52 protein-coding genes (2 of these 52 cut by a window edge) are annotated in these 57671 nt (G+C 58.9%); 12 read left to right on the forward strand and 40 right to left on the reverse strand.

The genetic code is table 11. The features are described from left to right. From T9A_RS09490 to T9A_RS09525, 8 genes are all read right to left on the reverse strand, one after another. Positions 1-149 carry the 5' portion of a tetratricopeptide repeat-containing sulfotransferase family protein gene (locus T9A_RS09490; RefSeq protein ID WP_035247610.1) on the reverse strand. Its footprint begins 2089 nt before the window's first position, so the window shows 149 of its 2238 coding nt (coding positions 1-149); the start codon lies at positions 147-149; its stop codon lies off the left edge, out of view. A 59-nt stretch (positions 150-208) separates the two neighbouring features. Then, positions 209-1255 carry a hypothetical protein gene (locus T9A_RS09495; protein WP_035247612.1) on the reverse strand — a complete coding sequence of 349 codons (1047 nt, stop codon included), beginning with the start codon at positions 1253-1255 and terminating at the stop codon, positions 209-211. 58 nt (positions 1256-1313) lie between these two features. Next, complete coding sequence (locus T9A_RS09500; RefSeq protein ID WP_156964878.1) at positions 1314-1784, reverse strand: hypothetical protein; 471 nt, start codon at positions 1782-1784, stop codon at positions 1314-1316. Between the two features lie 289 nt (positions 1785-2073). Then, positions 2074-3060: a hypothetical protein gene (locus T9A_RS09505; RefSeq protein WP_035247616.1), complete on the reverse strand. Its 987-nt coding sequence runs from the start codon at positions 3058-3060 to the stop codon at positions 2074-2076. A 607-nt stretch (positions 3061-3667) separates the two neighbouring features. Next, positions 3668-4516 (reverse strand): alpha/beta fold hydrolase, encoded by an 849-nt coding sequence (locus T9A_RS16610; protein ID WP_084573461.1) that lies wholly within the window; start codon positions 4514-4516, stop codon positions 3668-3670. Positions 4517-4630: 114 nt separating this feature from the next. After that, positions 4631-5422 carry a helix-turn-helix domain-containing protein gene (locus T9A_RS09515; protein WP_035247618.1) on the reverse strand — a complete coding sequence of 264 codons (792 nt, stop codon included), beginning with the start codon at positions 5420-5422 and terminating at the stop codon, positions 4631-4633. 36 nt (positions 5423-5458) lie between these two features. Continuing rightward, positions 5459-7375 carry a 3'-5' exonuclease gene (locus T9A_RS09520; RefSeq protein ID WP_035247621.1) on the reverse strand — a complete coding sequence of 639 codons (1917 nt, stop codon included), beginning with the start codon at positions 7373-7375 and terminating at the stop codon, positions 5459-5461. A gap of 5 nt (positions 7376-7380) precedes the next feature. Further along, positions 7381-7962 carry a hypothetical protein gene (locus T9A_RS09525; protein ID WP_156964880.1) on the reverse strand — a complete coding sequence of 194 codons (582 nt, stop codon included), beginning with the start codon at positions 7960-7962 and terminating at the stop codon, positions 7381-7383. 505 nt (positions 7963-8467) lie between these two features. On the opposite strand from T9A_RS09525, the gene T9A_RS09530 reads away from it, so the two are divergent. From T9A_RS09530 to T9A_RS16615, 3 genes are read left to right on the forward strand one after another with little or no spacing between them, the layout of a single operon-like run. Further along, entirely contained in the window at positions 8468-10492 is a 2025-nt protein-coding gene (locus T9A_RS09530) for a DUF3604 domain-containing protein (RefSeq protein WP_052042746.1), read from the forward strand. Continuing rightward, complete coding sequence (locus T9A_RS09535; protein ID WP_035247625.1) at positions 10489-11394, forward strand: hypothetical protein; 906 nt, start codon at positions 10489-10491, stop codon at positions 11392-11394. Before T9A_RS09530 ends, T9A_RS09535 begins: the two co-directional genes overlap by 4 nt. Then, positions 11391-12350 (forward strand): HupE/UreJ family protein, encoded by a 960-nt coding sequence (locus T9A_RS16615; protein WP_052042749.1) that lies wholly within the window; start codon positions 11391-11393, stop codon positions 12348-12350. Before T9A_RS09535 ends, T9A_RS16615 begins: the two co-directional genes overlap by 4 nt. A gap of 250 nt (positions 12351-12600) precedes the next feature. Here the strand turns inward: T9A_RS16615 and T9A_RS09545 are convergent, their stop codons facing one another. The 5 genes from T9A_RS09545 to dbpA form a co-directional block, all read right to left on the reverse strand. Beyond that, positions 12601-12903 carry a chaperone modulator CbpM gene (locus T9A_RS09545; RefSeq protein ID WP_035247628.1) on the reverse strand — a complete coding sequence of 101 codons (303 nt, stop codon included), beginning with the start codon at positions 12901-12903 and terminating at the stop codon, positions 12601-12603. A 2-nt stretch (positions 12904-12905) separates the two neighbouring features. Continuing rightward, entirely contained in the window at positions 12906-13844 is a 939-nt protein-coding gene (gene cbpA, locus T9A_RS09550) for a curved DNA-binding protein (protein WP_035247630.1), read from the reverse strand. 201 nt (positions 13845-14045) lie between these two features. After that, complete coding sequence (locus T9A_RS09555) at positions 14046-15887, reverse strand: long-chain-acyl-CoA synthetase (RefSeq protein ID WP_035247631.1); 1842 nt, start codon at positions 15885-15887, stop codon at positions 14046-14048. A 578-nt stretch (positions 15888-16465) separates the two neighbouring features. After that, on the reverse strand, positions 16466-19075 hold the full coding sequence (locus T9A_RS17280; protein ID WP_052042751.1) for a thrombospondin type 3 repeat-containing protein: 2610 nt from the start codon (positions 19073-19075) through the stop codon (positions 16466-16468). 591 nt (positions 19076-19666) lie between these two features. Further along, entirely contained in the window at positions 19667-21046 is a 1380-nt protein-coding gene (dbpA, locus tag T9A_RS09565) for an ATP-dependent RNA helicase DbpA (RefSeq protein ID WP_035247633.1), read from the reverse strand. Between the two features lie 568 nt (positions 21047-21614). Here dbpA and T9A_RS09570 point away from each other — a divergent pair. Both T9A_RS09570 and T9A_RS09575 read left to right on the forward strand, forming a co-directional pair. Beyond that, positions 21615-22733 (forward strand): ferredoxin reductase, encoded by a 1119-nt coding sequence (locus T9A_RS09570; protein ID WP_035247635.1) that lies wholly within the window; start codon positions 21615-21617, stop codon positions 22731-22733. Between the two features lie 10 nt (positions 22734-22743). Beyond that, positions 22744-23943 carry a fatty acid desaturase family protein gene (locus tag T9A_RS09575; RefSeq protein WP_035247646.1) on the forward strand — a complete coding sequence of 400 codons (1200 nt, stop codon included), beginning with the start codon at positions 22744-22746 and terminating at the stop codon, positions 23941-23943. A 241-nt stretch (positions 23944-24184) separates the two neighbouring features. Here the strand turns inward: T9A_RS09575 and T9A_RS09580 are convergent, their stop codons facing one another. The 3 genes from T9A_RS09580 to T9A_RS09590 form a co-directional block, all read right to left on the reverse strand. Further along, positions 24185-25249 carry an NAD-dependent epimerase/dehydratase family protein gene (locus T9A_RS09580; protein ID WP_035247648.1) on the reverse strand — a complete coding sequence of 355 codons (1065 nt, stop codon included), beginning with the start codon at positions 25247-25249 and terminating at the stop codon, positions 24185-24187. A 146-nt stretch (positions 25250-25395) separates the two neighbouring features. Then, a complete protein-coding gene (locus tag T9A_RS09585) occupies positions 25396-25818 on the reverse strand; it encodes a hypothetical protein (RefSeq protein ID WP_035247650.1) in 423 nt (140 codons plus the stop codon). Between the two features lie 97 nt (positions 25819-25915). Next, positions 25916-26152: an SRPBCC domain-containing protein gene (locus tag T9A_RS09590; protein WP_269530042.1), complete on the reverse strand. Its 237-nt coding sequence runs from the start codon at positions 26150-26152 to the stop codon at positions 25916-25918. A 219-nt stretch (positions 26153-26371) separates the two neighbouring features. Between T9A_RS09590 and T9A_RS09595 the strand changes: the two genes are divergently transcribed. Continuing rightward, a complete protein-coding gene (locus T9A_RS09595) occupies positions 26372-27070 on the forward strand; it encodes a pirin family protein (protein ID WP_035247651.1) in 699 nt (232 codons plus the stop codon). 198 nt (positions 27071-27268) lie between these two features. Here the strand turns inward: T9A_RS09595 and T9A_RS09600 are convergent, their stop codons facing one another. From T9A_RS09600 to T9A_RS09630, 7 genes are all read right to left on the reverse strand, one after another. After that, entirely contained in the window at positions 27269-28120 is an 852-nt protein-coding gene (locus tag T9A_RS09600) for an ion transporter (protein WP_035247654.1), read from the reverse strand. Between the two features lie 154 nt (positions 28121-28274). Beyond that, a complete protein-coding gene (locus T9A_RS09605; RefSeq protein ID WP_035247657.1) occupies positions 28275-29468 on the reverse strand; it encodes an ABC transporter substrate-binding protein in 1194 nt (397 codons plus the stop codon). Positions 29469-29492: 24 nt separating this feature from the next. After that, positions 29493-31307 carry an AMP-dependent synthetase/ligase gene (locus tag T9A_RS09610; protein ID WP_035247660.1) on the reverse strand — a complete coding sequence of 605 codons (1815 nt, stop codon included), beginning with the start codon at positions 31305-31307 and terminating at the stop codon, positions 29493-29495. After that, entirely contained in the window at positions 31307-32110 is an 804-nt protein-coding gene (locus T9A_RS09615; RefSeq protein ID WP_084573462.1) for an ABC transporter ATP-binding protein, read from the reverse strand. The genes T9A_RS09610 and T9A_RS09615 overlap by 1 nt, the downstream gene beginning before the upstream one ends. Further along, positions 32107-32877 carry an ABC transporter ATP-binding protein gene (locus T9A_RS09620; RefSeq protein ID WP_035247664.1) on the reverse strand — a complete coding sequence of 257 codons (771 nt, stop codon included), beginning with the start codon at positions 32875-32877 and terminating at the stop codon, positions 32107-32109. The genes T9A_RS09615 and T9A_RS09620 overlap by 4 nt, the downstream gene beginning before the upstream one ends. Then, positions 32874-33971, reverse strand: coding sequence for a branched-chain amino acid ABC transporter permease (locus T9A_RS09625; protein ID WP_035247667.1), 1098 nt, complete (start codon positions 33969-33971; stop codon positions 32874-32876). Before T9A_RS09625 ends, T9A_RS09620 begins: the two co-directional genes overlap by 4 nt. A gap of 3 nt (positions 33972-33974) precedes the next feature. After that, on the reverse strand, positions 33975-34853 hold the full coding sequence (locus tag T9A_RS09630) for a branched-chain amino acid ABC transporter permease (RefSeq protein ID WP_035247669.1): 879 nt from the start codon (positions 34851-34853) through the stop codon (positions 33975-33977). A gap of 192 nt (positions 34854-35045) precedes the next feature. Between T9A_RS09630 and T9A_RS09635 the strand changes: the two genes are divergently transcribed. Further along, positions 35046-35642: a GNAT family N-acetyltransferase gene (locus T9A_RS09635; protein WP_035247671.1), complete on the forward strand. Its 597-nt coding sequence runs from the start codon at positions 35046-35048 to the stop codon at positions 35640-35642. 97 nt (positions 35643-35739) lie between these two features. Here T9A_RS09635 and T9A_RS09640 read toward each other — a convergent pair whose 3' ends face one another. The 12 genes from T9A_RS09640 to T9A_RS09695 all read right to left on the reverse strand — a co-directional run bounded on the left by T9A_RS09640 (position 35740) and on the right by T9A_RS09695 (position 46589). Beyond that, positions 35740-37329 (reverse strand): ABC-F family ATPase, encoded by a 1590-nt coding sequence (locus T9A_RS09640; RefSeq protein ID WP_035247674.1) that lies wholly within the window; start codon positions 37327-37329, stop codon positions 35740-35742. Between the two features lie 370 nt (positions 37330-37699). Beyond that, positions 37700-38233, reverse strand: a complete 534-nt coding sequence (locus T9A_RS09645; RefSeq protein WP_035247677.1) for a DUF3299 domain-containing protein — start codon at positions 38231-38233, stop codon at positions 37700-37702. 1 nt (position 38234) lies between these two features. Then, positions 38235-39473 (reverse strand): ABC transporter permease, encoded by a 1239-nt coding sequence (locus tag T9A_RS09650; protein WP_035247680.1) that lies wholly within the window; start codon positions 39471-39473, stop codon positions 38235-38237. Continuing rightward, positions 39463-40164 carry an ABC transporter ATP-binding protein gene (locus T9A_RS09655; protein WP_035247682.1) on the reverse strand — a complete coding sequence of 234 codons (702 nt, stop codon included), beginning with the start codon at positions 40162-40164 and terminating at the stop codon, positions 39463-39465. The genes T9A_RS09650 and T9A_RS09655 overlap by 11 nt, the downstream gene beginning before the upstream one ends. A 2-nt stretch (positions 40165-40166) precedes the next feature. Beyond that, positions 40167-40715 carry a ZrgA family zinc uptake protein gene (locus T9A_RS09660; RefSeq protein WP_198030654.1) on the reverse strand — a complete coding sequence of 183 codons (549 nt, stop codon included), beginning with the start codon at positions 40713-40715 and terminating at the stop codon, positions 40167-40169. After that, positions 40693-41097, reverse strand: coding sequence for a MerC domain-containing protein (locus T9A_RS09665; RefSeq protein WP_052042754.1), 405 nt, complete (start codon positions 41095-41097; stop codon positions 40693-40695). Before T9A_RS09665 ends, T9A_RS09660 begins: the two co-directional genes overlap by 23 nt. Positions 41098-41220: 123 nt before the next feature. Continuing rightward, on the reverse strand, positions 41221-41679 hold the full coding sequence (locus T9A_RS09670) for a transcriptional repressor (protein ID WP_035247687.1): 459 nt from the start codon (positions 41677-41679) through the stop codon (positions 41221-41223). Between the two features lie 7 nt (positions 41680-41686). After that, positions 41687-42316 carry a DUF1826 domain-containing protein gene (locus tag T9A_RS09675; protein WP_232222063.1) on the reverse strand — a complete coding sequence of 210 codons (630 nt, stop codon included), beginning with the start codon at positions 42314-42316 and terminating at the stop codon, positions 41687-41689. After that, positions 42313-43536 (reverse strand): zinc metallochaperone GTPase ZigA, encoded by a 1224-nt coding sequence (gene zigA / locus T9A_RS09680; RefSeq protein WP_035247694.1) that lies wholly within the window; start codon positions 43534-43536, stop codon positions 42313-42315. The genes T9A_RS09675 and zigA overlap by 4 nt, the downstream gene beginning before the upstream one ends. 13 nt (positions 43537-43549) lie before the next feature. After that, positions 43550-43963: a TraR/DksA family transcriptional regulator gene (locus T9A_RS09685; RefSeq protein ID WP_035247696.1), complete on the reverse strand. Its 414-nt coding sequence runs from the start codon at positions 43961-43963 to the stop codon at positions 43550-43552. A gap of 265 nt (positions 43964-44228) precedes the next feature. Further along, positions 44229-45113 carry a TraB/GumN family protein gene (locus tag T9A_RS16625; RefSeq protein WP_052042758.1) on the reverse strand — a complete coding sequence of 295 codons (885 nt, stop codon included), beginning with the start codon at positions 45111-45113 and terminating at the stop codon, positions 44229-44231. Between the two features lie 147 nt (positions 45114-45260). Next, entirely contained in the window at positions 45261-46589 is a 1329-nt protein-coding gene (locus T9A_RS09695) for an SLC13 family permease (protein ID WP_035247697.1), read from the reverse strand. Positions 46590-46714: 125 nt separating this feature from the next. On the opposite strand from T9A_RS09695, the gene T9A_RS09700 reads away from it, so the two are divergent. Then, on the forward strand, positions 46715-48091 hold the full coding sequence (locus T9A_RS09700; RefSeq protein WP_052042761.1) for an alanine/glycine:cation symporter family protein: 1377 nt from the start codon (positions 46715-46717) through the stop codon (positions 48089-48091). On the opposite strand, the gene T9A_RS09705 is transcribed toward T9A_RS09700, so the two are convergent. Next, entirely contained in the window at positions 48066-48674 is a 609-nt protein-coding gene (locus tag T9A_RS09705; protein ID WP_232222065.1) for an HAD family hydrolase, read from the reverse strand. The genes T9A_RS09700 and T9A_RS09705 overlap by 26 nt on opposite strands. A gap of 101 nt (positions 48675-48775) precedes the next feature. Between T9A_RS09705 and T9A_RS09710 the strand changes: the two genes are divergently transcribed. Further along, the gene (locus T9A_RS09710; protein ID WP_035247699.1) at positions 48776-49291 is read left to right on the forward strand and encodes an outer membrane beta-barrel protein; all 516 of its coding nucleotides are present in this window, start codon (positions 48776-48778) and stop codon (positions 49289-49291) included. A 67-nt stretch (positions 49292-49358) separates the two neighbouring features. Here the strand turns inward: T9A_RS09710 and T9A_RS09715 are convergent, their stop codons facing one another. Together T9A_RS09715 and T9A_RS16630 are read right to left on the reverse strand one after the other, a co-directional pair. Next, positions 49359-50384, reverse strand: coding sequence for a lipase secretion chaperone (locus T9A_RS09715; RefSeq protein WP_035247702.1), 1026 nt, complete (start codon positions 50382-50384; stop codon positions 49359-49361). 62 nt (positions 50385-50446) lie between these two features. Further along, complete coding sequence (locus T9A_RS16630; protein WP_052042763.1) at positions 50447-51121, reverse strand: TetR/AcrR family transcriptional regulator; 675 nt, start codon at positions 51119-51121, stop codon at positions 50447-50449. 275 nt (positions 51122-51396) lie between these two features. On the opposite strand from T9A_RS16630, the gene T9A_RS09725 reads away from it, so the two are divergent. Both T9A_RS09725 and T9A_RS09730 read left to right on the forward strand, forming a co-directional pair. Then, positions 51397-52365, forward strand: a complete 969-nt coding sequence (locus tag T9A_RS09725; RefSeq protein WP_052042766.1) for an esterase/lipase family protein — start codon at positions 51397-51399, stop codon at positions 52363-52365. A 479-nt stretch (positions 52366-52844) separates the two neighbouring features. Next, a complete protein-coding gene (locus tag T9A_RS09730; RefSeq protein ID WP_035247704.1) occupies positions 52845-54401 on the forward strand; it encodes an MFS transporter in 1557 nt (518 codons plus the stop codon). Here the strand turns inward: T9A_RS09730 and T9A_RS09735 are convergent. Next, complete coding sequence (locus T9A_RS09735; protein ID WP_035247707.1) at positions 54382-54783, reverse strand: hypothetical protein; 402 nt, start codon at positions 54781-54783, stop codon at positions 54382-54384. The two genes, T9A_RS09730 and T9A_RS09735, sit on opposite strands and share 20 nt — an antisense overlap. A gap of 397 nt (positions 54784-55180) precedes the next feature. On the opposite strand from T9A_RS09735, the gene T9A_RS09740 reads away from it, so the two are divergent. Continuing rightward, positions 55181-56029 (forward strand): metal-dependent hydrolase, encoded by an 849-nt coding sequence (locus T9A_RS09740; RefSeq protein WP_035247709.1) that lies wholly within the window; start codon positions 55181-55183, stop codon positions 56027-56029. 320 nt (positions 56030-56349) lie between these two features. Here the strand turns inward: T9A_RS09740 and T9A_RS09745 are convergent, their stop codons facing one another. Then, positions 56350-57671: the final stretch of an alpha-2-macroglobulin family protein gene (locus T9A_RS09745; RefSeq protein ID WP_035247954.1), read on the reverse strand. The gene runs 4270 nt beyond the window's last position; the window shows 1322 of its 5592 coding nt (coding positions 4271-5592); the start codon falls outside the window, past its right edge; the stop codon is at positions 56350-56352.

The following is a 57671-nucleotide window of genomic DNA, read 5'->3' on the forward strand; positions in this document are numbered from 1 at the left end:
GAATGCAAACCGGAAAAGTAGTGGGCCTCTGGTTTGTCAGGAAAGCGAAGCATGAACTGTTCAGCCAGTTCACCCGCCTGCAGCAGATCGCCCGCTGACAACGCGTTGATGAGTTTCGATTTAGACTGAGAAAAAGAAGGGTTAGACAAGTGCAATCCTGAAAAAGGAAGCCACCCGAGAGTGGCCTCCTGGTCATGATGGAACGGGATCAGACACGACGTCTGCGAGATACACCCAGGGCCGCGATCAATGCCATAAGAGCGGCGCCAGCACTGCCACCGCTACTGCTACTGCTGCCTGTGCGGGCAGCTACTTCTGCTGCTTTGGGCAACGCATAGTTGACAACACGGCTACGCTCAGTATTGCTCAAACCTACTAGCAGACCGGCGGAGCTCAATGCGCTACCAGATTCATAATTTGACTCAATGGCGCTGGCGTCAGTAATACTCTTCGACATTTGATGAAAAACAACAACACTACGGCTCTCACCGGCAGGGATCGTAACGGTGTAATCAATATCGTAGTCGGAGGTATCAAGATCCACCACTGTCGTATCTACCGTTGATCCTTCCCCAGAGATACCCGTTGTAATAACTGGATCACCGTTAGCGCCATCCACAAGGTCATCGGAAATGGTAACCCAGGTGTCTGTGCTATCAACGGTCTGGTCATCATTACTGGTATTAATAATACCGCCCTGACCATCGGAGCCCCAGTTTCCATAAATCTGGAAAGTCACCGACTGCTCAATAGCCCCTTTATTCGTTACGGTAAAGAGGCCCCGTGTAACGGGATCATCTTTCAGGAAGGCCCACTTGATGCTCGCATCAAGATCTGTATCAATATCCACATTGGTACCAGCATCGATCTGGTAATCGGTAATAACTGCATCAGCACCTACCGGATCAAACCAATTACCATTAACCCCAAGCCCCAGCACACCGTCATAGGCATCACTGTAGGAGTAGCAGTTCCAGAACGTAGTTACCGAAGTGGTACATGAAGCCGTCTTGCCGATAGCCCCTTCCGAAATACTGGAGTAAATATCGGTAATAACTGAAGAATTACTGCCAGAAAAATAGAAACCATGCGCCCAATCCTTGTTTGCGTCATGGAAAGTCAGATACCCCTCATCGGTGCCGGTCCAGGATGTCTTCACCCCGGCACGGGCAGATGATGCCATCATCCCCACAAGCCCTGCACCTGCCACCATGGAGGCACCAGCCATCCCTTTTAGTCTTTTGAAACTACTCATTTTATCCCCTCACAATGTTTGTAGTTGGTTCCATTCACTTGCTGATACCCCGAAGGGGCTATATACGACCAGAACGTTTCGCTGCTCGCTCAAGCCGTTTTTTCTCGCGCTTTGACTGCGCTTTATCTTTGTTGAATTGCCGCCTGGCCTTGCGCTCCCAATGCACGCCCGCCTCTTGAATTGAAGCCTCATCTCGCTCAGTCCCGCTGGATGGAAAAAAAATCACCGTCGCTATTGCGTTAGACCCCAAAGCTGACTTCTTCCAGCCTGTTATCATGCTCAACGATTGCTCCCGGGCAATTTTTTCCAGGGCGGATTCAAGAGTGCGATTTGAAATAGAAAAGGAGACGGGCTTGTCTACTGCGGGGGAAACATCGACAGCAATACCCGAAGCCGCAGCGACCTGTGCCATAACCTGGGAGAGGGGCTGATCAATGGCTGTAACGTAAATGCTGCCTTCATGCATATAGACATCGCTGTCTCCAGCCCTAGATAACTCAGAACAAAGCAAAACAGCGAAAATTGACAAGAGAGGCACCCCTGACCTCAATGTTGCCTTTACCCCAACCCCCTTCACACTGCGTCCTCCTGACACAGGGCGACCTTCCAATCCAGCATTCCCCAATGAATGCCGGTCAAGTCACCAGCCTACCCGCCCATATTTTACATTCTTTTACCATAATCTATCATTTTTGCAACATATGTCACAAAAATAGCTTTTCCCTCCATCTAAATAGCAGAAGCTTCTCACTAAAGCAGCGCACCCAATCAGCTCAAGCTAGCAAGCTAGGACACCCATTGATAACCACACCAACACCTCACCCCAGTGCACAGGCAGCGTTTTGCCCAGCAATCCAGCGCCGGCCTGTGGCTTCAGCAAAGGCTCTGACCCTCGCCAGTGGGCCAATCGCCAAGGGAGTGCGTTGTTTTCGGGGCGTCATGTGTTTCAGCCATGCCCGCTCATCGATCCCAAGTCGATCAAGGATGCCGGCGGCAGCACCATTAATAGCCCCACGCTTGTCCGCACGCAGGGCTCTGCCAGTGGCATCCACCAGCTCCAGATAATCCATCAACCGGATGCGGGAGACCGTGGTGTCGTCGTCACTTTCTATGTGCTCGGCGTCCACCAGAGGGAGAAGTATCGGAGCTGTCTCAGCTGATGGCTGATTCAGTACGGCACCGCTGCGTTGTTGGAAGGAGGTGTAATCTGACGTTTCCGGGGTGGCTGCCATACCTGTCCGCACCGGATTAAGATCCACGTAGGCCATACAGCTGAGTAGGGCTTTCTCATCCAGTAGGGCCTGGCTCTTGTAACGCCCTTCCCAGAAGCGGCCCTTGCAGCCGTCTTCCTCGTTGGCCCGGCGGGCCAGATGCTCATTCAGGCAACGCATAAACCAACCCAGGTCATACAGCCGGGAGCGCCATTCCTCGACAATCTCCAGCGCCTTCAGGGTTTCTGCCTCGCCGGTCTCGTCACGCAACCAGCGCTGCACCTGTGGCGGCCCGGAAAACAGCTGCATCCACTGCGCCGCCACTTCCCGTTCCGACCAGCTTTCTGCCTGGCCCCGATCCACCCTCAGCACCACATGGGAGTGATTGGACATCACCGCATAGGCACACAGATCAATCGCAAACACCTCAACCAGCGTCGCAAGACGCTCCACCACCCACTGCCTGCGGTGCTCATAATCCTGGCCAGAATAATGATCACGCCCACACAGGAAAGCCCTGCGTACACAACGGCAAATACAGTGGTAGTACGGGGTTTCATCAAGAGAAACCTGCTGATAACGCGCTCGGGTCATGGTCGCCTCCTTGCTGATCCATGACTCAAACCATACTGACCTTACGGACAGCTCACTATCAGACAGCAACCATCAGATGCGTAGGAGATCTGCCAATTGATGGGTGTCCTGTTGTTGTCTTGATTGATGGGTGTCCTGTTGTTGTCCTTGTTGTTGTCCTGCCTGTTGTTGTCCTGCTGTTGCCGAATAACGAGGAGTTGAGCCAAACGGTCAGACGCTGGCGCCAACCATTAGCGGGGACGGAAGAAGACGAGGCCTGCATGAAACATCACCCAACGAGATAAAAGCCGCGAGTATACCTGATCTGTTTGTGGGGGGTTGATAGCATACGGTGGCGAAGGCAGGTAGTTGGCGGGGGCCCCAGCGTTTCAGGCATTGGAGTGGCGCACGGGACAAGACCTGATCCAGAGTCCCGTGAGCCCGGATTCACGCGTCAAATCTTGAATCAAGATTTGGGAAATGGGAGACCTGACCCTCGTGTTCCCTCTGCACAAGCACTAATTCAAACAGCAAAAAGCTCGTTGTAACAGCACCCACTTGATCTCTCTGCGCAGGCGCTGCCACCGTTCCAGCTTGTTTGAAAGCCTTTTAAGCCTGAGCTGACGTTTTATTCGCTGACGAAATTGGTCATTAGCTCAGCGCAACGCTGCGGTGCTTCCATCATCAACAAATGGCCTCCGTGCTCAATATGGTGTTGCGCGGGCTGATAACGCTGAATGAACTTGCGGCCCTTTGCCACAGAAAGCACCTGATTATGCTTACCCCAAATCACCATAGCCGGGGGCATACCGTTACTGGTTTTATCTAATTTCTCAAAACCAAAACCAAGAAACACCTGCTCCCCTAATGCCATAAGCGTGTCAGCATTGCTGGGCTGACGGAATCTGTCGGCTAGCTGAGTACGCAAACGCTCAGACACCATGCCTGCCGCTTTTATCTGAAATCCCACAACAACGCTTCTGCCCCATTCACGCTGCGTAACCAGCCGAGAAAACCCTTGCATAACACGTCGCCCAAACGCCGTTGTTAGCACCCGCGCTGCCGTGCGGCTACCCAGTGCCAGCGTGCTGCTGGTGAGCACATTAAACAGCACCAGTTTCTCTACGCTCCGCGCACCAGGCTTTCTTTCTGCATCCTTACGCGCAAAGTGAATGGCCGCCGCAGCGCCAACACAATTGCCCACAAGGACCACCTTGTCCAGGGTTAGCTGATCAATAACGTCAGCAATCACATCGGCGTAAATATCGAGTGCTCGACCTTCTTGCATCGCCGCCGATTCGCCATACCCCAGCCAATCAATAGCGGTAATCCGGTAACGGCTTTCCAGCTCCTTGGTCACAGGCTCCCAAATACTATGGTCTGTGCCGCCATTGTGCAGCATGAGCAAATGCGGCCCATTGGGATTTCCCAATTGGGTGTAAGCAACGCGGCCATGTCGTGTTGTAAGACGATGCATCACTGATCTTCCCCGTTATTTCAATCATGCAACTGTAGCGAAAGGGGGTAAAAGTAGGCTTGTATGGATTGTGTGTGTTTCTTTAATACTTGTCTGAAAGAGCGAGCCCAAACGCTAGGTGAAGCTCATGGCTACCGTGCCTTCCATAAGAAGGCTCGGCGAAAAGCCTGTGATGGCCGTTACCGCTTTACTAAAGTGCGCTAAATCGTAAAAGCCTGCAGCATGTGCCGCATCTGTGAGGGTAGCTCCGAGGGCGAGTTCAGGAATGCTCTTCCACAAACACACGCTGCGAATATATTCCAAGGGGCTGCAAAGAAGATATTGCTTGAACAAGGCATTCAAGCGCGACACCGACACATGCACAGAATCAGCAAGGGCCGCCACCGACAATTCATCGAACCCGTGGGCCTCCACCAGCGCCATTGCCTGCGCTACTCTCGGATCATAATTAACCGCTTCAGGCTTTGGGTTCAGCACTGTAATAATATCGTCGAACAAAACCTGCGCTTCTGCCACATCAGCCAACTGCCCAAAACGCGGCTGGCAAAGCGCCTGAATGGCAGAGAGCTCGTCAGCATTAAGCAAGCGCCCCACGGGGTTGCCTATCGCCTGTAATAAAGCAGGGTAAGCCTCGCTGGTAATGAAGGCATCAACGGTGGTTGTCGCCCCTGGCGCATGCATAAAAGAACGAGGCGCGGCAGGCCCAACAATGGCACCCATTAGCTTCACCTCGTTGTCTGCCCGACCGCGAACGCTAAATGCTTCGTCGTTAGCTACCAGCACAGTAGCAGACAAGCGACGATACGGTGACGCACGGCGATCCAGTTCAAACGATGGCACTTGACGCAAAAAGCAGCGTGGCCAGATATACACGCCAGCACGATCCGTATCGGATTTTGCAGACATAACGCCTCCATCAAGAAAAGCATTGGGGGTTAGGGATCAGGTCTCCCATTTCCCATCAAACCTCCCCACAAACCAATTCCCTCCGCTCCCCGTCAACAACAACTGCTCCCTCGCCCTTGTCATCCCCACATACAACAATCGCACCTCGCTCTCCAGATTCTCATCGTCATCCCTCAACCCTCCCAACCCCGCCAGTACCACGGTATCGAATTCCAGCCCCTTGCTGCTCTGCCGAGTGAGTAGCGCGATGCGCTCGGCATTGGCGTCGTAGGCTTTCTTGCTGGCGTTGTCTTTCAGCCAGGCATGGGGAATGTTTTCCCGCTTGAGAGCCCGTTGCAGGGTGTCGGCTTGCCAGGTGTAGCCGTAGATCACCGCGATGGTGTTGAGCGGCTGGCCGTTCTGGTGCCATTTGCGAATACAGCGGGCGATGTAGTGGGCTTCGTCGTTGAAGGTGTCGAACTTGCGGAATGCCGGGGGCGGGCCGCTGGCGCCTGCCATTTCCGGGGCGATGAGGGGGATGTGGTCGTCGTCGGCGTCTTGGGCTTGCAGGAAGTCCTTGGCGAAATCGTAGGCGTAGCTGAGGATTTCGCGGGTGTTGCGGTAATTCAGTTTCAGAATGGTGGTACGGCCACGGGCCTGGATGCCCGCGCTGGACAGGGGGAACTTGAGGCTGCGTTTTTTGTAGATGGACTGGGCATCGTCGTAGAGCAGCAACAACGAGTTGGTGTCCGGGTCGATCATCTGCACGACCAGCGCCAGCCAGTCCTGCTCGAAGTCGTGGCCTTCATCGATCATGACCGCGCTGTATTGAGCGCGGGGGATCTGGCCCTTGTCCACGGCCTGAATGACGGTCTCCACCTGCCGCTCCCAGGGTTTTAATTCGGGCGGGGCGGGGATCAGATCCACGTTATAGGTTTGCAGTTGCCGGCCACACCATTCATGGAAGTGGTGTACCTGCACTTTCTCTTCGATGCCCTTTTCGGCAATAAAGCTGCGCAGCCGTGCAGCCAGGGTGATGTTGAAGCACAGCACCAGTATCGGTTTGGTGACGGCCTGGGCCAGGTGCAGGCAGCGGTAGCCGAGGATCAGGGTCTTGCCGGAGCCGGCCACGCCGTGGATGACCCGGTGGCCCTCACCCATGCTGCGAGCCAGTTGTTCCTGCTGCAGGTCCATCACGCGGACGATGTCCGGGATGTTGTTGTAGTCTGCCCTGCCCTCGGCCACGGCTTTGCTGCCGTTGGCGCTGCCCTGCCCTCGTGTACCGGCATCTTCATCCGCTTCGTCATCCTCGGCATCAAACAGCCCTTGCTGGGGCGCGTTGATGCGGATTTCCGGGAACAGGTTCCAGCGGATACGATCGATCAGCGGGAGGGTGAGCTTGTCGCCGAAGGCGTAATCGAACATGGCCCAGAGTTGTTCCTGGAACACTTCCGGGTCAGCAGTGGCGGTCATTTCATCGCGACAGATCACACGGTGCGGCGGCAGTACCAGCTCCTGCTGCTCTTCGTTGATGGCGTCGTTCCACTGCTTGCGGGTGATATTGGGAAACACCACGCCGTAGCCCCACGGGAAGCAGAGTTTGCCTTTGAACTGTTCGCGGGTCTGTTGCAGGTGTTCATCGCGCTGCAAGCGGTTGATGGCGGTAAGCGCGCACTGGCGGGCCTGTTGCAGCGGGTTGCTGACGGTCTTCAGGCCACCCGGGGTGAGGATCTCGGCATCACGGGGATTGAGGCTTTTCAGGGTATCCAGCTTCCAGTCTTTCACCTCCAGAAACAGCAGGCCACGACCGGGATGCAGAACGATGTAATCGGGATAGCGCCGTTTGCGCCCGACGGGGGTGTCGTACCAGACGGTGTAGTCATCCTCCAGCAGGGCTTCCAGCCGCTGCCCCAGGCGGCGTTCGCCCGACGTCATGCGGCGGATAGTCGTGAGGCTGGGGATGATCGTGGCCATGATGCCTACTTCTCCCAGCTCATGGTGACCCCATAGGCCTTGCCGTCAACGTCCAGGGAGGAATATTGAAGCATGATTACCCCGCCACTTTCTGGCTGCCACTGAACCACTGGCAGTTTTTTCTCTATGTCTCCTTTCCCGTCTAGCCAGAATACGAGCTTCTCCACCCAGCCGGGATCAAAGGCATCAAATGATGGCTTACCAAACTTTCTCTCTAATGTTGCTTTTTGGTTTTTAAAGAAACGCTTTTGCCCCACCTCGTTCTTGAACCAAGCACCGTAATAAACCAGAGAAATACGATCCCCGCCGCATTGATACCAGGTTATTTCAGAGAGATCCGGGGTGTTGTGTTCAAACGCCAGAAGTTCTTGCTCCAGCATGGTTTCCAGAGGCAGACCGGCCTCTGCACCCCGGTCAACCTCCATCTGATAGGTTTCCAGGCAGGAATCGCCGGGTGAAACGCCCAGGAACACGGAGGAGTGGGCTAACGAGGGGCACAGGAATACGGACAGTACGAAGAGGGTTCGGCACTGCTGGGGAATAGCTCGGCAGATTTTCTGGTTAGGCGTTCCCCAGAATAAAGGCATCCCATCCCTCGTTGTTTTATTGCCCGCGATCCTGGCGGGCTTATTATTGGTATTCGTTATTTGTGATCCAGTTCGAATTTACACAATCCGTACGCTGAAATAAATGAATAGGCTTCATTTTCTTGTTTAGGGGTTCGCCATGCGAGCATGGCTCCAACAAGAGAATCAGACAGCATCGTGTAACGGCTGTCCGCTGCAAGCCTTCACCACCCTGCCCGCCGGTTTCTTTATTGGGACGGCAGTGCACAAATAGACACAAAGCCCCAACTCAATGAATCTGACCCGCCCCGGGATTTCTTCTACCTTGATTCAATCCGCCACCTTAACCAGGGCAGCCATGCCGAAAACCGCTGGCTGCGACTGCTGACAATGTGAATAAGGCGGTTCCGGAATCGGGCGAGCTCTGGCCTGCCGCTTCCGGTTTACTGAGATTGCCGGCCACACCGGCGGCTCTTTTGGCTTACTGCCCGGCCCGCCCGGGCGACGATGCGCTTCGGAACTTGCCATGAAATATGCCCTGCCCACATTGATGAGCTGTCTGCTCCTTGCTGCCTGTGGCGGCAGCGATAGCGGCACCCCGACCACGACTAACGCCCCGGCCACAACGCCGACACCCAGTGAGCCACCGCCAACGCCCGACCCGGATCCGGAGCTGCTCGCCTGCGACCAGACGCCGCCTAACCCGCTGCGTAATGCGTATTTTGGTGAGCTGCATCTGCATACGGTGTACTCGCTGGATGCCGTTGCCGCGCAGCTGACCCCGGAAGGCGCCTACCGCTTTGCCATGGGAGAGCCGGTGGCCGCCCCACCCTATGACGCCGCCGGGAATTCGCTGATTCCGCCTTATCAGATTGATCGCCCGCTGGATTTTGCGGCGGTGACCGATCACGGCGAATGGCTGGGCGAACGGGAATTGTGTGAGGACCCCAGCCTGGACCCGCTGGCCTACAGCTCCCCCGAGTGCACGGTGTACCGCCAGGACCGGGAGCTCGGTTTCCTGCTGTTTGGCGGTGGCTGGGCTGGTTTTAGCCAGTTGGTGCCATTCCCCAATATCAGCTTTGACGAACCCTTCCTGCTCACCGACAACGAAGTCCACCGCCCATTATTTTGCGGGGTGACGGGGGAGAAGTGCCGGGGCGCCGCGCGTGGGCCCTGGCTGGATGTGCAGCTGCAGGCTGAGCGCTTTAACCAGCCGGGCTGCTTCACTGCCTTTAACGGCTACGAGTACACCATGTCGCCGCTGAGCGACAACATGCACCGTAATGTGATCTTTTCCGGGGACCAGGTGCCGCAGGACCCTGTCAGTGTCTATGAAGCGCCGGACCCTTCGGCTCTGTGGGAACAACTGGACGAGGCCTGCACCGGTGAGTGCGAGTACCTGACCATTCCCCACAACTCCAACCTGAGTAACGGGCGCATGTTTGCCGGACCGGAAGAAGACGGCTACGACATTGCCGAAAAACGCCGAGCCGAACCGCTGATCGAGATCTTCCAGGTGAAGGGGGATTCCGAATGTGCGCGGGTGGAAAATGGCAGCCCGGATGATCCCCTGTGTGATTTTGAAAAACTGCCAGCCACTAATTTCTTCGAGTTCTTCCTGGGCATCAATCCGATTCCCCCGGCCCCCGCATTTCAGAACTATGTGCGCCATGGTCTGAAGGAAGGGCTATTGATCGAGGAAGCCAAGGGTGCCAACCCGTTCCAGTACGGTTTCATTGCCAGCACCGACAGCCACTTCGGCCTGCCCGGTGCGGTGGATGAAGACAACTTTGTCGGCCACCGGGATGTGCCTCCGGTGGACGGGGTGAAAGACGATTACTTCAATAACCCCGGTGGCCTTGCCGTTGTCTGGGCTGAAGAGAATACCCGCGCGTCCCTGTTTGATGCCATGCAGCGCAAGGAAACCTATGGCACCAGTGGCCCGCGCATGCAGCTGCGGGTATTTGGTGGCAGCACCGAGCAAATGCCGGACAACATGTGTGAGCGTGGCGGCCAGGCGTTTGTGGAAACCGGCTACGCGGCCGGCGTGCCCATGGGCGGCGAACTGCACGCCGGCCAGGGCACCCCACGCTTCGCCGTGTGGGCCACCGCGGATACCTTCCCCCGTGAGAACGAGCGCAGCGTCAATGTGCCCCTGCAGCGTGTGCAAATCGTCAAAGGCTGGGTGGAAAAAGATGCCAATGGCCAGTCCCTGGCCCGCGAGCAGGTGTTTGATATTGCCACCGGAAACAGCGACTGGTCCCTGGACGATGACACCTGCCAGGTGTCCGGTAGCGGCCCGCAACAACTGTGTGCGGTGTGGGACGACCCGCAATTCCAGGCCGATCAGAATGCCTTCTACTACGCCCGTGTGGTGGAAGCCCCCACCTGCCGCTGGCTGACCCGCCAGTGCATGAATGCACCGGCGGATCTGGATTGCAGCAACAATCCACAAGAAGAGTGGGCGGCCTGCTGCGAAATCGAGAACGGCAATGCCCCCTCCCGCATTCAGGAACGGGCCTGGGCCTCACCGATCTGGTACAAGCAGTGAACACGATCGGCTGGCTTCGTCACCCCTTACTCCACTGCCTGCTCTTGGGCAGTGGCGCCTTCCTGGCGCAGTCGTTGTTCACAGATCCCAGCGCCGATCACCCCGCCGCCACAGAAATCCATTTGGGTGCCTCAGAGGTGGAGGCGTTAAAGGCGCAGTGGCGACAACAGCTGGGGCGTGAACTGACCCCCGATGAACTGCAGGCGTCGCTGCAGGCCCGGGTGGATGAAGAGATTCTGATTAACGAGGCCCGGTTGCGTGGCTGGGATCGCACGGACCCCATCGTTCGCCGCCGCCTGCGCGAGAACCTGGCCTTTACCGAACAGCCCGCCAGCCACCCGTCCGATGCGCTGGCTACCGCCTATGAATTGGGGATGCCCCTGCAGGACCCGGTGGTGCGCAAGCGCCTTCTGCTTCGTATGCAGGCCGAACTGCGCAGCCAGGCGGACCTGGAAGCGGAGAGTGCCGAACTGGCCCGCTATGCTGACTCGGCCACGACCCTGGCACGGCGTTGGCATGTGTCCCATGTACTGCGCACCGGCCCGGACGCCAGGGCAGAGCTGCTTTCACTGCCGTCGTTTTCTCCTCAGGACGCGACCCGCTATTCCGAGCCTTTTCTCGCCGGCAATGTATTGGCGGATATCAGCGACAGGACTCTCGCCAAGACCTTTGGCCCCGGATTTGCCGCACAACTGGAAGCCCTGCCTACCCGCCAGTGGGCCGGCCCGGTGGAGAGTGTTTTCGGGCAGCATCTTGTCTGGATTGAGGGAACAACCCGTCAGCCGGTACCGATTAACCCGGCCAAGGTGTATCTGGCCTGGAAAGCCGACCAGGAAAACCAGGCACTGCGAGAGGGTATGTCGCAGCTGCGTCAGCAATACACAGTGAGTTGGGAAGAATGAGCCATCTGTTACGCCACTGTGTGGCCGCTTTGATCCTCGTCACCCTCGCCAATACGGCCCACGGCCATGGGCTGGTACCGATGCTGTTGAAGCTGGAACAGATCGACGACCTGCATCTGCGTGTCAGCCTCAAGTCCGGCGTTACCGTCGCGCAGACGCCGACACCGGTCTTCCCCGAAACATGCACGCCGTCCGCGCCGCAACGCACCATGGCAAAGGAGGCGCACTGGACGATCTGGCAGCTTCGCTGCGACGAACCACCCTACAGCATCAGCCTGCCTGGTCTGGGCGAGTACCAGGCCGTGGCTCAATACCATTCGCCTGGCGAGCCTACTCACAGCAGCTTGCTGGATGCCCACTCCCCCGTCTTCCAGTTCAAGGCATCCGGGGACTGGCTGGGCACACTGATCCGTACCGCTCACTCCGGCATCATTCATTTGCTCGCCGGCTGGGATCACCTTCTTTTCGTTATCGGCCTGACCCTGTGGCTGCGCCGGGGCAAACCTCTGGTGCTTGCGATTACCAGCTTCACTCTGGGCCACAGCCTGACCCTGGCCTTGGCTGCCAGCGGTATCATCCGCTTTCCCGTTACCCTGGCCGAGATCGCCATTGCCGCCAGTTTGCTGGCCATGGCGTTCCAGCTGAACCGGGGCACCCTCAAGCAGCCCAGCAGGGCCACCGTGCTCCTTCTGCCGCTGGGGTTTGGTTTGTTGCATGGCCTCGGGTTTGCCAATGTGCTCAATACCCAGGGGCTCAGCGGTAACGATTTGATCATTACCCTGCTGGGTTTCAATCTCGGTCTGGAGCTGGGGCAATTGCTGTGTGTGGCGGCGGTGCTGCTGGTGATATTTGGCATGAAGCACCATATCCAGCGCCTGCAGAGCATTGCTGTTTACAGCATCGGCAGCATGGCGGTTTTCTGGATGTGGGAACGGGCGCTGTTACTGGCGGTTTGAGACTGGGCAGCCGTCGACATTTCATCTCTTGTGGTTGCTTAACAGAACGTTCGGCGGCTGGACGCTGAGGACCGATGGCATTCGATCCCGCAGAGTTGTTTTTATCGGTATTTTTCTCTTCGTGATCCCGTTCGATATTGCACGGCTGTAGTCAGAAAAAAGTCAGGGGTTCGCCATGCGAGCATGGCTCCAACAAAGAGGGAAAAGGAAAGGGGCGCCCGTGGTAGCTGATGGGCGCCATCGGGAATCATCACGTCTCGAACCGTTTTAGCCGCCGTAGTAGCTCGTGGTTTTCCCGGCGTAGCGCCTCCACTTCATCCAGCAACTCCATGGCCAGTGCCACGCCTGCCCAGTTGATTTCCAGGTCACGCCGCAGGCGGGTGGCGCGGGCAATGTCAGCGACGACGGCATCGTCGAATTGCCATTCGCTGGCCTGCCTGTCGTGGGGCTCGATAATGCCAAGGCTGACGATGTCGATCAGGTCCTGCTCTGATATCTGCACCAATTGGTAAATGTCGCTACTGCATACGGTGATTCTTAGTTGAGAGGCCATGATTACCGTCTCCATTGTGCGCGCGGATCGAAGCTCGCCTTGTCGGCGAGTTGTTGCCACAACTGTTCAATGTCTTCGCCGGTGGCATCTGGCATGACTACTTTCAGCACGGCAATCAGGTCACCCTTGCCGGTCTTGCCGGGCAACCCTTTGCCGGGAATGCGCAGCTTCTTGCCGTTCTGGCTGTGTGCCGGGATAGTCATTTGAACCGCGCCGGTGAGAGTGGGCACTTCAATTTTCGCCCCCAGCGCCACTTCCCAGGGCGCCACCGGCACGGTGACGATCAGGTTGTGGCCTTCCACATCGAACAAGGGATGCGGCACCAGGCGGATGCGCAGGTATACGTCGCCAGCGGGGGCATTGCCGATACCGGCAATCCCCTGCCCTTTCAGCCGGATACGCTCACCACCGGTCACACCGGCCGGAATTTTCACGTTCAGGGTTTTGCTCTTCTCGCCGAGCACCTGACCGTACTGGTCGTATTCCGGCAACCGGTAGGAAACCGACTTGGATTCGCTGCTGACCGTGTCTTCCAGAAAGATGGGCAGCTCGATTTCCACATCCTGGCCGCGCCGCGACGGGGCATGGCCACCGCGGGCCTGGCGGGCGCCGGTGAACAGGGATTCGAAGAAGTCGGAAAAGCCCGCATCGGCAGGATCAAACCCGCCGCCTGACGGCTGCCAGCCGGGGGGCGGCTGGAACGAGCCATGGTCGCCTTGCTGGTTGCGCAGGGCGCGGAGCTGGTCGTAGTCGGCGCGCTTGTCCGGGTCTTTCAGCACCTGCCAGGCTTCGGCCACGTCCTTGAACCTGGCTTCGGCGTCGTCTTCCTTGCTGATATCCGGGTGATATTTGCGGGCCAGACGGCGGTAGGCCGTCTTGATGGCGGCCGCGTCGGCGTCTGGCTCCACTCCGAGCAGGGCGTAGTAGTCCTTAAAGTCCATTTCACCTCTCCGGGGTCAGATGCCCCATTCCTACCATACTGCTATTTCAGTGACATTCCTGCGGAATATGCGCCATTCCTGATTACCGTCAAATTCCGCCGCCCGGCGTCCTTTCTCCTACTCTCTGCTTAAAGCCATTGTTGAATCGTGGCCGCCCAGCGCGCCCCTGTAACGAGCAGGTGCAACTCGCTCGCGCCCGGGTCAAAGGCGTATTTCTCCTTGCTGTATCTGCCGGGCCAGCTCCGCCGTCAGAGGCTGGTAACCGCGCTGGCTATCCAGCAGTACGTACACCGGTTCGGCCACCTGATCAGGCGCGAAGCCTTGTTGTTTCAGCTCTACCTTGCGGTATTTGAAAGTGCCGGTGGTTTCCTGGTGGTCGCGGATGCGCAGGAACAGGGGCACTGCATAGGCCGGCAACAAACGGTTCAGATGTTGTGCCAGGCCTGGGCCGTTGAGGGTGACACCCGGGCTGAGCGTGACCGCCGCCATTCCCGCGCGGCCATCGCAGCCGGGAATGCTGACCCCGTACACCACGCCGTGATCAATATCCGGGTGCTGCGCTATGGCTCCTTCCACTTCGCCGGCGGCCACGTTTTCCCCTTTCCAGCGGAAGGTATCGCCGACCCGGTCGACGAATTGAATGTGGTGCATGCCCTGGTCACGCACCAGATCGCCGGAGTTGAACCAGCAGTCGCCTTTCTTGAAGACATCACGCAGCAGCTTTTTCTCGCCGGCAGCGGGGTCGGTGTAGCCATCGAAGGGGCGGCGCGGGGTCACTTCGCTGATCAGCAGGCCGATCCCACCCCTGGGAATGCGCTGCATAAAGCCGTTGTGGTTACGGCGCGGGGTTTCGGTGTCGTTGTCGAACTCGACGATGGCGAAAGGCAGCGGCGTAAAGCCGGCGGTCTGCGACACGCCAAAAAGATTGATAAAGCCGATATTGGATTCACTGGCACCGTAAAACTCGTAGATACGATGAATGCCAAACCGCTGCTCGAACTGGTCCCAGATTTCCGGGCGCAGGCCATTGCCGGTGATTAACCGAATACGGTGCTGACGATCCGTGGGACAGGGCTTCACATTGAGCAGGTAACGGAGCAGCTCACCGATATAACAGAACACGGTGGCGTCGTAGTGGCGCACCCTCTCCCAGAACTGGGACGCACTGAACTTGCGATCCAGTGCTAGGCTCGCGCCCATGGATAACACCGAACCCCAGGCCACGGTAAGGGCATTGTTGTGGTACAGGGGCAGGCAGCAATAGAACACGTCTTTGCGGCGTATGCCCAGGGTCATGCCGCCCACTCCGGCCATGGCGGCCAGCCAGCGATAGTGGGTCATCACCGAGGCCTTGGGCAGCCCGGTGGTGCCGGAGGTAAAGATGGAAAAGCACGGCTGCTCGGCACGCACTCGACCGGTGCCGGGCGGGTTGGCTTGCGATTGCCGGGCGGCGTATTCGTCCAGATCCAGCCAGCCCGGGGGCGCAGGCTCACCCTGGTCGCCGCCGTGCCACAGGTAACAGATCGACGGGGCTGGCTGCGCGGTGTTCGGGGCGCTTGCCACTGGGGTAAAACAGGTGGTGGCCAGGGCCGCTGCACATTCCGCACTGACCACCAGCAGCCGCGGCGTCACCAACTGGATACTGTGTTCCAGCACCTCGCCACTCTGGTTGTGGTTGAGCATGCCGGCGATGGCACCCAGTTTGACCGTGGCCGCCACACAGGCCAGCGCTTCGGGCCGGTTTTCCATCATGATGGCGACGGTGTCACCGGGGCCCACGCCCTGCTCCGCCCAGCAGGCGGCCAGGCGGTTTGCCCAGGCGTTGAATTGCGCGTAGGTCCACTGCTGATCCTCGAACCGCAAGGCGATGTTATGCGGAGTACGACGGGCCCAGTATTCGATGACCTTGCCAATGGACTGCTTGCTGGCAGGCCGCAACCCGGCCAGGCGCAACAGGTTGCCGCGCTGAATATCCAGCAGCGGCGGCACCATGTAGCGCACCCCTTTGGCCAGGTCCCGCCAGCCAACTTTTTTCACCGGCATATTTGCCTCCGTTGCTCTGCCCAATCCTACCCCGCCAGGCCGGCTGCTGATGGAGCAACCTGACGTCCTGCGTCTGCCGGATGGCATTGGTTATTGCGTCGTCTGGCTCAAGCTGGCGAGCAAGACGGTGTCGTGGCTAGCTGCCTTGCGATCCGAGCATGGGCCAGCCGTTGTTAGTGGTTGGTGCGCGTTGCGATCCCGTTCGAATTTACATAATCGTGGGATGTAAAGGAATGAACAGGCTTCCTGGATCTGTTTCTAGGGATCGCGGGGATGGCGGTGGGATTCGCGGCTCGAGGGCCGTTCCTACGGAAATAGGGAGGCAAGGGTTAGCCTTTCGAGAGGGACTGCTACAGTGACCTGCCGAATTAGGGTTTTTCACTCGGCGATTCTTGTCCACCCTATTGCCGGAAAGTCGTGACAACAACCGGGCCCAGGGATGTCGATATGAAAAGCGCCATTAAAGAACCAAAAAATCCGGCTCCCATTATATGAGAGCCGGATTGTTCAGGCTGCTGATACTGCCGCATTACTTAATGTAAAGTCTGACGGCAATATATCCGTTGTTCCTGCTTTGCTTAGAACCCGAATGGATCACAGAACGGATCAATCACTGGATCACAGAAGTCGTCGCCGGGAATCAGCGGATCAGATGGGTCCGGATCGCTATTGTCACCTACACCATCACCGTCCGCATCCTCCCACTCAGCGGGGTTATCAGGGAAGGCATCAACGCTATCCTCGAAGCCGTCACCGTCGGAGTCGGCACCACCACCATTGGGAGTTGGATCACTATTATCGCCAACACCGTCGCCGTCACTGTCTAACGTTTCTGTGGGGTCATTCGGGAACGCGTCGACGACATTATTGACGCCATCACCATCACGATCCAGGTCACTGTTATCGCCGATCCCGTCACCGTCAATATCGCTGAACTCGTTGGGATCATCCGGGAAAGCGTCCTGATCATTCCAGACGGTATCTCCATCACGGTCCTCATCACTGTTATCGCCAACGCCGTCACCATCCAGATCACCGGATTCGCTGCTGTCATCCGCGAACGCATCATCGTCGTTGATAACGCCATCGCCATCGCGGTCGGTATCCGCATTGTCACCAACACCATCACCATCAAGGTCCGAGGTTTCAGTGGGGTCATTCGGGAACGCATCGTTGTCGTTGTCGACGCCATCGCCGTCACGGTCGCTATCCGCGTTGTCACCAGTGCCGTCGCCATCGATGTCACCACTTTCACTGGCATCGTCAGGAAATGCATCTTCGCCGTCGTCAACGCCGTCACCATCCGAATCCACCCCGGTCTTGACGGTGTAACTGCAGTCAGTGGCCACATCCAGGTCGCGAGCTGGGCTAGCGAGCGCAGATACATCGACAGCGGCCTTGAGCTGTTCCGCTGCGGCAGTATTCAGGTAAAAGCGCGGGGCACTTGGGGCATTGGTTCCGAAAACGCCCACGCCATATGCGTTCTCAGCAACCGTCCCGAGCGAGCCCTTCGGTTGGTATTTCTTGAGCCATGAATCCCGGCTCACGGCTATACCCAGGTTCTCACGGGTCTGATCAATGTAAAGCGCCTCTTCCGCCGGGATATCCAGGTTATTGATTACCACCACCCGTGCCGCGCCAAGAAATAAATTGATGGCTTCAATCCTATAGCTGACCGTTCCCAGGCTGGTGCTTGTCGATGCCTTGAAGAACTCTGCCGAGCCATCCGCAAGGGTGACGTATACATCCGGACCCACGTATACAGAAAACGCGCCTACAGAACCTGTAAACGTGCTGATGATCGTCGCAATATCATGCTCTTCGTAAAAATCAGGCGGTGTGTCACCAAAGGTCGGAATCACCGTCGCGGGAATCACGCCGTAGAATGCATAGGCCGGGTTATTGACCTGGTATCTGGTTGGCTCGGAAACAATGTGTCCTATGGCACCCGCCTCAAAGACCGAGCACTGGTTCAAGACATGCCGCCATTTGCGGTTTGCGGAAGCTGAAAACGTATCCATCAGCTGGCCTATACTGCGACCCTGCAAGCTGAGCTTTTGCGCGGCCAGAGCAAACTCCGCATGTACCTCATCAATGACAAAGCCATATTCGATCAGCTGGACCGCCCCGCCGCCCTCCTGGAGGCGTGCGTAGTCCTGGCTACTGTACGCATCCCAGTCGCTGATCGGGACTCCCTTTCTCAGTCTGTGCTGTCCGTGGGTCGTCGAACATCCCCCAAAACCGCAACGCAGACTTCCTACATCAAGCCGGTCTGCAGTAATAGCCGTGTCATTGAGATTAAACGTAGCGGCAGAGGCCTTGAATGCATCGATGACGGTGGTCTTTTCAGACGGCACTTCGCTGGCATTGATCAGGGCGTTACTGCCCTCACCTCCGACGATGCTATTTTTCTCTGCCAACTTGCCGGTATCCACCCCGTCAAAGTCACCGCCATTTTTACCTATGGCCTCATCCAGCTGGTTAACCACCTGATTGCTTTTCGCCGACAGGGTATTACCCGCCGCCTTCTTGCCGTTGCTGTCGCCAGCCTTTTCCTGGGCATCGGCAAGCATTGAAGCCAGCACTCGTGCCGTCAGCTGTTTGCGCTGTGCAAGCACCCGGGTGGTGTCATCCGTGCTGTCCGCGTCCTTGACATAGTCTTTGGTGATACAGTCTTTCTTCTCTGCCTCGGTAGTGGCCAGCGGACACAACTGCTCGGCAAAGCTGGAGTCATTGACGACCTCCAGTACGGTCTTGTCTGGCGCAGCTTCTTTTTCAACCGCCAGCAACGTGCTGATCGGCGTCACCGGAATTTTTTCTTCACTATCCTTCAGACCTGCGGGGGCCCGGAGGGTGTAGCCTTTGGAGATGGGGGTGCCAGGATTGTCGAGATCCACGGTGACCCCAGCAATGGCCTCAACGATGACTTCATACTCCTCGAACAGCGAGGCACTCGCGTATAGGGAGAACTGACCGTTTTCATCGGTGGTGGCGGTAGTCTGCTCATCGGTACAGGACAAATCCTTATTGGTATCAAGGCAGACTTTGGCCCCCACCAGGTAGCCGTCAGCGGCATAGCCGCCTTGTTCGGCCAGGTTATCCGGCTCCGTACCTGGCTCGCGGTTATCATCTCCGCCACATCCAGCCAACAGCAGCAACAGCCCTGACAGCATCCATTTATTGTTCATTTTGGTCTCCAGACCCCATTACACAGACGGGCTTTTACACCTGTCTGCAACCCCGCGAAGACATTCGCGCCCAAATAAGAATATAAGATTAGCGAACAATACCCTTAAAGTGTGACACAGTTCAATATTCGCATGAGAAAGGAGGATGAGGGGCACCACCTGGGTCAAGAACAGCTCCGCGAATGATGCGGGCAAGTCTGAATCCCGCGCAGGCGTGATAACCAGGCGTGGTTAACGCAGTTTCCCGGATACGGCAAAGTCACGCTATCTCTTGAGCGAGGCGTCCCTTCAAAGTGATTCTAATAAGCTGGGGCATTGCCAACGCATCCCGCTGGGAGACTGCGAACAGCCTAGCTACAGAAGCAAATACAGATTTATTTGCAGCAAGCCGGCGCCTGGCGAGCCATGCCCCCCCCCGAATGGGCCTTGCCGAAAAACCCATCTGGGTGGGTAAAGCGCCCTGGCGGACAACGGATTCCAGTGACCACTAGCGTCACCGGGGCTCGATGAACTCTACGTTTCGCAACTTGCTTTCCGATGCCTGGGAGGGTGGATTCGCCCATGGAGTGGGGCTCCTACAGGGCGAACGGATTAAAGCTTCTTCACCCTCCGGCTCTTGCCCTTGATCTTGCCGCTCATCAATCTCTGCAGCGCCAAGTCGGCACTATCCCGTTCAATGGCCACATAGGCCTGGTAATCGGTCACTGTGATCTTGCCGACCTGATTGCCGGGGATGCCGGCATCGCCGGTGAGGGCCCCCAGGATATCCCCGGGGCGCAGTTTGTCCTTGCGGCCGGCACCGATGCACAGGGTCACCGTGGGCGGCAGCATGGGGTCGCCCTGGCGGGGTTTGAGGCTGGAGACCGGGTGCCAGTTGAGCTTTTCGCCCTGTAGCTCTTCGATGGCCATGGCCCGGCGACTTTCGCGAGGGGCCACCAGGTTGATGGCCAAACCCTTCTCCCCGGCCCGGCCGGTACGGCCGACCCGGTGGATGTGGGTCTGCGGGTCATGGGACAGTTCTGCGTTGATCACCATATCCAGGCTGTCGATATCCAGCCCCCGTGCGGCTACGTCCGTGGCCACCAGTACCGACAGGCTACGGTTGGCGAACAGGGTGAGCACTTCGTCCCGTTCGCGCTGTTCCAGGTCGCTGTTCAGGGCTCGGGCGGACAACCGCTGGCGGCAGAGCTGGCTGACCACGTCCTGGCACTGCTGCTTGGTGACGCAGAACACCACGCAGCTGGTGGGCCGGAAGCAGGCGATAGCCTCGGCCACGGCTTCGTAGCGTTGCAAGGGGTCCACTTCGTAGAAGCGCTGCTCGATGCGGGTGTTGTCGTGCATCGCCTCCACTTCCACGTGTTCCGGGTTGCGCATGAAGGTTTCGGCCAGCTGCTTGATGCCCGCCGGGTAGGTGGCGGAGAACAGCAGCGTCTGGCGACGTTCCGGGGTCTGGCGAATCACTTCGGCAATATCATCGAAGAAACCCATGTCGAGCATGCGGTCCGCTTCATCCAGCACCAGGGTGTTGAGGCCGTCGAGACTGAGGGTGCCCTTGCTCAGGTGCTTGAGTATTCGCCCTGGGGTGCCCACCACCACCTGGGCGCCATGCTCCAGGGAACCGATCTGCGGGCCAATGGGTTGGCCGCCACACAGGGTCAGCACCTTGATGTTACCGGCGCCACGAGCCAGACGCCGGATCTCTGCGGCCACCTGATCGGCCAGCTCCCGGGTGGGGCACAGCACCAGTGCCTGGCAGCCGTAATAGCGCAGGTTTAGCGGGTGCAGCAGGCCGATCCCGAAGGCGGCGGTCTTGCCGCTGCCGGTGCTGGCCTGGGCGATCACATCCCGGCCCTGCAACAGGGGCGGCAGGCTGGCCGCCTGCACCGGTGTCATGGCGGTGTAGCCCAGTGTGTCCAGGTTGGCGAGCATGTCGCCGCTGAGAGGCAGGGAAGAAAACAGGGTATCAGTCACGTAAAGGGCCCGGGTGTCAGGAAATCAGGCGTGCAGTGTACCAACAGTTGAGCCGGGGGCGATGGATTTTGCAGGGGGACTGCCTGGAACCCATTTCTTTGGTTTTAAAATCCATACTTAGCTGGAATAGCGCTCGGTGCTTAAGTAGCTTCGTAGCATCACCCTCTCCCTGTCCCTCTCCCCTCAAGGGAGAGGGGACCCTCCAGGAAGGTTACGGGGCGCCCAAGCCTTACGCCTTGCAAGAAACACCTATCTACCACAGGGCATGAAAACACTCTGGACAAGCACAGCATAATCACTTTAGTCTTGTAAACACTTGTACACATACAGATGTGCACTTGCTGCGCTATCTCCGATTGTATGTCTGCATGGGTATTGCGTAGGGATTCGGTAAAAGGGGTTGGTCACAGCGACCCGCACAAGCGGATACTGAAATCCGAACCTGACATGAGACAGCTACAACAACAGTGACTAAACGGATTATGGCGAGCCGCCCCGGCTGCCCGCCGCCAGCCTGGCACGCCAGGCAAGCTTCACCTCAAATAATGACAACGATCGAGGAACCGTTATGCGTCAACCCGCCCAGCCTGAGCCAGGTGCATCACCCTCCATCTGGTCTCGCCTGAGTACTATCACCGATTATTTCGCCTGGCCCTTGCGCACCTCTCATTACCTGGAGCTGGTGAACCCGCTGTGGACCACTCACAAGATGCAGGCCCGCGTCGTCAAAGTCTGGGATGAAACCAAGGATGCGCGCACCCTTACCCTACGCCCCGGCTTGAACTGGCGCGGCCACCGTGCAGGCCAGCATGTGCGAGTGGGGATTCCCGCCAACGGCAAGCATTACACCCGCACCTACACCATCTCCTCCCCACCGGAGCGGGAAGACGACTGCTTTACCATCACCGTGAAGGCCATCGACAAGGGCACCATTTCCCACCACATCGTGCGCAATATCAAGGTGGGCGATTACCTGCCCATCGGGCTGCCGCAGGGGGACTTTTACCTGCCGGATGCGCAGCCGATTCAGCCGCTGTTTATTACTGCAGGCAGCGGCATCACCCCGGCGTTCAGCATGATCAACAGCCTGATTGCCCAGGGTCGTTTGCCGGATACTTGCCATATTCACTACGCACCCCACGAGTTTGATGTGGTGCTGGGCAAGGAATTGAAGGCAATGGATCGCTACAACGATCGCTATCACCTGAACCTGATTTATAGCCGCGAGGGCGACGACCCGAGCGGAAACCGCTTTTCTAAGGCCCAGCTGGATGCGCTCTGCCCGGACTGGAAAGACCGGGATGTGTACGCATGCGGCCCCCCTTCCCTGCTGGAAGCCATTGAGCAATGCATGGAAGAAGCGGGCTGTAGCCGCCAGCTTCATGTGGAGCGATTCCGCGCTCCCTTTACCGAGATTCCCGACGATGCAGTAGGTGGTCGGGTGCGCTTTGCACAGAGCGATGTGGAAGCCGACGGTGACAGTGACACACCACTGCTGAAAGTGGCCGAGGAGGCAGGCATGAACCCGCCCCACGGCTGCCGCATGGGCATCTGCCATACCTGCAACACCACCCTGGTATCCGGGTGTGTGCGAGACCTGCGTACCGGTGAGGTACTGAACGAGGCAGGCAGCATTGTACAAACCTGCATCTGCGCCGCCGCCGGCGACTGCGAACTGGATTTGTGAGGGAAGAATCATGAAAACCCATCAATACCCGGTCGACCTGACCGATGAACAGATCGAAGAATTCGGCCGCGAGCTGGAAGCCATTCGCAACGAGGTATTTGATTCCCGGGGCGACCGGGATCGCGCCTATATCCTCAAGGTGATCAAGACCCAGCGCACCATGGCGGTGAGCTCCCGTTTTGTCATTTACCTTTCACTGTTTTTCATTCCTGCCTGGGGGCACGCGCTGGCGACCTGGCCAGTGGCACTCACCATCATGGGCCTGGGTGTATTCGCGCTCGGCATCGCCAAGATCCTGGAAAACATGGAGATTGCCCATAACGTGCTGCACGCCCAGTGGGACTGGATGAAGGACCCGGAGATTCAGTCCAACACCTGGGAATGGGACACCATGAGCCCGTCCGACCGCTGGATGCATTCGCACAACGTGGTGCACCACACCTGGACCAATGTGCTGGAGAAGGATCTGGATGTGGGCTACGGCATCATGCGGGTGACACCCATGCAGAAGTGGAAGCCGGCGTTTCTGTTGCAGCCGATTTATTTCATTCTGCTGATGCTGTTGTTCGAAGAAGGCGTGGCCGTCCATGAACAAGCCATCGATGATCACCTGAAAGGCAAGAATAAGCTGAAGGACTTTACGCCCCTGTTAAAACGTATCGGTTACAAGGTATGGCGGCAGGTGGCCAAGGATTACATCGCCTGGCCGCTGGCGGCGGCGCTGGTGGCAATTCCGATTTCCTTCTTTGTGCCCTTCTCGCCCCTGCTGGTATTCGGCATGGTGGCCGGTGCCAATGCGGTGGCCAACCTGATCCGCAACATCTGGGCGTTCACCATTATCTTCTGCGGGCACTTCCCCGCCGGGGCGCACAACTTCACCCTGGAACAGGTGGAAGGCGAAACCCGTGGCCGCTGGTATCTACGCCAGATGCTGGGCTCCTGCAATATTGAAGGCAGCAAACTGTTCCATATTCTCTCCGGCAACCTGTCACACCAGATCGAACATCATCTGTTTCCGGATATGTGCAGCAACCGCTACAAGGAAGTCGCACCCCGGGTACGGGCACTGGCTGACCGCTACGGCATTCCGTACAACAGCGCCTCCCTGTTTCGCCAGTTCGGCACCACCTGGCTGAACAATCTGCGCCTGGCCTTCCCGGGTGGCGGAGAACCCTACGAACCGCGCCGCGAGGAAGCCAGCCAGTCCTGATTCGGGGCGTAGGGTGGATTAGCCGGAAGGCGTAATCCACCATGACATTCACCGCTTCAAAAGGTGGATTACGCCTTGCGGCTAATCCACCCTACGTTTTGGCTTTGTAAGAGATGATGCTTGCATCACGAAAGGTGGAGCAGGCTTCGGCCTCTCGCTTTGCGAGCAAAGCGCCAACGGATACGGAAGTTTGTTGGAGCCTTGCTCGCAAGGCGAAGGTTCTTTCAGCAAGCCGCTGCGTTTAGCGCCGTCTTACCAGCCCGTCTTCCAGCACCTGATCGAAGTGATCCTTCAAGGTATCCGCCGCCGGTCGATAATTCACACCCAGCGTCTTGCTGCGGCTGTTTTCGAAGCGCAGCGGGTAGCCCACGTTGCGGCTGATGAACTTGCGGGTGACCGGGCCCATGAATGGGCCAACGGCCCATACCACCGGCTTGGGCACCTTCATCATCGGGAAGGGGTATTGCTTGCCGAATTGCTTGCGCAGGATGCCGGCGATGTCGAGCATGGACACGGACTGGCTGACCAGGATGTAGCGCCCTTCTGCTTCCGGTTTGAACGCGCCTAAAAGGTGAGCCTGCGCCACTTCACGCACATCCACCATGCCGTATTCCAGTGCCGGCACGCCGGTTTTCAGTTTACCGCGTCCCATGTCCAGCAGGGTGCCAATGCTGGCGGAGTTGCTGGCGTTGGTCAGTGAGGGGCCATAGACCATGCCCGGATTGATGGTCACCAGATCCCAACGGCTTTCTGCACTGCCCTCCTGGCCATCGTGGATCTTCCAGGCTTCGCGCTCGGCGGCCACCTTGGAGTACTGGTAGGGGTTATGGTCGACGCTGCTGGTGGTATTCCAGTCTGCTTCGGTGAAGGCGCTCTTGCCCTTCATGTCGGTGGCATCACCGTATACCGAGGCCACGCTGCTGGTGAGCACCACGCGCTTGAGGGTGTCGCAGCGGTTAGCGGCATTGAGCACATTGCGGGTGCCTTCCACGGCCGGGCGCACCAGGGCCTCGTTGGCATCGGTAAAGCCCTCCAGCACGAACGGCGAGGCGGTGTGCATGAGAATGTCGCAGCCCTGCATGGGCGCATCGAAACTCTGCGCATCCAGCAGGTCAGCCTTGAACAGTTTCAGGGTGCCGGGGGCAGCGTCGGCGATGCGTTTCAGATGATCCACGCTCTTGGCCTTGTTGGGATCACGCACCGTGGCATGCACGGTATGGCCCGCTTCCAACAGGTATTTGACGATCCAGCCGGCAATGTAGCCGGAAGCGCCGGTGACCATCACGGTATGAGTGTTACTGGGCATGCTTGGCTCCCGCCGATAAAAAGAAGGCCAACGCTACCATGATGGCAAAACAAGACTAGGGCTGTTCGTGCCATTCCATGACTGTGCGGCCAATAGAAATTACAACGAAAACAGGCGCCAGCGGCGCCTGTTTCCAGGGAAAAGAATCAATTCTGCCAACGCGACCGGTTAAGCCACATCCACGCGGCCAGCCCCAGCCCCCAGGCGCCATTGACGGTCAGGCCACCGACCACCTTGGTGGCGTTCACGTCCAGACCTTTTAAGGGGAACACCAGCAGCATGGCCACCAGTGTCGGGCCGATGGCACCGAGAATCAGCGCCCCCAGCCAGTGCCGGATACCCTGCCAGCGGCGGATCAGCCACCAGACCGGAATACCCCAGACCCCGCCCCAGAATGCCAGTGACAAAACCTGGGGAATGCCCAGGGGCGGTACCGGGGTCATGTTCCAGGGCGCCGCCGGGATAAGGCCCGCCAGCCAGAACAGCGCCAATACCCCCTGGTGAAACAGCAGGGTAGCAATGAAGCCCCCGGTGAAGGCCTGCAACCATTGTTGTGGCGAGTTGGACATGGTCACTCCGACGTTGAGAGGTGTTGGTAAATGATTACCCGGCAACTCTACACCATCACCCTCCTCTGCGCGTGAACAGACCAGGAGCAAGATCCGTTCAGCCGTCGTCCGGAATTTCCGGTGTCACCAGTTGCGCCAGCATTTCCAGGGATTCTTGCCAGCCCTGATAGCAGAATTCCACCGGTATCACCTCCGGCACCCCTTCCTGGGTGATGGTCAGATCGGTGCCACACAGCACCTCTTTCAACGTGATGGTTACCTGCATTTCGCCGGGCAGGTTGGGGGTGGCGCGCAGGACAAGATGAAGACGGGCGGTATTACCGGACATGATGATTCTCCTTGTTGGATGTGGCGCCTCTCTTCAGGGAGGGCACGGGTTTATCGAATACGGAGAGGGGGATTCGACAGTTCGCCATGCGAGCATGGCTCCAACAGGAATACATCCACTTTATTGGTCTTATTAAACGAAAAAGCGCTATTTTTAATCATTATTTCAGATCATATAGTCACTCCATCGAGGGACAGGTAATAGAGCCTGTTACAGGAGGACGCCATGATCGAGCTTCGCACACGCAATGAACTGGGCCATGCCCGGCACGGCTGGCTGGATACCCGGCATCACTTTTCCTTTGCTAACTACCATGACTCGCAACGGGTGCATTGGGGAGATTTGCGGGTGTGGAACGATGACACCATCGCCCCACAGACCGGCTTCCCTGCACATTCCCACCGGGAGATGGAAATCATCACCTATGTGCGCAAGGGGGCGATCACCCACCAGGACAGCCTGGGTAACAGTGGCCGTACCGAGGCTGGAGATGTGCAGGTGATGTCCGCAGGCACCGGGATTACTCATAGTGAGCAAAACTTGGAGGATACGGAGACACAGATCTTCCAGATCTGGATTATTCCGAACGCCACCGGGCTGCCGCCCACCTGGGGCAGCAAGCCGTTCCCGAAGGCCTCCCGCGACGGGCACTTCGAGGTGCTGGCCAGTGGTTACCCGGAAGACACGGACGCCCTGGCGATCCAGGCGGATGCGCGGGTGGTAGCGGCCACGCTGAGTCATGGTCAGGACATCGAGTACGTGCTCAACCCGACTCGCAAGGTCTACCTGGTGCCTGCCAAGGGACGGGTGCGGGTGAATGGGGTGCTGGCCGAAACTGGCGATGGCCTGGCCATCAGTGACGAAGCCCGGCTGTCTGTGGTGGCAGAATCAGACAGCGAGATCGTGCTGGTGGAAACCGTCTAGGAAAGCCGTGATCGATGCGTAGGGTGGATTAGCCGCAGGCCTAATCCACCTTCCTTGCGGTCACCCAAACCTGCCGAACGACAGGGTGGATAACGCCTGCGGCTAATCCACCCTACCTCCCAGAAGAAGGCACGGAGTGTTTCCGGGCCTTTCGCCTTGCAAGCAAGGCTCCAACAAAGCCAGCCAACGGCTATTCCACTACTGATCCGACTTTTTCTGCAGCGCTGTTTCCAGGGAGGCAATCTTTTCATGCATGGTGCGCATCAGGTCGAGCATTTCCTGGCGCTCGTCGTGGGCGATCTGGTTGTTGGCGTCCCGTTCGGCACGCTGTTCGCTTTCGTGCACTTCCTGAGTGGCACTGACGATGATGGCGATGAACAGGTTCAGCACCATGAAGCTGGAGATCAGAATGAACGGCACGAAGAAGATCCAGGCCATGGGATAGACGGCCATCACCGGCCGGGCAATGCCCATGGACCAGCTTTCCAGGGTCATGATCTGGAACAGGCTGTAAATGCTCGCTCCCAGAGTGCCGAACCACTGCGGGAACGCCTCACCAAACAGCTCGGTGCCCATTACCGCAAAGATGTAGAACATCATCAGCAACAGCGCTGCGGTCCAGCCGATGCCGGGTAACGCCTGCATCAGGGATTCCACCAGCATGCGAAGCCGTTTCACCGATGACAGCAGCCGCAGCACCCGCAAGATACGCAGGCTCCGCAGAATCGCCAGGGGCCCGGATGCCGGTGCCAGGGAAATAGCGACGATCAGAAAGTCGAACACATTCCAGCCGGAGCGGAAAAAGCGCGGCCCGAAGGCGACCAGCTTGAGCACAATTTCCAGTACGAAAACCGCCAGTACTATCTGGTTGAGCAGGTTCAACCACTGCCCTGCCCGCTCCTGTGCCACCGCGGAGGTTTCCACACCCAGAATAATCGCATTGAGCAGGATCAGAGCGGTAATGGTGTGACCGAAGAACGGGGTATTGAGCCAGGTGGCCAGGCGCTGTCGCCAGCCATCGGAGGATACGGAAGTTGAAGAGGCCTGCATGGACAATCACCGAATAATCCAGGAGGCGCGAGTATACCTGATACGGGAGGGGGGATTGATAGGGTCGTTGGAGCCATGCTTGCATGGCGAAAAGCCGGAATCGACCCCCGAGCCTTTCGCTTTGCGGGCAAAGCTCCAACGGGAAAGTACGCGGTCAGTCTTCCAGGGTCACCACGGGCTCCCAGACACCGTCGGTGACTTTGGAGAGGATCATATCGTTACCGGCACGATGATTGGTGGCGCTCATCTTGATATCCACCCCGGTGACCGGATCACTGAAATCCAGGGACTCCATGGCCGCCAGGAAGGAATCGGTGGTAAGATCCGGTCCGGCCTCGCGCAATGCCTCGATGGTCACCATGGCACCGACACGCCCCAGCACCGCACCACCACTGGGTACCGAGCCATACTGCGTCTGGTACTCATCTGCCCATTGTTTCGCTTCCGGCACATCCTTCATGCGGCTGACAATATCCTGCCAGGGGGAGACACCGTAGAGTCCTTCTGTGACACCGCCGGGCGCCGCCGCCACTGCGGAATGGAAGCCGGCCTGGGAGAGCACGAATTTCACATCATCCCAACCCATTTCCTTGGCGGTAGCCACCACGGAAATGATCGGCCGAACCGGCAGGGCCACGGCGACCAGCTGACAGCCGGCATCCTTCAGGCGCGCCAGGGTGCCGGTGAAATCACTCTCGTCTGGACGGTGAGAGGTGCTTTCCGCCAGGGTAAGAGTCTCTTGGCCGGCGGCAGCATCGGTGATGGCCTGGTTCACTTCCTCGCCGAAATCCGAGGGAATGTACATCACACAGATTTTCTCGATGCCATACTCATCGGTCATCCAGTTAACGCCTTTCAGTACCCCTTCGTGGTAGCTGGGACCGAAAACGAAACGATGGGAAAAGTCGCCCTCTTCTTCCATCTGCCGGGACAGGGCCAGGGGAAGAATGCTGGGCACATTATTGCGGTCCATCAGAGGGAAAGCTGCCAGGTTATGGGGCGTCCCCAGGCTCATCACCATGGCGAAGATTTCATCCCGGCTGATCAGCTTGTTGGTGGCCTGGGTGGCCTTGGGCACCTGGTAGGCATGATCCTCGACGATGTAACGAATCTTGCGCCCATGAATACCGCCTTCGGCATTCACTTCGGCAAACATGTCGTTGGCCACCTGCACCGCCGGTGAGGAAAACGCCGCAAACACGCCGGACAAGTCGTGCATGCCACCCAGCTTGATTTCGGTATCACTGACGCCACGCACCGACTCGGCGGCGGCGCTCTCTTCTTCCTTGTTATCACTGCACCCGATCAGGGTGGCTGCGGCGAGAGCCGCCAGGCAAAGCTTCTTCATGATGCACTCTCCTCTCGAATTCATTCAGTACATGGAATCAATCAGGTGCTTGTGTTTTTTCTCCACGAAGGAACGCTTCAGCTTCATGGTGGCAGTCAGCTCCTCATCTTCGGCGGTGAGCAGCACGTCGATCAGGCGGAAATACTTGATCTGTTCCACCTGGGCGAACTGTTTGTTCACATCGGTAATGATGCTGTCGATCAGGTCAACGACCTCTTTGGCACGACACAGGGAGGCGAAGTTGGAAAACGGCACCTGGCGGTCCTGGGCATATTTCTCCACGTTTTCCTGATCGATCATGATCAGGCAGGTGAGATACTTGCGCTGATCACCAATCACCACGGCATCAGAAATATACGGGGAAAACTTCATCCGACTTTCGATTTCCGCCGGCGTGATATTCTTGCCGCCGGCAGTGATGATGATGTCTTTCAAACGGCCGGTGATGGTGAGCATGCCGTCTTCCAGACGCCCTACATCGCCGGTGTGCAGCCAGCCGTCGCGGATATCTTCAGCGGTTTTTTCCGGCTTGCGCCAGTAACCGGCGAACACATGGTCGCCACGCACCAGCACTTCCCCGTTTTCGGCAATCCGTACCTCGGTATCGGGTAGCGGCTCGCCCACGGAGCCGACCTGGGCCCGGTCTTTGCTGTTAAGCGATACTACCCCGGTGGTTTCGGTCATGCCGTAGCCTTCATAGAGCGGCACGCCCAGGGCCTGGAACCAGCGAATCAGATCCGGCGAGATCGGCGCCGCGCCGGTAGTGCCCCGACGCAGGCGCGCCATACCGATCAGGTCGCGTACATTGCGCAGCACCAGCAGATTCCAGAACTGGTAATGCAGCCAGGAAAGCGCTGAGCGTTTGCGCTCACAGTGCCAGCCATCCCCGGCGGCAAGAGCCCGGTCGAAACACCAGCGGCCGAAACCGGTGGCTTCGTCTCGCAGGGTCATCATGGAGCTATAGATTTTTTCCCACAGTCGCGGCACTGCGGCAAAGGTATTGGGCGACACTTCACGCAGGTTCTCGAACACGGTTTCCGGGCTTTCCGCAAAGTTCACGGTACAGCCCTTGAAGATGGGCACTTCCACCGACACCAGCCGTTCCAGAATATGACACAGGGGCAAGAAGCAGAGCTGGTCGTCATCCTTGTGGGCTTCCAGCACCTGCTCACCGGCGGCAAGCTGGAACAGCACATTGCGGTGGCTGATCATGGCGCCCTTGGGCGCGCCGGTGGTGCCGGAGGTGTAGATCAACATGCGGATGTCATCGGGCTGACTTTGCGCAATACTGGCGCTGAATTGTGCTTCCGCATCAGGGATCTGCTCGCTCAGGGCGTAGAGTTCATCCAGGAACATGACCATGGGATCGTCAAAATCCCGCAGACCCTTGCGATCGAACACGATCACTTTTTTCAAGGTGGGCACCTGATCGCGCACGGTCAGGTACTTGTCCAGCTGTTCGTCGTTTTCCACAAACAGAAAAGCGGAACCACTGTCGTTGACCAGGTAGGCCAGCTGATCGGCACTGTCCGTGGTATAGACGCCATTGCTGACGCCGCCGGCCCCGGCGATACCCAGATCGCAGTACAGCCATTCCTTGTTGTCTTCACTAAGAATGGAGACCGGCTGGCCCCGCTCCAGGCCCAGAGACAATAGCGCCACGCCGATGGCGCGGGCTTTTTCGTAATAGTCCTGCCAGCTATAGCTCTGCCAGATGCCCAGGTCCTTTTCACGGTGCGCAATGCGCGCTCCCCGTTCCAGGCATTGCTGGCGCCACAGTTTGACCACGGTATCGCAACCGTGGAGAAGGGTCGGTGCGTTGTTGGTTGTTGTCATCATCAGCGCCAGGTCTTCTTTCGTTTCCAGCGTTTTTCCGGTCGGTCATCCCCCGCCGACTGGCCCAGATAGAACTCGCGAATATCGTCACTGGCGAGCAGTTCCTCGGCGCTGCCATCCATGACGATGCGGCCGGTTTCCAGCACATAGCCATGATCCGCCGTGTTCAGCGCCACCTGGGCGTTCTGTTCCACCAGCAGCAGGGTCACGCCCTGCTCCTTGTTGAGCCGACGAACGATGGCGAAGATTTCCTGCACCAGCAGCGGCGACAGCCCCAGGGACGGCTCATCCAGCAACATCAGCGACGGTCGAGACATGAGCCCGCGACCGATAGCCAGCATCTGTTGTTGGCCACCAGACAGGGTGCCGGCAGGCTGGTTGCGGCGCTCCAGCAGGATCGGGAAATAGTCATACACCATTTCCATGTCCTGGCGGATGCCCGCCTTGTCGCGGCGGATGTAGGCGCCCATGGCCAGGTTTTCTTCCACGGTCAGAAACGGAAACACTTCCCGGCCTTCCGGTACGTGGGCAATGCCTTGGCGCACCAGGGCATCCGGCTCGCGGCCCTGGATCGCTTCTCCGGCCAGGGTAATGCTGCCCTTTCGCGGAGCCAGTGCCCCGGAAATGGTTTTCATCAGGGTGGTCTTGCCGGCGCCGTTGGCGCCGAGAATGGCAACCACCTTGCCCTCGAATACATCGATGGACACCCCGCGCAGGGCCATCACCGGGCCGTAGAAAGCTTCCAGGTTTTTCACCTGCAGCAGCGGCTGGGCATCATTCATGGTTTCTTTCTGCAGTGCACTCATGAGGTTGCCTCCGTGCCCAGATAGGCTTCGATCACCTTGGGATCCGCCTGCACTTCGGCGGCCGTGCCCATAGCCAGTGGTCGGCCTTCCGAGACCGCCAGCACCCGGTTGGACACCCGCGATACCAGGCTCATGTCGTGCTCGACCATCAGTACCGTCAGGCCCAGATCTTTCTGCATGTCCTCAATCCACCAGGCCATGTTCTGGGTTTCTTCCACGCTCAGGCCGGAGGCCGGCTCATCGAGCAGGATCAGCTTCGGCTCGCTGGACAGGGCCCGGGCGATTTCCACTACCTTGCGCACCCCGTAAGGCAGTCCGGCAATCAGCTTGTCCCGGTAGGCGGCCAGGTCGAGGAAGTCGATCACCTCTTCCACCAACAGACGATGCTGCCGTTCACTGCGCCTTACCTTGGGCAGGAACAACAGCTCCTCGAACCAGCGGGTATTGCGGCGGCAATGACGACCGATCAACAGGTTCTGCAGTACCGAGGAGTGATCGAACAGCTCGATATTCTGGAAGGTACGAGCGATACCCAGCCCCGCCACCTTGTGAGCCGGCAGGCCGGTAATGTCCTGACCATCGAATACAATTTGTCCGGCGCTCGGTTCGTAGAGGCGACTGATCAGATTGAAGATGGTGGATTTGCCTGCCCCGTTGGGGCCAACCAGGGTGAACACTTCGCCGGGCTCCACGGTGAAGCTGACGCCATCCACCGCTTTCACGCCGCCGAAGGAAATGGAGAGATCCTTTACCTGTAACAGACTCATCGTTGGCGCTCCGTTTTCAGGTAAGTACGGGTGCGGCGGAACATGCCCTTGCGATACAGCGGAAACAGCTGCAGCCAGGTGCGCACCTTGAACCAGACGCCGTAGAGCCCGCGCGGTTCGTAAATCACCATGAGCAGAATCAGCAGTGCAAACAGGGCGGTGTCCATGCCCGGGTAGGCGGCGATCTTGATGCCGGCGGCGTTATCGAAAAAATCCCGGGCGATGGCGATCAGCTGGGGCAGCAGCACCACCACAATGGCGCCGAAGAAGGCGCCGTGCACCGAGCCCAGCCCGCCGATCACCACCTGCAGCAACAGAGTGATGGAAATCAGCACCAGGAAGCTTTCGTAATTCACCGCCTGGGCCAGATGGGCATAGAGCGCCCCGGCCAAACCGGTGATGGCGCAGGACAGGCTGAAGGACAGGGTCTTGGCGCGGGCCACATTGACCCCCAGCGCCCGGGCGGACACTTCACTGTCACGCACGGCCAGGAAGGAACGGCCGGAGGCACTGCGCAGCAGGTTCAGATAACCCAGGGTGACCAGCACCAGCACCGCCAGGCACAGATAGTAGAAGGCTTCCGGAGTGGCATAGCGGTCGATCTCCATGCCGAACAGGGCAATGGGTGGGGCAAATACCCCGGCGACCCCACCGGTAATCGGCTCGGCGATAATGGCCACATCCTCGATAATGATGCTCAGCGCGAGAGTGGCGATGGCCAGATAAATGCCGCTCATGCGCAGGATCGGTCGGGAGATGATGGCGCCGATCACCCCGGAAGTAACCGCGCTGGCCAGCAAGGCGGGAAGGAAATGCCAACCGCGCAACATCAGCGCCAGATTGGTAAAGGCACCAATGGCCATAAAGGCTGCATGCCCCAGACTGACCTGGCCGGTATGGCCGCTGATCAGCATCAATCCCAACCCCGCCAGGGACCACACCAGCACGGCTGTCAGCTCGCCTAGATAATAGGTGCCAAGCAGCCAGGGCGCGGCTACCAATAGCGCCATCAGGATGGCGTACTGGGCCAGGTGCCAGCGACCTTCAAACAGATTGATATCGTCGTCGTAACGGCTTTTGAATCGGTTGCTCATGGCCTACACCTTCTTCTGGCTGATCTGCGCGAACAGGCCGCCGGGGCGCAGGATCAGCACCAGCAACATCAACACATAGGGGGCAATCTGGCCGACGCCGGAAGGCAGATAGCGGCCCGCGAACGGCTCCACGATCCCCACCAGCAGGCCACCCAGCAGCGCCCCGGGCAAGGAACCCAAACCGCCGATGACCGCCGCGGCAAACGCCTTGATACCGAACAGCAGCCCCACCGAAGGCTCCACCGCGCCCTTGGCGGCAAACATGACCCCGGCAATCGCCGCCACCACCCCGGACAGGGCCCAGACAATGGCGTTAATGCGTTTTACCGGAATGCCCATGTAGTAGGCCGCCATCTGGTTCTGGCTGCTGGCCTGCATGGCCACGCCAAGACGGGTGCGGGCAAAGAAGAAATAGAGAATGGCGGTAAGCGCCACGGTGGTAATGATGATCACCGCATCCACCACCGGAATGATCAGCTCGCCCACCGTCCAGACCAGGCCGATAAAGGGCGTTTCCAGGGAGGTGGGATCATGGCCCCAGATCACCCCGGCCACGAAGCGGATCAGAAAGCCCAGCGCGATGGTAAGAATCACCATGGCGAATTGCGGCTGCCCGAAGATGGCGCGCAACACGAAACGATCGAGGAGGTAGCCGAACAGGCCGAGGATCAACGCCGCCAGCGTAATGCCGACCAGAAAAGGCAGATCCGCATAGCTGGTGTTGATGAAGGTAACGCCGAGAAAGGCCCCCAGCATCATCATGTCGCCCTGGGCGAAGTTGACCGCTTCGGATGCCTTATAGATCAATACAAAACCCAGTGCCAACAGCCCGTAAATACAGCCATTGGCAATCCCGCTGACCAGCAGCTGGAGTATATCCATGGTCCCTCTCTCCCGGGGGGTTATTATTCTGTTGCTTTTTTATTCAATGGACCCGAGCCTAGCGGAAGTCCGACATTCTCACCAGTATGTAAAATGTAACAGGATCAGAATGAGATTGAAGGGGCTTCCTGGTCCTGCATTCTCCGCCACTTCCGGTATGCTTGACTGTCATCCAGCAGACCTCAGTACACCATGAATGTAAATGATCGCCATCGCATTGATGACATTGCCCGGGTTCTCGGTCGGGCGTTTTATCAGGATCCGCTTTTCACTTATTTCTTTCCGGATGACCAGCGCCGCCAGGCGTTGTCGCATCATACCTTTCGCTTCCTGGCCCTCCATGCGCACCACCGGGGAGAAATCTGCACCACGCCGGGAACCGTGGTCGGGGCTGCCGTGTGGCTGCCATCCCAGGCATTGCATCGCAGTGTGCTGGATATGGTGCGCTTTGGTGCCCTGCCCATGTTGCGCCAGGGACCGACGGCGGTGAAACGGCAGCTGGATGCCGGGGATGCCATGCAAAAGGTGCATGACGCGCTGATGCAAAAGCCTCACGCCTACCTGTTATTGCTGGGGATTGATCCGCAGAAGCAGGGCCAGGGGCTGGCCACACGGCTGTTGCAGCCAACGCTGGACCGGCTGGATCGGGAAGGACTGTCTGCCTATCTGGATACCCATAACCCGGACAATGTGTCTCTGTACCGGCGTTTCGGGTTTGAGGTGGTGCATGAGGCGCTGATGCCGGGAACGGAGGTGCGGCACTGGGCGATGGTGCGGGGAAACCGCTAGCGAGGAACGTCCCTCGCAGTTGGAGCTTTGTTCACAAAGCGAACCGGCCTGCCTGATTCGCCATGCGAGCATGGCTCCAACGGAGGGAAAGCCGGGTTCAGCCTACGCCCTGACTTTTCAGGTAATCGTCGTAGCTACCGTGGAAGTCGACGATACCGGTGGGAGTGATTTCAATAATCCGGGTGGCCAGGGAGGACACGAATTCCCGGTCGTGGCTGACGAACAGCAAGGTACCCGGGTAGTTTTCCAGCGCCAGGTTCAAGGACTCGATGCATTCCATGTCCATGTGGTTGGTGGGCTCATCCAGCAGCAGGATGTTGGGCCGTTGCAGCATGATCTTGCCGAACAACATACGTCCCTGCTCGCCCCCGGAGATCACCTTCACGGATTTACCGATATCTTTCTGGGAAAACAGCAGCCGCCCCAGGGTGCCCCGGATGACCTGTTCATCATCCTTTTCCTGACCCCACTGGTTCATCCAGGCAAACAGGTCCATATCGTCGGCAAAGTCGCGGGCGTGATCCTGAGCGTAGTAGCCCCGCTCACTGTTCTCGGACCATTTCACTTCCCCGGCGGTGGGCTCCAGCTCCCCCACCAGACAGCGCAGCAGGGTGGATTTGCCGATACCGTTGGGGCCGATAATGGCGATCCGCTCGCCCACTTCCACACGCAGGTCCAGGCCGGAAAACAGTTCCTGGTCAAAAGTCTTGGCCAGGCCTTTCACTTCCAGCGCGTTGCGGAACAACTTCTTGTCCTGCTCGAAAATGATGTAAGGGTTCTGACGGCTGGAGGGTTTCACTTCATCCAGCTTGATCTTGTCGATCTGCTTGGCGCGGCTGGTGGCCTGCTTGGACTTGGAGGCGTTGGCGCTAAAGCGGCTGACGAAGGTTTTCAGCTCGGCGATCTGCTGTTTCTTCTTGGCATTGTCCGAATGCAGGCGCTCGCGGGCCTGGGTGGCCGCGGTCATGTATTCATCATAGTTGCCCGGGTAGAGGCGCACCTCGCCGTAATCCAGATCTGCCATATGGGTGCAGACGCTGTTGAGGAAGTGGCGATCGTGGGAAATGATGACCATGGTGCACTGGCGCTGGTTGAGAACCTCTTCCAGCCAGCGGATGGTATTGATGTCCAGGTTGTTGGTGGGCTCATCCAGCAACATGATTTCCGGGTCGGCGAACAGGGCCTGGGCCAACAGCACACGCAGCTTCCAGCCGGGGGCGATTTCGCTCATTGGGCCGAAGTGCTGCTCCACCGGAATATCCAGACCCAGCAACAGTTCACCGGCGCGGGATTCGGCGGTGTAGCCGTCCAGCTCGGCGAATTCCGCTTCCAGCTCACCGGCGCGGATGCCATCTTCCTCGCTCATTTCCGCCTTGGCGTAGATGCCGTCGCGCTCTTCCTTGATCTTCCACAACTCTTCGTTGCCCATGATCACGGTGTCCACCACCGAGTATTTCTCGTAGGCGAATTGATCCTGGCGCAGCTTGCCGATGCGCTCGTCCGGGTCCTTGGACACATTGCCGGCGGACGGCTCCAGGTCGCCCCCGAGGATCTTCATCAGGGTGGATTTGCCGCAGCCGTTGGCGCCGATCAGGCCGTAACGGTTGCCGTTGCCGAATTTCACGGACACGTTTTCAAACAGCGGTTTGGCACCGAACTGCATGGTTAGGTTGGCGGTTGTAAGCAATGTTTTGTACCGGTTGGAAAAGCGAAAAGCGCGGCTGACGACCGTCGAAATCAAGAGGGCCAGCGGCGTAGGAGTGCGCGAAGCGCGCGCATTGTCGCACAGCGGTCGCCTCCGGGACAGAGCCAGAAGCGAGTGTAGGGTGCACTGAGCCTAAGGCGAACTGCACCACCCGGCGTTGGATTGGCTCAGACACCGTAGGGTGGATTAGCCGAAGGCGTAATCCACCAAAGCCACCACCCGCACGTCGGACCCTATGATGGTGGATTACGGCCTTCGGCCTAATCCACCCTACCCCTGCCGCGCCGGAATGGTGCAGTTCGCCTTAGGCTCAGTGCACCCTACGGGGGGAGATCCGGGTAGAGGAACGGTGCTAGTAGCCGGTGAACAGCTCGGCGGATTCGCCTTCCAGCACATAGCCTGCGGTGCCGTATTCGGTGTCCTGGCTGGAGACCTTGAGGTTGCCTTCCAGCCACAGGGCCTCGAACACCAGGTCCAGGGGCACACCCTGCCCTTTCATCTTCACCAGGATAATCTGGTTACGGGGCGGCGGTGGCGTGTGGATACAGGCGCCGAAGTACGGCACCAGCAGGAATTCACGCACGTATTCCTCATCTCCATCCAGGGGCACCCCATAGCCGGGCAGGCGCACGACGGTGTTATCCAGCTCGGCCTTCAGCGGCGCTTCCCGCCAGGCCTTGTCGATGGCATCCATCATTTGCTCGCCACGGGCATCACCGTCATCGATATCTTCCGGTGGCTGATCACCGTAAATTTCGCTGAATAACCCCTCATAGACCGCATTGACGTCGTAGTCCGCAGGGACTAGATCATCCCATTCCAGTTCGCGGGCCGCCCAGCCCGGCAAGCTGATCAACAGACATAGAAAGATGATCAGACTACGCATATCAGTTCCTCGGGGTCAGGCCATCGGCCAGGCTGTTGCGGAAGGCTTTTTCCGCTGGAATCAGGCCGGCCAGGGAACCGGCCAGCAGGATCGCCGCAAGGGTAGGCAATTCCCGCACCGACAGGAAGGTGTCCGGCAGGCGCAGGGACCATTCCGCCAGTGCCAGCGGCGCCAGTGCCCACTGTGCCACAAACAGCAGCGTCAGCCCCAGCAGGCTGCCGATCACCGTGACAAGCAGACTCTCGCCCACGATCACGCCATAGACGGCAAGCCGACCGGCGCCAGCGGCGCGCAGCACCGCCAGTTCGTGGCGGCGCCCTTCCAGGGCAGCCAGAATGGTGGACACCAGCACCAGTAACGCCACCAGCAATACCGCCATGGAGGTGGCCCGCAGGGCGTTTTCCCCCACCGCTGTCATGCGCCATAGTCGCTGCAGCTGGACACCGGGAATAATGGCGCTTAGCGGTTCTGCCTTATAGCGGGACAATTCCCGTTGCAGGCTGAGTACGGCGGTGCGTCGCTCCAGACCCAGCATCACTGCATTGACCGAATCCGGAGTGTCGGCCCGTTGACCGGGCCGGGGCGGTAGCCCGGAACGAAACTGGCCGCCGCTGTGAATGGCGGCCATGCCGGCCAGGGAAACATGCACGCTCTGATCCACCGGGGTGCCGGTAGCGGACAGCACGCCCACCACAGTAAACGGGTGGTTATCGTGCTCGATAATGGCTGGTCCGCTGGCACCATGGGCCAGCACCATATCGTCTCCCAGCTGATAGCCCAGCCGTTGGGCCACCGCACTACCGAGCACCACCTGATCCGCGCCGGCAAACCATTGCCCGTCAGCCAGGGACAGCGCCTGGTCCCGTCCATAGCGATAATGGGCCAGGTAGCTGTCGTTGGTGGCCACTACCGGGAAGCCTCGATGGGAGTCGCCCAGAGCAATGGGAATCCACCACTTCACGTCCGGGTGGTCGGCCAGATGCTCCACCGTGTCCCAGCGAATGCCGGCGGTGGGGTCACTGAGCCGGAACACGCTGTACAGCAGGATATTCATGGGCCCGCCCCGGGCGCTGACAATCAGATCAATGCCGGACACGGTGCTGGCAAAATTGGCGCGCACCTGGTGACGCAGCCGCTCGATGCCCACGATCATCACCAGACTCAGAGCGATGGCCACCACGATCAGGGTGGCAGAGGTTTTACGCGTGTGCAGGGAGGCGAGCACAATTCTAGGCAGCATGGTGCTCTCCCCCGTTCAGTGCCGAGAACGCGACGCTGCGGTGGAAATGGTCCGCCACCTGGTTGTCGTGGCTGACCATCAGCAAGGCACTGCCGGCGTGTTCACAGTGTTCGCAGAGCAATGCCAAAAGGGTATCGCGGCTGTGGCTATCCAGGGCCGAGGTGGGTTCGTCGGCGATGATCAGATCCGGTTTCCCGAACAGGGCCCGGGCGGCCGCCACCCGCTGTTGCTGGCCGAATGACAGCTGCCAGGCGGGCAAAGCTGAGGTGGCTGCATCCAACCCCAGACGGGTCAGCAGATCCTGTGCCGCGACCCTTCGCTGCTTGTTATTGCCGGCCGCTTCCCGTTCACAGCGTCGCCGGGAGAACCCGGCACTGAGACAGACGTTATCCACCGCAGTCAGGTACGGCAGCAGGTTGAAGGCCTGGAAGATGACACCGATATGGTCCGCCCGAAAAGCGTCCCGGCGCCGTTGCGACAGAGAGGAAAACAATTGTCCTGCCACCCGGATGTCACCCTGCTGAGCCGGCCTGATGCCGGTAATCAACGACAACAAGGTGCTTTTCCCGCAACCACTGGGGCCATGCAGCAGCACCCGCTCACCGGCCTGCAGCACAAAGCGATCGATATGAATGAAAGGCCGGGCTTGCCCCGGGTGCTGATAACGCAAGCTATCCAGTTCAAGTACCACAGTTACTCCAGGGGAATGCGGGTGTTACCGGGCGCCAGACGCAAAGCGCTCTGCCCGTCAGGCAATAACAGGATGACCTCGGTAGCCAGACCGGAAAAAATCGCCAGGAACGGCAGTGTGACCTCGCTCAGCTTGTCCGGGGACTGACACTGAAAGGTCCATTCCGCTTCCACGTCCGCGTGATGGCTATGCTCATGGTGAGCATGATCGGGGTCGTGCTGCTGACTCTCCGGAAACAGTGCCGCGACGCCGCTACGGGTTTCATGGCTGAGCCTGCAGCCTGCGACAGGGGACGGCAGCGGCTCACTCACCTGTTTCAGGCGATCCGCATAGCGAACGCGGGCGGCGGCATCCGCCGGCGGTTGCTCGGTGCCGAGAATATCCATCAGCGGCGCCCGGAAACTGACAGTCAGGCTCTGCCCTTCCACCACTACCGCCGCGTCGGCCAGACCATGCTGATGGACCCCGGCGGCGTTAGCCAGATTGCTGAGCAACATCAATAACCCGAACCCTAACCCGGCCAGGCATTCAAGCCGTACGAATCTCTTCATGATGACTCTCACATTCCTTGCAGGCGCGGATGTTGCCCACATGGGTGGCAACCAGACAGATTCCGACCAGGCTGGTGAGCAGCGGTTCCCACAGGGTGTCATGCAACGCTGCTTCGAACGCAGTGAGCAGACACAACGCGATCAGCGCCAACAGACCTGGCAACAATACCTTGCGCCGCCGATGCCTGCGGTAACCGGCCACCATGGCGAGCACACTGATCGGCACGATCAGTGCCAGCAACGCCTGATGAAACAGTTCATCCACGCCGCCAACCACCGACAGCAAGCCAATCGCAAAGAGGCCGGCGACGCTGGCCACACAATGAATCATACACAAACCAGACAGGGCGATGGCCGCCTGGTCCAGACGTAAACGTGACATGGTTGTCTCCAGAATCTTCAACGGGTTTCTGAATCGTTGGAGCCTTGTTCACAAGGCGAACTCGCGCCGTTTGGCTATTCGCCTTGCAAGCAAGGCTCCAACAACCCCCGCAGTCCGCGAGGATTACAGCGCAACACAACTCGCGCAGCGGCCATGCACTTCCAGCAAGGGGTTCTGCTGGGTCACGAACCCCAGGCTGTTGATGCTCTGCTGCAACTCGCTGATGGCCGCCCCCGCCATGGGGGTTTCCTGCACGGCACCACAGTCGTCACAGAGCAGGAACACCGTGCCCTGGTGACCGTGATGGCAGGTGATGTGATCGCAGGCCAGGTATTGGTTGGTGGAACTGAGCCGGTGGGCCAGCCCCTGTTGCACCAGAAAATCCAGCGCCCGGTAGATGGTGGGCGGCTGGGCATTGTCCTGGTATTGCGCCTTGAACTGGTCCAGCAACTGGTAGGCACTCTGAGGGCCCGACTGGGCCAGCAACAACGCCATGACCTGACGCCGCTGGGGAGTCATGCGCACGCCCTGCTCGCGGCAATGCTGTTCGGCGCTGGCGAGAATACGGTCGGTGCGGCTCATGACAGTCCTATATATCCAGTGTGACCAGCAGGCGTTGCTGACCGGGAGACACGGGCGGGGATCGGTGAACCACGCCCGAGCCCGGATTATCCCGCCAGGTGTCGCCTTTGAACAGGGCTACCTGCCCGGCCGACAACTGTTGCACGCTGTCGGCGGCAAAGCGGCCCTCCTGCTCTACGCCCGGCACCAGCAGACCGGCAGGCACCGACGGAGCCGGCAGCCACTGGCTGCCCGGGCCACCGTAGGTACACAGCAAGCGCACGGGGATGCGATCCACATGGAAACGCGGGCACATGGGCTTTTCCAAAGCAGTGACGCGCACTCCCACGCCACTCACACCGAACAGGCAGGCCATCATGCCCGCCAGCAACATCAGGTCCTCACGCAGTGGTGCAAAATCCTCACCGGGCAGCGAGCGCTCGATGGAACCCGCCAGGTCTTTAACATCCAGCCAGCTTTTGGCCGCCAGCTTCTTCCGGCATGCCTGCTGTACAAGCTGCTGATCGATCGGGCTGCGCCGATCCCAGACTGCCACCTGTACCGGGTCCATCATCACATCGGCGAGCACCCCGGCATCATCGCGCATGACCAGTCCCGGTGCGGCATAGGCCCTGGGCAACGTCCTTGCGTCAATCATCCGGCCATCTCCCACTGCGGGAACGGATCTTCCAGCTGCTGCCACAATGCCTTGCCGGCGAGCATTTCTTCTTCCGTGAGCAGACAGGCATCCAGCGCCCGGCGAGTCGTCTCCGGTTGCAGGTTGTGACCAATGAAGACCAGTTCCTGGCGCATGTCGCCGAAGGGTTCCTGCCATTTCTCCATGATCATGGCGCGGTATTCCGGGTCTGTGGGCCAGTTGTGGTTCGGCACGGTTTTCCAGAACAGGCCCGCCGGGCCGTGGTGGGCGATCTCGCCGGCCTGGCTCCAGTTGCCGGCAAATTGCGGGCGGCTGGCCAGCCAGAAGAACCCCTTGGAACGCAGCAAGGTGCCGTAGGGCCAGGGCTGCTGCAGAAAGTCCCAGAACCGTTGCGGGTGGAAAGGGCGACGGGCTTCATAACTGAAACTGCTGATGCCGTATTCCTCGGTTTCCGGCAAGTGCTCGCCGCGCATTTCCTTGAGCCAGCCCGGCGCCTGCTGGGCTTTTTCAAAATCGAACAGGCCGGTATCCAGCACCGCATCCAGAGGCACCATGCCGTGCTTGATCGGTATTATGCGAGCGTCCGGATTAAGCAGCCGCAGCGTGGCGCAGAGCATCTCCAGATCTGTCTCGCTGACCAGGTCGGTCTTGCTGATCAGCAGCACATCGCAGAATTCCACCTGCTCCACCAGCAGGTCCACCACGTTTCGCTGATCGTCTTCGCCCAGACTTTCACCGCCTTCCTGCAGGGTGCGGGCACTGCGGTAGTCGCGCAGGAAATTTACCGCATCCACCACGGTTACCATGGTATCCAGCCGCGCCACCGAAGAAAGGCTGTCACCGTTTTCGTCTTCGAAGGTAAAAGTTTCCGCCACCGGTAGCGGCTCGGAAATGCCGGTGGACTCGATCACCAGATAGTCAAAGCGCCCTTCCCGGCACAGCCGGGTTACTTCCAGCAGCAGGTCTTCGCGAAGGGTGCAGCAGATACATCCGTTGCTCATCTCTACCAGCTTTTCCTCGGCGCGGTTCAACGACACCTGGTTGCTGACCAACGCCGCGTCGATATTGATCTCGCTCATGTCGTTGACGATCACCGCCACGCGCAGGCCGGCACGGTTATTGAGAATGTGATTGAGGACGGTGGTTTTGCCGGCACCGAGAAAGCCCGATAGCACGGTAACGGGTAGCTGGCGCACGGGCGTCGCTTGCTGAGTAGTCATGGGATTATCCGGTTCATGAGTGTGCATAGTGTCGTTCGTTGGCTTCCAGCCGGGTTTTCACTTCGGCGCAATACTCCGTGGTGGGCCGGGCCAGCAGCCGGCGTAATCCGATGGGTTCGCCACTGATCTGGCAATAGCCATAGTCACCCTGGTTAAGACGACGCAGGGCCTGACGGATTTTTCCCAGCAACACCTGACGACGAGCCAGGAAGCGCAGCTGGTGCCGACAGGCTTCCTCATCCGCAGCGGCATCCAATGGGTCCGACTGGGGCGGGGTTTGTAATGCCTGTCGAGCGTCGGCCAGTTCCTGTTCGCAGTCCTTGGCCAGTGCCAGCAAACGGTCACGGAAGAATGCCTGCTGAGCAGCATCCATGTAGTCCGACTCCGACATGGCGAGCAGGGCCTTTTCACTGGGAACGTCCGGCATGATCGCCTCCTTTTAAAGTTATGTTATAACATAACAATAGCGGACGACAATCCGTTGCACGGAAAAAGCCCCATGGCCCTACCGATGATTCCCTCTCAAAGAAATGACGAAACCGTATTACCAGGGTTTACGCGCTGACGCCGAGGAAAGCCTTGATACACCAGCGCCTGGCGGCGCTGGAAAATTCAAAAAAACGACGACCCGGACATTCATAGCGCTGCCCCACAGGCAACAAAGCCGGGCCCTTATCGGACTGACTACCCTTCTACTCTGCACCCGCCATGAAGGGCACAACCTGATACCCCGCTTCCTCAAACATTACCCGCAGGCTATCCGGCCCACCAAGGTGCAAGGCGCCCACCAGCACCAGATTCGGCGTACCTTCCGTCATGGCCTGCTGGATTTTCGGATACCACTGGCGATTACGCTCGATGATAAGATTCTGGTAGATGCCTGGGTATTCGGTCTGCATTTCATCGGCACCCAGCAAGGCGTAGAGACCATCCATGTCGCCTTTGCGCCAGGCATCAACGGCCTCCTCCATCATGCCATCCATGTGCTCAATGCCTTCCAGGGAAGATTCAATCAGGGCATCACTACTCTCTTCATTGAGCTGCGCCATGAACGACAGCAGGGTATCGCTGGATTCCAGGAAACCCAGCGTCTTGCCCTGCTGATTGGCCCGGGTGAAATAAAATTCGTCCACGCCCCGGCCAAAACCCTGACGCCCCAGTTCATGAACGGTCATGGCCATGGAGACCATGGCCGGCTTGAACCCCTGGTAGGTGGCCAGCGGAAAGTTGGCCTGGGCAGCATAGTCCTGCAATTGCCGCCAGACCGGATCAGACAAATCGTCTTCAAGGGAACGACCAGCTGGCTGCATCATCATCTGCGTCAGTCGCCGGGAAAAGGCCGGCGAGGCAGAGTCGGCCAGGTTGGATTCCAGATACACCTGCTGCGCCTGCTCAAAGGCCTGCTGCATGGCTGCCGGTGGCGGCAGATCCGCCGCACGCAGGAAATGCACGGTGGCCCCCAGCCGGATACGTTTGTCATCCTTGCTGACTTCCCAGACCGGATCCGCCTGAAGCCAGGACGCCAGAGACAGCAACACCACCAGCACCGCAAACCGTCGAATAATCGATAACCCCATGACAAGCCCCCGTTATTTTTTTCCAGTGTGTCAGCTTGCGGTGAAAAAGAAAGATGGATTCCACTCAGGTTACTGGCGTGATTGATCAACGGTTAGCCCGCCAACATGACTCCTGTAAAAACCGGCGCCTCTGAGCTGGCAGAACCGTTATTGCAGCAAAGGTAGCAACCCACCGAGCACACCGGCGGCGATCAGATTGAGTACGATACCGGCGCGGATCATGGTTCTCTGTGGCACATGGCCGCTGCCGTAGACCATGGCATTGGGCGGTGTGGCCACCGGCAACATGAACGCACAGCTGGCGGCAAAAGCCACCAATAGGGCCACGGTGACCGGGTCGGCACCCACCGAAGAGGCCACTGGCATCAGCAGCGGTATCAGCAAGGCAGCACTGGCGGTATTGCTGGCCAGCTCGGTGAGAAAAATCACGAAGCTCGCGATGATCAGATAGACCAGCCAGGTTTCCTCTGCCGGTAGCGCCTGACTGATACCGTCTGCCAGCCAGGCGCTGGTACCGGAACTCTGCAGCAACATGGACAGCGTAATACCGCCACCGAACAACAGAAGCACGCCCCAGTTCGCGTGCGCTTCAATATGCTGCCAGCTCACGCAGCGGCTGATCCCCAGCAGGACAATGGCCATGCAGGCCACCCAGCTATCAAAGGATGTCTCGATACCCAACCTGTCCCCCAGGGGGGCACCGAAAACCCACAACCCCACCGTCAGCAGAAAAATCGCCAGCGTCATTATCGCGCCGGGGCTGGTCGGAAAAGGCAGGATGGTTTTCACATCCACTGTTGGCAGATTGGCTTCCGGGCGAGTGGTGTAAAACAGTACCAGCAGGGCCAGCGGAAACAGCAACAGAAACGCCGGGATACCAACGGCCAGCCAGTCGTTGAATGACCAGCCCAACGCCGCTGCCGCGATGGCATTGGGGGGACTGCCCACCAGGGTAGCCATGCCGCCGATATTGGCGGACCAGGCCAGGGCCAGCAGCAGAAATACCCGATAACGGGGATGGCTGTCAGCCAAGGGGGCGGATAGCCCCAGGGCAATGGGCAGCATCATGGCGGTGGTCGCCGTGTTGCTGATCCACATGGACAGCAGTGCTGTGGTGACTGCAAGCAGTAACGCCGCCGGTAACGCTCTGCCACCGGCCAGGGTCAGCAGCCGCTGCGCCAGCCAGCGGTCGATACCGTGTTCGCCCAGCGCCGCCGCCAGGGCAAAGCCTCCCAGAAACAGGGCCACGACAGGATGGGCAAAGCCGGCAAGCGCGCTATCCAGATTCGCCAACCCCAGACCGACGCCAAGCACCGGTACCAGCAGCGCGGTAAACGTGAGCGGAATGGCTTCGCTGAGCCACAGCAGCCCGATCAGCACAAACAGGGCCAACCCGGCTCCGGTTTTGGAGTCAGCAGGTAGATGGTATGCCATTACAGCGGCCACAACGGCCATGGCAATCAGCAGGAATCGCATGGTTATTATTCTGTTGCCGGTTCAGCCCGAGCTTACGGACTGCCTGCCGTAATAACCAGTGTCCAGCATGGAACCTCCCCAGCTCACACTGACCCCGCAGCACCGCCATGCTAGGGTTAGGTCCCATGGATACGATCAAACAACTCGAAACAGCCATGGGTCAGATTGTCGGCTTTCTCTGGGGACCACCGCTGGTCGTCCTGCTGGTGGGCGGCGGTCTGTTCTTCCTGCTCTATTCCCGCCTGCTGCCCTACCGCTACCTGCCGCAAAGCGTGCGCCTGCTGTGGCGCAAACCGGACCGCGATGATCCAGGTCAGCTCTCTCATTTTCAGGCGTTAAGCACTGCGCTGTCCGGCACCCTGGGCATGGGCAATGTGTCCGGTGTGGCTATTGCCATCGCGGTAGGCGGCCCCGGGGCGATTTTCTGGATGTGGGTCAGTGCCCTGGTGGGTATCGCCACCAAATTCTATACCTGCACCCTGGCGGTGATGTTTCGCGGCCAGGACAGCGAAGGCCAGTGGCAAGGCGGCCCCATGTATGTGGTGCGCGAAGGGCTGGGCAAGAAATGGCTGCCGCTGGCCTATTTCTTTGCCGTGGCCGGATTGCTGGGCACCATGCCGATCTTCCAGATCAATCAACTGGTCCAGGTGCTGCGCGACACCCTGGCCATCCCTGCCGGGCTGGCCAGCGCCGATGCTCATTTCACCTTCGACCTGATGCTGGGCCTGGTGCTGGCCCTACTGGTGATGGCGGTGGCTCTGGGTAAGTTGCCCCGGCTGGGCAAGGTCACCGGCATGCTGGTACCGACCATGGTAGTGGGATATCTGCTGCTTACCGCCGTGGTGCTGGCAAGCCATGCCAGCGAGATCCCTGCCGCCTTTGCGATGATTTTCGAGGATGCCTTCAGCGGCAATGCCGTTGCCGGCGGCGTGGTGGGGGCTGTGATAATCACCGGCATTCGCCGAGCCGCGTTTTCCAATGAAGCCGGCATCGGTACCGAAGCCATGGCCCATGGTGCCGCCCAGACCAGGGAGCCGGTGCGTGAAGGCATGGTCGCCATGCTCGGGCCGGTGATCGATACACTCATCGTCTGCACCTGCACGGCTCTGGTCATTCTGATCAGCGGCGTCTGGCAAAGCGGGGAAAGCGACGGGGTCACGCTTACCGCCAACGCCTTTGGCAACCTGTTCCCCCATGGCGGCGCCGTCATTCTGGCAGTGCTGGTGTCCCTGCTCAGCCTGAGTACGGTTTTTACCTTCTGGTACTACGGCAGCAAGTGCCTGGGCTTTTTGATTGGGGCGAAATACCAGCACCATTACATATGGTGGTATCTGGTGCTGGTGGTGTTGGGTGCGGTGGCATCACTGAAGCTGGTGGTGAGTCTGATCGATTCCATGTACGCGCTGATGGCGATTCCCACCATGACCTCTGCCCTGCTGCTGGCGCCGAAGGTCAATCAGGCGGCCAAGCGATATCTCAAGCCGTCGCAAGCATCTCGGTGAATTGCTCAAAATCGGCAAGGTGCCAATCAGTTTCGTCGGGGTAGCTGTCGGTTAGTGCGGGATCATAGAAACAGCTGATCATATTGGCGCGCCGCGCCGCCTGCAGGTCGTAAAGAAAATCGCCCACATAGACAAGACGCTTCGGGCTGAGGCTCCAGGCAGCCGCGATCTGTAACAGGCCGTCGGGAGCGGGTTTTGGCGGGCAGTCTTCCCGCGCAAGCAGTATATCTACCTGTATTCCCAGACGGGTCATAGTCAGGTCTGCGACTTCACGAGCATTACGGGTGAGAATGGCGGTAGGCAAGTTACGGCGGGAACAAAACTGCAGGCATTCGCGAGCACCGGGTATCCATTCGGCACGCTCGGCACCACGGCGCTCATGATCGAGAACAATCTGCTCGGCAGCACGTCGGTCACTCTCAGGGAGTAACTGAATATATTCCAGTACCCCTACTCCCTCCGGGCAAGCCAGTTCGCCACGAATGGCGGTAAAGTCGAGACGCGAATCCACCAGGGTACCGTCCAGATCGAAGATCACTCCCTGAATCGAGGAAAGCGTATTAGTGTCAGGTATTTTCATCATCGCAGTGTACCCCGAGCCAACGTGAAAGTAGCAACAAGCTTGCTATTCACAAGGATCAAACTGGGAGATACTGACCCTCACGTTATTTAGGAGTGATGCTCATGAAACGCTTTGCAAAAGCACTCAGCGGATTGGCCTTGTTGTCACTGGCCCCTCTCGCCAGCGCTGGCGGCGTCTATATCGGCGCCGGACTCTACAACGCCTCCGTAGATGAAAAAGTGGACAGCCTGAACTTTGACGATAGCGATACCACCGGCGCCCTCTTCCTGGGTTGGCGCCCCATCGAACTGATCGGCGCGGAAGTGGGCTATTACGACTTCGGCAAGCAGGAAGCTGACAACGGCACCAAAATTGAAGGCGGTGCCGTTACCCTGGCCGGGCTGCTGAGTTTCGAATTGGGCCCGGTAGGCCTTTATGGCAAGGCCGGTGTGGCAGATACGGATTTTGATATCAGCAATGGCGCCAGCAAGGATGATGATTCATCCACGGATGCCTTCGGCGGGGTCGGTGCCACCGTGGATCTGCTCGACAAGCTATACCTGTATGGCGAGTTCGTGCACTTCGATAATGATGCCGGGGTCGATATGATCGGCGCCGGTCTGCGTTACCACTTTTGATGATAAGCACAGCCATCAAATAGCCTGTAGGAGCCTGCTTGCAGGCAAGCTCCTACAGGTAACGTCTTCAACGTGTCTGGGTGTTGATCCGATCCAGGGCCTGCACCCGGGTCAATTCCTTATCTTCAAATAGCTGCTGCTGCAGCCGTGCCAGGGCCACCTGCTGATCGGTGTGTGACAGGCCACTGCTGATCAATTGCTGGCGTTGCTCACGGTAGTCCTCATAGCGCGTCTGCCAGTCTTGTCGCTGTTGTTCCAGTGCCTCGAAACGCGCCACGGCCTGGGTCCCGAAAGTCTGCTCCCGCAGCGCCCGGATTTCCGCGTCGCTGGCACCCTGCTCCCGTAACGTCTGGGTGCGTTGCTCCAGCCATACCGGTGCGCGGGTGTCATAAAGCATCTGCTGCATGCCCGGCGGCAGGTTCTGCTCAAGGTTGCTCAACTGCCGGTCGCGTTGCGCTGCCGACAGCCCTTCATTCTCAAGCAGCGCCTGCCGTTCAATCATGTACCGGTCGTAGGTCATATCCAGACCATAAAAGGCATCGGCGACTTCCGGGCCCAGATAGGCCTGCTGCATATCATGACGCTGGCGAATGGCCGCGCGCATGGCCGTCACACTGCCATCGTGTTCCGGTAATTGCTCCATGGCTTGCCGCAACCCCATGTATTGCTCATAGAGCGCCCAGGCCTGCTGCGCGGCTTGCGGTGGCAACTGTTCTGCCAAGTGTCCCGCCAGGCGCGCCTGAATATCGTCCAGGGACTCTTCCCCCAGCGCCGTCAGAAAATAATCAAACACCTGGCGAATGGCAGGATTGATCAGCAGATCGCCATCGGCAGTGACCCGCAGATTGCCATCCACCTGGGTACCAACCAGGGAAGCCGGTGCGGGCCCCAGAGCCTGCGCACGCTGGCGGTAGTAGTCGTAGCGGGTCGAACCGGTCAGCTCCGCTTCGACGGGTTCCTCCAGGCGAGTGCGGTCGGTATCGGCGGTGGAATCCGGCGGACTGTTGCGATCGGAAGCGCCCGGTATACCCCAGATCAGCACTGCCGCCATCGACAAAAGCAACAGAACACCCACAAGGTAGCGTTTTTCCATGGTGATTCCCTTTTTGTTGTTATTCTTTTGGTTGTGCTGTTCGCCCTGATTCTGTCGCCCGGTTAACTTTCCTCCAGCCCCAGCAGCCGACTGAAGAAGGGTGACGCCATCATCTCCTGCCAATCGTGCCGGTTACCCAGCATGGCGATACACAAACGCCCCATGACCTGAATATAGTGGGGCATCTCGGTATGTTCGGCCTGCATGCAAAACTGATAACCAAGATGCTCAATGCCCTGCACCAGAGACGTTAGCGCCAGATCTCCCGGCGGGGTTCGACCGTGTTTCACCATGCTGTCATGCAAGATGGCAACGATGCGCCGGTTATGTTCATCGCGATACCGCGACACCGGTGATGAGCGATCATGCAACTCGCGAAACCGAGCCTCCATCAAGAGTCCCTTGGAGCGTCCCCAGTTCAGGTAACCGCTCAAGGCCATGGGCAGATAGTCATAAAACTCTTTCTGCGGCTGTTCGAACACTTTGACAAACAACCGCTCCACGTCCTCGTTACAGTCGCGAATGATCTCATCAATCACATCCACGGCGGAGGAGAAATATTTATAGAAGGTGGGGCGTGACACATCCGCCTGCTTGAGAATCAACGCCACTGTGGTGCCATAGGTGCCATGCTCTCCATACACCTCCCGGGCCGCCTCAAGAATCCGCTCGCGGGTGTCCCCGGTTTTTCCGACCGGCCGTCCCCGCCGCCGCTTTTGTCCTGAATCAGACTGCATTCTTCCCACCCTTAACACTGATGTTACTTTACCCCAATTTTCCAGGCTGACCAGACACAACCCGGAAAATACCCGAAACCATTGGAACTGATACTTTATTCTTAATGCCGTGCACAGTTAACAGCAGAATATAGGCTGCTTATAACAAACAAACATTAACATTGCTGTTAATTAATGGCCTGACATCCTTTAAGGTAAACCCACTCCTGAATCAAGGAGCGCTCGGCGAAGACCTGGCAGTACCGCCGATAATAATAAACAACAAGGTGATGCCAATGATTTTATCCCGAAGAGCGCCGCTACGGGCGCTAAATCTACCCCTTTGTCTGCTGCTGTCAGCCCTCTGCGTGCCCGCGCATGCCGGATGGTTCGACTGGCTGTTCAAGGATACCTATACCGAAACCCGTTATCCCATCGTGCTCAGCCATGGCCTGTTCGGCTTTGATGACATTGCCGGCTACAACTACTGGTACCGAATTCCCGAAGAGCTGCGCCGCAGTGGTGCCGAGGTGTATGTCACCCAGGTGGCTGCCGCCAACAGTACCGAAGTGCGCGGCGAACAACTGGCTCGCCAGGTGGAGGCGATCCTCGCTGCGACCGGTGCAGAAAAGGTCAACCTGCTCGGCCACAGCCATGGTGGCCCCACCGTTCGCTATGTGGCCTCGGTATACCCGGACTATGTGGCGTCTGCCACCTCCGTGGCTGGCCCGCATACCGGCGCCCGCATGGCGGATGTACTGCTGGGCGTACAGGAAACCTTGCCACTGGCTGGCGACCTTCTCGGCAGCATCGTCAACGCCGCAACCGGATTTCTGGATCTGATTTCCGGTGGTGGCTATGAGCAGGATTCCTTGGCTGCCCTCTATTCCCTGTCCACCGCCGGCAGCACGGCGTTCAACAGCCACTATCCCGAAGGCCTCCCGGACGACACCTGCGGCCATGCCCCGGAAATGGCCGATAACGGCGTGCGCTACTACTCCTGGTCCGGCGCCAAGCCTTTGACCAATGTGCTGGATATCAGCGATGCCGGTATGGGCCTGCTCGCCCTGCTTTACCTTGGCGAGAAGAACGATGGCCTGGTGTCCAGTTGCTCCAGCCACCTGGGGCTGGTGATCCGCAATGACTACCGCATGAATCATCTGGACGAAGTGAATCAGATCGCTGGCCTGGTCAGCCCCTTCGAGACCAACCCCACAGCAGTATTCCGCCAGCATGCCAATCGGCTGAAAAACCGCGGACTCTGAATCTGGCAAAACAATAAAAATAACGGGAGAGCAATTTCTTTGAGGGCGCCGCAAGGCGCCCTTTTTCTTTTCTTCTTCGCAGGTAGAGTGAAGAAATACTGCGATGGGCCTGCAGACATATGCGATATCAAAAACGTAGGGTGCACTGAGCCTCAGGCGAACTGCACCATCAAACGTCGGATCGGTGCAGTTCGCCTGAGGCTCAGTGCACCCTACGTTTTTGATGATCTGCATCGTTGGTCATTCAGATTCAAGATTCTGTCATCCTCACCGCTATTTCCCGGACAGGCGCCACACTGTCATGCAATCGACACTGGCTTTGCCAATTGTCAGCAACGATACTGGCCGGCTGCCTTTCTTGCGTAGCCAGCTTGACCTCAAGTCAGGTTGAGACTTTAGGGTTGATTCAATCCGTTCCTGTGTCGAAAGAGATGCACCAGGAACGACGACGTAAGATGCCCTGTTGCGAGGAAAACGCTATGCCCACCCCCCAACCCGCCACACGCCGTGAGTGGCTGGGACTGACGGTGCTGATGCTGCCCACCGTGTTGCTGGCCCTGGATATGACGGTGCTGCATCTGGCCGCTCCCCATCTCAGTGCCGATCTGAAGCCCACCAGCGCCGAGCTGCTGTGGATCCTGGATATCTATGGCTTCATGATCGCCGGCTTCCTGGTGACCATGGGGACTCTGGGCGATCGCATTGGTCGGCGGCGTCTGTTGCTTACCGGGGCCACCGCCTTCGGTATTGCTTCAGCCATGGCGGCCTTTGCCACCAGTGCGGAAATGCTGATTGCCACCCGCGCGTTACTGGGCATTGCCGGGGCCACTCTGATGCCCTCTACCCTGTCGCTGCTGCGGAATATGTTTCAGGTGGAGCAGGAGCGCACCGTGGCGATTACCGTGTGGATGACCGGTTTCATCGTCGGTAGTGCCATTGGTCCGCTGGTGGGCGGTGCGTTGCTGGAATTCTTCTGGTGGGGCTCGGTGTTCCTGCTGGGGGTACCGGTCATGCTGTTGCTACTGGTGTGCGGCCCGCTGCTGTTACCGGAATTTCGTGATGAGGAAGCCGGCGCCCAGGACTGGACCAGCGCCCTGCTGTCGGTGGCCATGGTTCTGGCGGTAATCTACGGTCTGAAAGACATGGCACGCAACGGGGTGTCACTGATACCGCTGCTGTCCATTGCTCTGGGACTCGCTATCGGGATGCTGTTTGTCCGTCGCCAGCGGCGGCTGGCCGAGCCCATGTTTGATCTGTCGCTGTTTGCCATCCGCACCTTCAGCACCTCGGTGGCGGCCATGATGCTGACCATTCTGGCCCTGTCCGGCGCCTGGCTGATGGTATTCCAGTACCTGCAGGGGGTGCTCGACCTGTCGCCGCTGGAGGCCGGGCTGGTGATGCTGCCGCCTGCCCTGGTGCAAACCGTAGCCTCTTTGCTGGTTCCCCGGCTGACCCGTTACCTGCCCCACTGGCAACTGGTTAGTGCCGGACTTGTGATGGCAACCTTCGGTTTGCTGATCCTGCTGCTGGTGCACAGTCCGGCCCAGATCCCCTTGTTGATCGTGGGAATGACAGTGATGGGCGTGGGCGTCATGCCGATGATGATTCTGGGTACCGACATGGTGGTCAGCGCCGCACCGGCACGCAAAGCCGGCGCGGCATCGGCCACGTCGGAAACCGCTACCGAACTGGGCATGGCCCTGGGGATTGCGGTGATCGGCAGTATTGGCGCGGCCGTGTACCGGCAACATATGCTGGAGCAGCTCCCTGCGGGATTGCCTGACGAGCTGTCACTGGCTGCCGGGGATACCCTGGGCGGCGCCATCGGTGCCGCCGCGCAGTTGGGCCCGGAACTGGGCGCGCCGGTGATGGCCGCCGCCCGAGAGGGCTTCAGCCTGGCACTGCATACCAACTCGGCCATTGGTGCAGGGATTCTGGCAATCACTGCCGTGCTGGTGGCTGTGATGCTGCACAGCCGCACCCCGGACGATGGGGTGGAAGCGGAGCCAACCGTGCCTACTTCACCCGATCAATAATAACCCGGGTGTCGCCGGCCTCTGTCGGGCCGGCGCCGAAGGCCGCCACCAAGGTGGGGCCTTCGTGCAGGCGCACCTGCTGACGGATTCTGTGGCGCCCGTCACCACTGCTGCCGTAGGCGATGTCGAGAGCAAAGCTGTCCTTGCCCAGGCGGTCAATTGCCACGTCATAACCACTACCACTGGCTTGCCAATGGTGACGACTGTCACTCTGATAGAGCCGAATCACCCAGTCGCGACCGCCCTCTTCATTGCCCTGCTCCACCACCCGGATACCGCTGTCAGGTACGCCATGGCGCTCCATCACCAGAAAGTGGAAAGCACTGGCAATCGCCACCAGACACACCACCGCGCTTAACAGCAGACGCCATTTTCCCGTCATTGCCGACCCCTATCAGTTATCCAAAGCCCATTGTTTCAATTCCGTTTCCGGGGGGCCTCTGCGTAACTCCTTGCATGCTCAGCGAGACCTGAAGTGTGCAGCTGTTGTGTTTTGTCGCGACGGACAGGGTGGTTCCCTTTCCTAGCGACAAAGCGCAGCAGATGTGCGCTTCAGATCTCGCCCTCCGGGGCTTTCAGGCTGGCCCACACTCGTTGTTGCACTTTCTCGACAGGCAACCAGCATGCCTTTAAAAGTGCGCCTAGATTGTGAACCAGCCTGAAAGCCTGAGTATACAAGGAGTTACGCAGAGGCCCCCTACTCTCACAGTGGAATTGTATTTTTTGGCCAACAGGCGTTAAGTGGATGACAGGATCATTGGAGAAGAGGTGGTATAACAATGAAAATGCACATCATGCCAATTCGCCGGAATCTCAAGTTTCACGTTCCGGATGACAAGGTACTCAACTGGCACAGTTGGGGTCCCACGGTCACCCAGTTCTTCAACACCCTGTCGCTGTTTTTCCCGGAAGGCGAGCGTTTCTTCATCAACAGTGTACGCAAGTATCGCGACCGCATTGAGGACCCGGAACTGCAGGAAGCGGTGCGGGCCTTTATCGGCCAGGAGGCCATGCACGGGCGCGAGCACGAGGATTACAACCAGAAGATGGTGGAGGCCGGTCTGCCGGTGGATACCCAGGAAGCCATTGTTTCCAAACTGCTGGATGTGATTTCCAAATACACCCCCAATGCCCTGCAACTCTCCGCCACCGTGGCACTGGAACACCTGACCGCCATTCTTGCGGATATCCTGCTGCGTGAACCGGACCTGATTGATGATTCGGATGAGTCATACCAGCGTCTGTGGCACTGGCATGCCCTGGAAGAGACCGAACACAAGGCGGTAGCGTTTGATGTTTACCAGACCGTATTCGGTAGCGGCATCAAGGCGTGGGGTTTGCGCAGTGTGGGCCTGATCCTCGCCACCACCATTTTCTTCTCGCTGTTCTATCCTTTCTACCTGATCAACACCTGGAAGGTAGGCCAGCTGTTCAATCTGAAAGGCTGGTGGCTATCGTTCAAGTTCCAGTGGCTGAAACCGGGCGGCCTGCGCCGGGTGGTGATTCCCTGGCTGGACTGGTTCAAACCCAAGTTCCACCCCTGGGACCATGACAACCGGGAGTTCCTGGCGGAAATGGATAACCTGATCGGCGACGCAGACGGCTATCAGAAAAACGAAGCAGCCTGATCCAAAGCGACAAGGCATGCACAAAAAGCCCCGGAAAGTTCCGGGGCTTTTTGCTTAAGGGGATTCTTGAAGAAGCAGACTGTGCCAACGTCTTCGTCATGCGAGCATGACTTCCCACACATCCCGACGTTGGGGTTTGTGGGAAGCGATGTTTACATCGCGAAGGGTGTGCACTGGCACAGACCTCAAGTGAACGATATGACCGGAGAATTCCAGGGCCTTTTCAATTCGCTCCAGTGGTTTCGGCTGAGCGGAGGGAGCGGGGTGAAACCACCGCTCCCACAAAACCTGGCTATGCGATCGCCGCCACCGTCACGTGTTTATTCCCGTTTCACCTCGACCCACTGGCCCTTACTCCGCGCCTGACGGCGACCGTCGTACATGGCTTCCACGGTCCAGGCGGGCAGGTAGAAACGGCCAGCGAAGGAGGCGTTCAGGTCCACGCTCAAGGTCAGAGCATTCTTGCTGCCGGGTTTCAGGTCGAAGTAATGCATTACCCGGTCATCGCGCAGATCCTGATAGGTCACCTTCTCGTTGTTGTCCGCGCTGCCATCCAGGCGACTGCTGGTGAGCTGCCAGCCGGAAGGCAGGATTTGAGTCAGCGCCACATCGTCCAGAGTGCGCGACCCGGTGTTGGTCACCGTGACTTCGGCAGTGAAGTCCTGCCCCTGGTCCAGGCTAGCCGGGTTGATCGGCTTGTCATTGGCAAGGAACCGCACTGCCAGACTCAGGCCTTCGCTCACCGGCGCTTCGTTGCCCGGCGACGGGGTGCCGGTCTGGCTTAGGGTAACGAACAGCTTGCGGTCGCTGTCGTTACGCACGCTCAGCGACTGCGTGTCATCCCCTTCCCTGCCGCCGGCATTGAGTGGCTGGCGGGTGACCGGCGAGGTGGCGGCAATATCCTGCCAGCTCTGTTTGCCTTCCTGCCACGCAAAGCGGTAACCATGATCGCCCCCCTGACTGCCCGCATAGCGGGCCATGGCCATCAGTGACCAGGCGGTGGTCTGGGTGCTGTACCAGCTCTGCCCGGATAGCTGATCGGCAATGTCACGGGCCAGGGTCCAGGCCTCCTGCTCCCGGTTCTGCGCCTCAGCCACAGTCAGGCGAATGGCCTGATCACGCAGGGAGGAGCCATAGGTGTAGCTGGCACCGTCATACTCCAGATTCTCAACGTCCAGGGCGGTCAGCTCCGCCGCCACATCGCTGAGCCCCATCTGCTGATAGGCCGCCGCCAGCAACCAGCGACCGCTGTGGTAACTGGCGCTGCGAGGATAATCCTGCTTCGCCATCTGCAGACGCTCGCGCAGGCGGTTCATGGCCCCCACCTGGGGCTTGCCGGCCAGGGCCAGGGTGTACTGGCGATAGGCTTCGGCGCTCCATTCCCAGGGTCGATCTCCCAGGGTCTGACTGCGCCGCGACTGATAGTCGACCCAGTCATCGATCATGCCGGCGGGCACCGCATACCCCAGCCGTCTGGCTTCCAGCAGGAAGTGGCCGGCATAGGTGGAGCCCCAGTCATTGGCCTGGGCCTGGCCGGGCCAGTAACCGAAGCCGCCATTGGCCAGCTGGAAACGCTTGAGCCGTTCGATGCCGGCGGTAATGTTGGTCTGGATCTCCTGTTGCTGCTGCTCATCCAGTTGCA

The organism is Alcanivorax jadensis T9, from assembly GCF_000756655.1.
Taxonomy (GTDB): domain Bacteria; phylum Pseudomonadota; class Gammaproteobacteria; order Pseudomonadales; family Alcanivoracaceae; genus Alcanivorax; species Alcanivorax jadensis.

Bases quoted from the DNA above. Each gene is read 5' to 3' on its own strand.
- T9A_RS09670 (WP_035247687.1), bottom strand. From the start codon at position 41,679: ATGAGCCGCACCGACCGTATTCTCGCCAGCGCCGAACAGCATTGCCGC.
- T9A_RS09675 (WP_232222063.1), bottom strand. From the start codon at position 42,316: ATGATTGACGCAAGGACGTTGCCCAGGGCCTATGCCGCACCGGGACTG.
- T9A_RS09700 (WP_052042761.1), top strand. From the start codon at position 46,715: ATGGATACGATCAAACAACTCGAAACAGCCATGGGTCAGATTGTCGGC.
- T9A_RS09575 (WP_035247646.1), top strand. From the start codon at position 22,744: ATGAAAACCCATCAATACCCGGTCGACCTGACCGATGAACAGATCGAA.
- T9A_RS09695 (WP_035247697.1), bottom strand. From the start codon at position 46,589: ATGCGATTCCTGCTGATTGCCATGGCCGTTGTGGCCGCTGTAATGGCA.
- T9A_RS16625 (WP_052042758.1), bottom strand. From the start codon at position 45,113: ATGGGGTTATCGATTATTCGACGGTTTGCGGTGCTGGTGGTGTTGCTG.
- T9A_RS09525 (WP_156964880.1), bottom strand. From the start codon at position 7,962: ATGCCTTTATTCTGGGGAACGCCTAACCAGAAAATCTGCCGAGCTATT.
- T9A_RS09605 (WP_035247657.1), bottom strand. From the start codon at position 29,468: ATGAAGAAGCTTTGCCTGGCGGCTCTCGCCGCAGCCACCCTGATCGGG.
- T9A_RS09645 (WP_035247677.1), bottom strand. From the start codon at position 38,233: ATGCGTAGTCTGATCATCTTTCTATGTCTGTTGATCAGCTTGCCGGGC.
- T9A_RS09735 (WP_035247707.1), bottom strand. From the start codon at position 54,783: ATGACGGGAAAATGGCGTCTGCTGTTAAGCGCGGTGGTGTGTCTGGTG.
- T9A_RS09620 (WP_035247664.1), bottom strand. From the start codon at position 32,877: ATGAGTCTGTTACAGGTAAAGGATCTCTCCATTTCCTTCGGCGGCGTG.
- T9A_RS09505 (WP_035247616.1), bottom strand. From the start codon at position 3,060: ATGACCCGAGCGCGTTATCAGCAGGTTTCTCTTGATGAAACCCCGTAC.
- cbpA (WP_035247630.1), bottom strand. From the start codon at position 13,844: ATGGACTTTAAGGACTACTACGCCCTGCTCGGAGTGGAGCCAGACGCC.
- T9A_RS09730 (WP_035247704.1), top strand. From the start codon at position 52,845: ATGCCCACCCCCCAACCCGCCACACGCCGTGAGTGGCTGGGACTGACG.
- T9A_RS16610 (WP_084573461.1), bottom strand. From the start codon at position 4,516: ATGCATCGTCTTACAACACGACATGGCCGCGTTGCTTACACCCAATTG.
- T9A_RS09570 (WP_035247635.1), top strand. From the start codon at position 21,615: ATGCGTCAACCCGCCCAGCCTGAGCCAGGTGCATCACCCTCCATCTGG.
- T9A_RS09635 (WP_035247671.1), top strand. From the start codon at position 35,046: ATGAATGTAAATGATCGCCATCGCATTGATGACATTGCCCGGGTTCTC.
- T9A_RS09615 (WP_084573462.1), bottom strand. From the start codon at position 32,110: ATGAGTGCACTGCAGAAAGAAACCATGAATGATGCCCAGCCGCTGCTG.
- T9A_RS09715 (WP_035247702.1), bottom strand. From the start codon at position 50,384: ATGGAAAAACGCTACCTTGTGGGTGTTCTGTTGCTTTTGTCGATGGCG.
- T9A_RS09710 (WP_035247699.1), top strand. From the start codon at position 48,776: ATGAAACGCTTTGCAAAAGCACTCAGCGGATTGGCCTTGTTGTCACTG.
- T9A_RS09495 (WP_035247612.1), bottom strand. From the start codon at position 1,255: ATGAGTAGTTTCAAAAGACTAAAAGGGATGGCTGGTGCCTCCATGGTG.
- T9A_RS09530 (WP_052042746.1), top strand. From the start codon at position 8,468: ATGAAATATGCCCTGCCCACATTGATGAGCTGTCTGCTCCTTGCTGCC.
- T9A_RS09705 (WP_232222065.1), bottom strand. From the start codon at position 48,674: ATGATGAAAATACCTGACACTAATACGCTTTCCTCGATTCAGGGAGTG.
- T9A_RS09585 (WP_035247650.1), bottom strand. From the start codon at position 25,818: ATGTCCAACTCGCCACAACAATGGTTGCAGGCCTTCACCGGGGGCTTC.
- T9A_RS09630 (WP_035247669.1), bottom strand. From the start codon at position 34,853: ATGGATATACTCCAGCTGCTGGTCAGCGGGATTGCCAATGGCTGTATT.
- T9A_RS09600 (WP_035247654.1), bottom strand. From the start codon at position 28,120: ATGCAGGCCTCTTCAACTTCCGTATCCTCCGATGGCTGGCGACAGCGC.
- T9A_RS09740 (WP_035247709.1), top strand. From the start codon at position 55,181: ATGAAAATGCACATCATGCCAATTCGCCGGAATCTCAAGTTTCACGTT.
- T9A_RS09660 (WP_198030654.1), bottom strand. From the start codon at position 40,715: ATGAAGAGATTCGTACGGCTTGAATGCCTGGCCGGGTTAGGGTTCGGG.
- T9A_RS16615 (WP_052042749.1), top strand. From the start codon at position 11,391: ATGAGCCATCTGTTACGCCACTGTGTGGCCGCTTTGATCCTCGTCACC.
- T9A_RS09515 (WP_035247618.1), bottom strand. From the start codon at position 5,422: ATGTCTGCAAAATCCGATACGGATCGTGCTGGCGTGTATATCTGGCCA.
- T9A_RS09555 (WP_035247631.1), bottom strand. From the start codon at position 15,887: ATGCCGGTGAAAAAAGTTGGCTGGCGGGACCTGGCCAAAGGGGTGCGC.
- T9A_RS09595 (WP_035247651.1), top strand. From the start codon at position 26,372: ATGATCGAGCTTCGCACACGCAATGAACTGGGCCATGCCCGGCACGGC.
- T9A_RS09580 (WP_035247648.1), bottom strand. From the start codon at position 25,249: ATGCCCAGTAACACTCATACCGTGATGGTCACCGGCGCTTCCGGCTAC.
- T9A_RS09725 (WP_052042766.1), top strand. From the start codon at position 51,397: ATGATTTTATCCCGAAGAGCGCCGCTACGGGCGCTAAATCTACCCCTT.
- T9A_RS09625 (WP_035247667.1), bottom strand. From the start codon at position 33,971: ATGAGCAACCGATTCAAAAGCCGTTACGACGACGATATCAATCTGTTT.
- T9A_RS09650 (WP_035247680.1), bottom strand. From the start codon at position 39,473: ATGCTGCCTAGAATTGTGCTCGCCTCCCTGCACACGCGTAAAACCTCT.
- T9A_RS09665 (WP_052042754.1), bottom strand. From the start codon at position 41,097: ATGTCACGTTTACGTCTGGACCAGGCGGCCATCGCCCTGTCTGGTTTG.
- T9A_RS09545 (WP_035247628.1), bottom strand. From the start codon at position 12,903: ATGGCCTCTCAACTAAGAATCACCGTATGCAGTAGCGACATTTACCAA.
- T9A_RS09610 (WP_035247660.1), bottom strand. From the start codon at position 31,307: ATGATGACAACAACCAACAACGCACCGACCCTTCTCCACGGTTGCGAT.
- T9A_RS09685 (WP_035247696.1), bottom strand. From the start codon at position 43,963: ATGCCGGACGTTCCCAGTGAAAAGGCCCTGCTCGCCATGTCGGAGTCG.
- T9A_RS09520 (WP_035247621.1), bottom strand. From the start codon at position 7,375: ATGGCCACGATCATCCCCAGCCTCACGACTATCCGCCGCATGACGTCG.
- T9A_RS17280 (WP_052042751.1), bottom strand. From the start codon at position 19,075: ATGAACAATAAATGGATGCTGTCAGGGCTGTTGCTGCTGTTGGCTGGA.
- T9A_RS16630 (WP_052042763.1), bottom strand. From the start codon at position 51,121: ATGCAGTCTGATTCAGGACAAAAGCGGCGGCGGGGACGGCCGGTCGGA.
- zigA (WP_035247694.1), bottom strand. From the start codon at position 43,536: ATGACTACTCAGCAAGCGACGCCCGTGCGCCAGCTACCCGTTACCGTG.